Genomic DNA, 55,998 nt, shown 5'->3' with positions numbered 1-55,998 from the left:
TCAAGGACCAATGCTACCGGAAAACCCTGGGCCGAGCACGGGCTTCAAGTTTTCCGCCAAGCGCCCGATAGCCTCCAGGTAAGCCGTCAAATAAGTGGAGCCGCCCGTGCGCCAGCGTTATCTAGCCCTGTTCACCTTGTTCGCCAGCATTCCGGCGGGCGCGCTGACCTTCCAGACCCGCATGGAAAATGTCGCCTGGACGGTCGAAGGCGATCAGTTCGAATGTCGCCTGATCCAGCCGATCGACGGCTTCGGCAGTGGCGAGTTCGTGCGTCGGGCAGGTGAACAGCCGGTGTTCCAGCTGCGCTCGGCCAGCAATGTGCTGGGTGCCGGCTCTGCCACATTGCTGGCAGCGGCCGCGCCTTGGCAGCCGGGGCGTGGCGATGTCAATTTGGGCGTGGTGCGCATGTCCCGCACCGGCGTGTTGTTCACGTCATCCCAAGGCCAGGCCAGCCGATTGATCAATGGCCTGCTCGATGGGCGCAGCACGGTGGTGCGCAATTACACCGGCGAAGGCGGCAGGGCAATGGAAGTGCGGGTGTTGCCAGTCAGTTTCAGCAAAGCCTACAACGACTATCAAGCCTGCGCGGCCAAGATGCTGCCGATGAACTTTGACCAGATCCGCCAGACCCAGGTCGGCTTCCCCGGTGGCGGTATCGAGCTGGATGCCTCGGCTCGGGCGCGGCTGGACGTGATTCTCGATTACCTGAAGGCCGATCCTTCGGTGAATCACATCGAGCTCAATGGTCACTCCGACAACAGCGGCAACCGCTTGACCAACCGCGATACCTCGCGCCGACGCGCGCTGGCCGTGGCCGATTACTTCAAGGCCCATGGCGTGCCGGAAGAGCAGATCGTCGTGCGCTTCCATGGGGAGCGCTATCCGCTGGTCAGGAACAACAGTGCCGCGAACCGGGCACGCAACCGCCGGGTGAACATCGAGCTCGATCGCGTGGCGCCGGTCGAGAAGCCCGCTCAACCCGCCCAAGCGGCGCCCGCGGCCGACGCCAAAGCCTCGCAACCGCCAGCGAAATCGTCCTGATCGGCCGTCCGTCGCACCTTCGACAGATACTGTCGCTTTGTCGTCAGAAGCTGTCGCCCCACTGTAAATTCGTGCGCAAGACCGGTAGAATCGACCGCTTTCCGTACAACCCCGTGGAGTGATGGCATGGCGGACGTAAAAAAGGTCGTACTGGCGTATTCCGGCGGCCTTGATACTTCGGTGATTCTCAAGTGGCTGCAAGATACCTACGACTGCGAAGTGGTGACCTTCACCGCTGACCTGGGCCAGGGCGAAGAGGTCGAGCCAGCCCGCGCCAAGGCCCAGGCGATGGGCGTCAAAGAGATCTACATCGATGACCTGCGCGAAGAATTCGTGCGTGACTTCGTGTTCCCGATGTTCCGCGCCAACACCGTCTACGAAGGCGAGTACCTGCTGGGTACTTCGATCGCCCGTCCGCTGATCGCCAAACGCCTGATCGAAATCGCCAACGAAACCGGCGCAGACGCCATTTCCCATGGCGCTACCGGTAAAGGCAACGACCAGGTTCGTTTCGAGCTGGGTGCCTACGCACTCAAGCCAGGCGTCAAGGTCATCGCCCCATGGCGTGAGTGGGACCTGCTGTCCCGCGAGAAGCTGATGGACTACGCCGAGAAGCACGGCATCCCGATCGAGCGTCACGGCAAGAAGAAATCGCCTTACTCGATGGACGCCAACCTGCTGCACATCTCCTACGAGGGCGGTGTCCTGGAAGATACCTGGACCGAGCACGAGGAAGACATGTGGCGCTGGAGCGTCTCCCCGGAGAACGCCCCTGACCAGGCGACTTACATCGAGCTGACCTACCGCAACGGTGATATCGTCGCCATCGACGGCGTCGAGAAGACCCCGGCGACCGTGCTGGCCGATCTCAACCGCATTGGTGGTGCCAACGGTATCGGTCGCCTCGACATCGTCGAGAACCGCTATGTCGGCATGAAGTCCCGTGGTTGCTACGAAACCCCGGGCGGCACCATCATGCTCAAGGCCCACCGTGCGATCGAATCGATCACCCTGGACCGTGAAGTCGCTCACCTCAAAGACGAGCTGATGCCCAAGTACGCCAGCCTGATCTACACCGGTTACTGGTGGAGCCCGGAGCGTGTGATGCTGCAGCAGATGATCGACGCTTCGCAGGTCAACGTGAACGGCGTAGTGCGTCTGAAACTGTACAAGGGCAATGTCACCGTGGTGGGTCGCAAGTCCGACGACTCGCTGTTCGACGCCAACATCGCGACCTTCGAAGAAGATGGCGGCGCCTACAACCAGGCTGACGCCGCTGGCTTCATCAAGCTCAACGCTCTGCGCATGCGTATTGCTGCCAACAAGGGCCGTTCGCTGCTCTGAGGCATTGCTGCTGTACCGACCCCGGCTCAGGCCGGGGTTTTTTTTTGTGTCTGCCCCAGGCCGCTCAGAGCGTTTCCGCTGTCGCCTCACCGGGCAATTCGCTAAGTGAAAAATGGATGCATTGGCGTGTCTCAAGGTTGCAGAAAACCCACTGACAGGTATGCCCACCAGGCTGAGCCAGGGAGTGACAGATTTGGCTCTCGATCATTCGTTGCGCTGCAGGTCCTGTCAGTGTAACGGTGAACGGCGCGCTGGACGCTGCCTCGCTGGCCTCTACCATCCGCTCGGCGAGCGCGTCGCGGCTCGCTTGATTGCGTTTCGCAGTGGCCTGGCGCGGGTCAGGCTTGTAGAACGATTTGTAGTTGAAGTTCAGCGTGATGAAGAACAGCGCCGTCAGGAAAAAGGGGAAGCCCACCAGAAACCAGGTATACAGCGCTTGGCTGTGTTCGCTGAGAAACGGCAATGTAGCCAGCGCGGAAGCCTCGGCTATCCCGGCGAAGATCGCAATGATCGTGAGTGGGGCGACTGGTTGTAAACGGGCCAAGGATACAGCCTCCGTCAGTGTGTCCGACTATCGATAGCCCTTATGTCGGCCGCACTGAAGTGCCAAGGCTTTCCTGTAGCTGAACGCTTTCCCGGTAACTTTCCAACGTTGAAGCGGAAACGAAAAATCCTTCACGCCGGTGCTGCTATGGCAACTGGGCCGGTTCCCGTAGCTTTGTTAGCGTTTAGTCAGTTCATGGAAGAAGTGGAAAACAGATTGTTTTCCATGAGTCGCGTGTAGGAATTTTCTCTGAGTTATGTAGGTTTTATCTATTCGTGCGTTTAAGCAGGGGATGGTTACGCGCTTAGGGGGGTTGCTCGGTTATTGTGGCGGCTCGTGACTAATAAAATCGTTGAATGGATATCGCATGAATAAAGTCGTTATTGTGGATGATCATCCGGTCATACGCCTGGCCGTACGCATGCTGATGGAGCGGCATGGATACGATATCGTCGGCGAGACCGACAACGGTGTGGCAGCCTTGCAACTGGTGCGGGAATATCTGCCGGATATCGTGGTACTGGATATCGGCATACCCAAGTTGGATGGCCTGGAGGTCATCACCCGTGTCACGGGGGTCAGCCCACGTAGCCGGGTACTGGTCCTGACATCGCAGGCCCCAGGGCATTTTTCGATGCGGTGCATGCAGGCGGGTGCTGCAGGGTATGTCTGCAAGCAACAGGAACTCACCGAGCTACTCAGCGCAATCAAGGCGGTGCTTTCCGGATATAGCTATTTCCCCAACCAGGCCCTGCACAAAACGCGTGGCCGACTGGGTGGCTGCAGTGAAACGGAAATGGTCGACCGCCTTTCGGCCCGCGAGATGACGGTGCTGCAACAACTCGCCAGGGGCCGGTCCAACAAGGAAATTGCCGAAAGCATGTTTCTCAGCAACAAGACGGTCAGCACCTACAAGACTCGCTTGTTGCTGAAGCTCAATGCCCGTTCGCTGGTCGACCTGATCGAGCTCGCCCAGCGTCATGGTCTGGCATGACCGACACCCGACATCGCTCGGAAAGCCCCCGTTGGCGGCTTTCCTGCAGGTTTAGAGGTCGTAGTCGAAATCGGCCAGTTGCTTTTGCAGGCGACGCTCTTCCAGCAGGTTATCGATGGTGCGTCGCTTGCTCAGGTTGGTCTTCGCCGTTTCCACCTGAGGCTCTGCGTCGTCATCGACGATATCAATGTCATCTTCGATCGACAGGTCTTCTTTGTCGGTACTCATGATTCGCTCCAAGCCAAGGGGCCATTGGCCGTCCTTATAGCGAGAAAGCGAAGCCTGGTAAAAAAGATTTTTTCAATCGCCACTACCGCTTTTTTACTATCGGCTCAATCGTCGGAAGTCTTCTGTTTGAATTCGCACAGATCCTCTATCCGGCAACTTCCACAGCGCGGCTTGCGCGCCTGGCAAACGTAGCGCCCATGGAGAATCAGCCAGTGGTGGGCGTCCAGCAGATAATCCTTGGGTACGAACTTGATCAGTTTGCGCTCGACCTCCAGTACGGTTTTGCCGGGGGCGATGCCGGTACGGTTGCTGACCCGGAAAATATGCGTGTCCACCGCCATGGTCGGTTGACGGAAAGCGGTGTTGAGTACCACGTTGGCGGTCTTGCGACCAACCCCCGGCAATGCCTCCAGGGCTTCGCGAGTTTGTGGAACCTCGCCACCGTGACGTTCGATGAGCAGGCGGCACGTCTCGATCACGTTCTTGGCCTTGCTGTTGTACAGACCGATGGTCTTGATGTACTGGCTCAGGCCCTCGACTCCCAGGGCGTAAATGGCCTCGGGGGTATTGGCGACCGGGAACAGCCGAGCCGTGGCCTTGTTGACCCCAACGTCGGTCGATTGCGCCGACAAAGTCACGGCAACCAGCAATTCGAAAGGTGTGGTGTAGGCCAGCTCGGTCTTCGGGTCGGGATTGTCTTCGTGCAGCCTGCGAAAGATCTCGAGGCGTTTTGCGGCATTCATGGAGTCAGGGCTTTCCTTCACGGCTTGGTCGGGCAATGCCCGTTTTCGTTCGATTGTACAAGGCCAGGAGTAATCCGAGCAGTATCAATGCGCCTGGCGCAAGGCCTGCCAACTGCAGGCCTGCCCAATGTCCAAGCCACTGGCGGCAGGCGCCGAGCAGCAGGCTGCTGCCCAGCAGGCTACCCAGGTACAGCGCCAGCGGTCGCCAGCCGCGGGTTCTGCCGAGCAGGTGCTCGACCAGTAGGCATTGCACGGCGAACAGCACTGGCCAATGCCCAAGTGCCACGGCCAGAGGCATGTTCCAAGTGGCGAGGGCCAGCTGCAGGCAACTGCTGAGGGCGGCCAGGATTACCAGGCTGGCCAGACGGCAGGCACCGCTGCTTAGTCGGCGGCGCAGCGGTGCCACAAATGCTTGGTGCAGTGCCGTCAGGCAAACGGCGTACAGGCCGAACAGGCAGCCTTGAGCCAAGGTCTGGGTGGCTCCCAGCAGAGGCACGAGGCCGACGGCGAGCAGATAAAGACTAGTCATGGTCGGAGTTGCCCAGCAGCGCATGGCGGTGTTGATCGAAGTAGCTCAGGGCCTCGCGCAGTGCTGTCATCACCGCTCGGGATGTGACTGTGGCGCCGGCCAGCTGGTCGAAGTCGCCGCCGTCACGCCTGAGGGACCAATGGTCTGTCGACCGGTGTCCGGCGAACTGCGTCAGCCAAGCCAGTTGCGGTTCGCCAAGACGCCCGCCGAGCCCCGGCGTTTCCTGTTGCCCGATGACACGACTGGCCAATAGGCGGCCGTCGGGCGCGATGGCGATGCTCAGGGTGATGGGGCCGGTATAGCCTTGGATCTGGCTGATCAGCAGGATCGCCGTGGGCCGATTGGCCAGGGTCGCGAGGTAGCCCGCCTGGAGGCGGCTGTTGGGTAGCTGCGATTCCGCCAGCGCGAGCGGGGCATCCAGTGGACGATTGTCATAGCTGTGTGCAGGCAGCACGGCCAGTCGCTGCTCGGTTTGCAGCTGGATCTGGGCACGGGCCCTGGCGGGTTCGGTCCAGTGTCGCCAGGCCAGCGTTGCCGACGCTGCCAGCGCGGTTATCACGAGCAGGCCGAGGATATTACGTCCGTGGTTGTTCATGGCGCCACCTGCTGGCGGCGCATGGCGAGGCGTTCGAGGCTCGGTACGGCCAGGTTCATCAACAGCACCGCAAAAGCGGTACCATCGGGGTAATTGCCCCAGGTGCGGATGAGATAGATCAGCAGCCCGGCGGCAAATCCGTACAGCAGCTTGGCCAGCGCGGCCCGTGGCGCCGAGACCGGTTCGGTAATGATGAAGAAGGCACCCAGCATCGTCGAGCCGGAGAACAGGTGAAGCAGGGGGGAGCCATTGGAGTCGGACCCCGAGCCGTTCCAGGCCAGTAGGCTGAACAGGGCCAAACCCGCCAGCAGGCCCGCGGGTGCGTGCCAGGTGATGACTTTGCGTTGCAGCAGTACCAGTCCGCCGAGCAGGAACCCAAGGTTGGCCCACTCGCTACCGCGTCCGCCGACGGTGCCAAAACCGGGATGACGGGTGAACAGCTCATCGATCGTCAGGCTGCGGTTATGACGCAGGCCATCGAGTACCGTGGGTTGAGCCCAGGCATCGGCCTGTTGGCCGCTGCCGAATACCGCTTGCCAGGTATCGAGCAAACCGTGCGCCTGGTCGGGCCAGTGATTCATCTGCAGGGGGAAGCTCAGCAGGACGAAGGCATAGCCCACCATGGCCGGGTTGAACAGGTTGCGGCCCACGCCCCCAAAGGCCTGTTTGCCCACGCCAATGGCGACCGCTGCGGCGGTCACGGGTAGCCACCAGGGGGCGCCTGGGGGCAATGCGGCAGCCAGCAATACGGCAGTGACCAGCGCGCTCGTGTCGGCGAGGGCGGTGCCGATGGGGCGTTGGCGCCACGCCAGCAACAGCGCTTCGCTGGCCACGGCGGACAGTGAGCACAGCAACAAATTCACCGCGACACCCCAACCGTACTGCCAGAGCAAGGCCAGCACGCCGGGAATGCATGCCAGCAGTACCAAGACCATGGTCTGGCGTAAGCGCTGGGCATCGCTGCGTTGTGTCTGGCTCATGGCCTGAGCAACCCGCTGAGTCCGCTGAACGCCATGGTCATCACGCCGACGCCGAGCAATTCGATGGGCAATCCACGCAGGCAGGTTGGCACGTCGTCGTGTCGGGTGCGCTGACGCAGGTCGTCGAACAGAACCAGCGCCAACCACAAGCCTAGGCCGCCCAATACGGCGCAGCCCAACGTCGTCAGCCAGCTTCCAGTGTTTTCGCCAAGCTGCAGAATCAACCCTAGCACCAGCACGTTTATCGCCAGCGGCTGTTGCGCAGATCGATCCCCCCAGGCAAGGCCCAATCGGGTCAAGGCATGCGGCATTGTCCAGCCAAGCAGAGCCAGCCAGGGCAGCAGTATGAACAGACGCAGGTCTTGCAGGTGCCAGGGCGTCAGCAGCCAGGCGTCGAGCAGATAGCCACTGCTGACGCCGAGGGCGACGTAAAGCGCACAGAACAGCCCCAACCCATGGCGATCGGTTGCGCAGGTGTTGGTGGCCAGGTGATTGATCAGCACGGCGCTGACCAGCAGCAAGACGGCATCGTTCATGGCTATGACGATAGTCGTCCGTGGGCAGGTGTGTCGTCTTGGCGCGACGGGTGAAAGCAAAGCCCCGGCACTGAGGCCGGGGCTTGGGGCTTACTTGATGCGTTGACCTGGTTTGGCACCGCTGTCGGGGCTAAGCAGGTAGATCTCTTCGCCACCTGGGCCGGCTGCCATGACCATGCCCTCGGAAATGCCGAAGCGCATTTTTCGCGGTTTGAGGTTGGCCACCATCATGGTCAAGCGGCCTTCCAACTGCGACGGGTCGGGATAGGCCGACTTGATGCCGGAGAACACATTGCGGCGCTCGTCACCGATGTCCAGGGTCAGTTGCAGCAGCTTGTCGGCACCGGCAACCGCCTCGGCCTTGACGATCAGCGCCACGCGCAGGTCGACGGCGGCAAAGGTATCGAATTCGATCTCGGCCGACAGTGGATCCTTGGCCAGCTCGCCGTTACCCGCAGGTACTGCAGTCTGGGTAGCGGCCAGGTCTTCCTTGCTGGCGGCGACCATCGCCTCGACCTTGGCCGGCTCAATGCGGCTCATGAGCGGTTTGAAGGCGTTCAGCGTGTGGTTTTCCAGGCGTGACAGGTGATCGTTCCAGGTCAGTGGCGCCACATTGAGGAAGGCCTCGGCATCTGCGGCGAGTACCGGCAACACCGGCTTGAGGAAGATCACCAGTTGGCGGAACAGGTTGATACCTTGGGCGCAGATCGCCTGAACCTCGGCCTGCTTGCCATCCTGCTTGGCCAACGACCAGGGTGCTTTGTCGGCGATCCAGGCGTTGGCGCGGTCGGCCAGCGCCATGATTTCGCGCATGGCGCGGGCGAAGTCGCGCCCTTCGTAGGCCTCGGCGATCGACGGCGCGGCGGCCAGGAAGGCCTCGGTCAGTTCCGGGGCGGCGTCGCCTGCCACCAGCACACCGTCATTGCCCTTGTGCACGAAGCCGGCGCAACGGCTGGCAATGTTGACGACCTTGCCGACCAGGTCGGAGTTGACCTTCTGCACGAAGTCTTCGAGGTTCAGGTCCAGGTCGTCGACGCCCCGGCCCAGTTTGGCTGCGTAGTAGTAACGCAGGTATTCAGGCTGCAGATGGTCCAGGTAGGTGCGCGCCTTGATGAAAGTGCCCCGCGACTTGGACATCTTGGCGCCATTGACGGTCAGGTAGCCATGCACGTTGATGCCGTTGGGCTTGCGGTAACCTGCGCCCTCGAGCATGGCTGGCCAGAACAGGGCGTGGAAGTTGACGATGTCCTTGCCGATGAAGTGGTACAGCTCGGCTTTGGAATCGGCATTCCAGAACGCGTCGAAGTCCAGCTCCGGACGACGCGCGCAGAGGTTCTTGAAGCTGGCCATGTAGCCGATCGGCGCATCCAGCCAGACGTAGAAGTACTTGCCAGGCTCGCCGGGGATCTCGAAGCCGAAGTACGGCGCGTCACGGGAGATGTCCCACTCCTGCAGGCCCGAGTCGAGCCATTCGGCCAGCTTGTTGGCCACGGCGTCCTGCAGGGTACCGCTGCGGGTCCACTGCTGCAGCATGGCCTGGAAGTCGGGCAGCTTGAAGAAGAAGTGCTGGGAGTCGCGCAGTACCGGGGTCGCCCCGGAAATCGCCGACTTGGGATTCTTCAGTTCGGTGGGCGCGTAGGTCGCCCCGCACTTCTCGCAGTTATCGCCGTACTGATCTTCGGCCGCGCACTTGGGGCAGGTGCCCTTGATGAAGCGGTCGGCCAGGAACATGCCTTTTTCCGGGTCGTAGTATTGGGTGACCGAACGGGTGGCGATGTGCCCGGCATCTTTCAGACGGGTGTAGATGAGCGTGGACAGCTCGCGGTTTTCTTCGCAGTGGGTCGAGTGGAAGTTGTCGAAGTCGACCAGGAAATCGGCGAAGTCAGCGCTGTGCTCGGCCTGGACATCGGCAATCAATTGCTCCGGGGTGATGCCTTCCTTTTCGGCGCGCAGCATGATGGCCGAGCCGTGGGCGTCGTCGGCGCAGACGTAGATGCACTGGTTCCCGCGCAGCTTCTGGAAGCGCACCCACATGTCCGTCTGAATGTACTCGAGCATATGGCCAAGGTGAATGGATCCATTGGCATAGGGCAGGGCGCTGGTAACGAGAATCTGACGTGGCTCGGACATGGTGGCTCGGCTACTTATCTGGCGACGGGGTAAAAAACAGGTTGATCGGCCACTATAAAGGGCCGGCGAAGATATTTCACCCCAAGGACGCATCTGCTGACGATTGACGGGTTAGGATAGGCGCCTGATTCACTTACTCGTTTGCCAATGGGAGTCTCCATGAGTGCCGTCACCCGTGCCGCCGTCGAAGGTGTGCTTCGCCAGTACACCGACCCCTATCTGAACCAGGACCCGGTCAGCGCCGGGTGCGTGCGCACCCTCGACATCCAGGGAGGCAAGGTCACCGTCAAACTGCAGCTGGGCTACGCGGCCGGCCTGTTCAAGGGCGGTTGGGCGCAGGTATTGCGCACCGCCATCGAAAACCTCGACGGCGTCGACAGCGCCGACGTGTCGATCGACTGCGTGATTGCCGCGCACAAGGCTCAGGCCCAGGTGCCGGGAATGGCCAACGTGAAGAACATCGTCGCGGTCGCCTCGGGCAAGGGCGGTGTCGGCAAGTCCACTACCGCAGCCAACCTGGCGCTGGCCCTGGCCCGTGAGGGCGCCCGGGTGGGGATTCTCGATGCCGACATCTACGGTCCTAGCCAAGGTGTGATGTTCGGCATCGCCGAGGGGACCCGGCCGCAGGTGCGCGAACAGAAGTGGTTCGTGCCGATCAAGGCCCATGGTGTGGAAGTCATGTCGATGGCCTTTCTCACCGATGACAACACGCCCATGGTCTGGCGCGGGCCCATGGTCTCGGGCGCGCTGCTGCAACTGGTGACCCAGACCGCCTGGGACGACCTTGACTACCTGGTGATCGACATGCCGCCAGGCACCGGCGACATTCAGCTGACCCTGGCGCAGAAAGTCCCGGTGGCCGGCTCGGTAATCGTCACCACCCCTCAGGACCTGGCATTGCTCGACGCCAAGAAGGGCGTGGAGATGTTCCGCAAGGTCAACATCCCGGTGCTGGGTGTGGTGGAGAACATGGCCGTGCACATCTGCTCGAACTGCGGCCACGCCGAGCATCTGTTCGGCGAGGGCGGCGGGGAGAAGCTGGCGGCCCAATACGGCGTCGAACTGCTGGCCTCGCTGCCGTTGTCGATGCTGATCCGCGAGCAGGCCGACAGCGGCAAGCCCACGGCCATTGCCGAGCCGGAGAGCCAGATCGCCTTGGTCTACCAGGAACTGGCACGTCAGGTCGGAGCGCGGATCGTGCTGCAGGAGGCGGCCGCGCCAGCGATGCCGAGCATTACCATCAGCGAGGACTGATGTGCCAGGGTGGTCGCCGGCTGACTGGCGATCACCCTGCAGCGGTTTTCGACCAGAATGAAAAAACCCGCCAGAAGGCGGGTTTTTTTGAAAGCGAGGAAGCGAGATCGACTTAGGCGATCTGAACTTCTTCAGCCTGCATGCCTTTCTGGCCGCGGGTAGCGACGAAAGTAACAGCCTGGCCTTCTTTCAGGGTTTTGAAGCCGTCAGCTTGGATGGCTTTGAAGTGCACGAACAGGTCGTCGCCCGACTGAGGGGTGATGAAGCCGTAGCCCTTCTCATCGTTGAACCACTTGACGGTACCGGATTGACGGTTGGACATTTTTCTGTCTCCTTGGACAAAGTTGATTACGGTCAGGAAAAAACCTGCCCGGGACTGAGCGCAAAGAGAGCAGAAAATTCAGCGATGGGCCGATCAGGATCGTGCATCAAACTAGAGATTCTCGGTGTCACGTGCAGCACAGTGGCGCCACCTTAACCCACTTTCCGCGGCCTGCCAATGGCCAGAAGACGCTTTAGAGAAATTCGGATCGGCGGCCGTGGCGGCCCCGTCCGGCGCGGGATGCGGCATGGAACTTTAACCTGGGCGCCGGGACCGGTAAGATGCGCGTTGATTTTTTCCCCGCAACTCTTCAGGACTCCCCCCGCCATGAGCATCAAATCGGACAAGTGGATTCGCCGCATGGCGCAGGAACACGGCATGATCGAACCGTTCGTCGAGCGCCAGGTGCGCGGCGAGCACGACAGTCGTGTCATCTCCTTCGGTGTTTCCAGCTACGGCTACGACGTGCGTTGCGCCGATGAATTCAAGGTATTCACCAACATCAATTCGGCCACTGTCGACCCCAAGAACTTCGACGCCGGCAGCTTCGTCGACGTCAAGAGCGACGTCTGCATCATCCCGCCGAACTCCTTCGCCCTGGCCCGCACCGTCGAGTACTTCCGCATTCCGCGCAATGTGCTGACCATCTGCCTGGGCAAGAGCACCTACGCGCGTTGCGGCATTATCGTCAACGTCACGCCCCTCGAGCCGGAGTGGGAAGGTCACGTGACCTTGGAGTTCTCCAACACCACCACGCTGCCGGCGAAGATCTATGCCAACGAAGGTGTCGCACAGATGCTGTTCCTGGAATCCGATGAAGAGTGCGAAGTGTCTTACAAAGACCGTGGCGGCAAGTACCAGGGCCAGCGCGGCGTTACCCTGCCACGTACCTGAGCCGACGAGCGCGGGGAATTCCTTCCCGCATTGGCACTCCAACCCTTTGAACAGTGCCGAATGCGCATGACGCGTATCGGCCCCTGTCAGGAGTCGCCAATGAAACTAGATCCCGCAATCAGCGCGAAGCTGGCTGTACTGCAGCCCAACCAGGTCGGCCTGCTGGCCTGGAGCCTGCTGGCGCATCCGCTGCCGATGCACGCAGGCGGCATCCCGGGACAGCCCGATCCCGATCCTTCGCCCGCGCCGCAACCCGGCGACGACCCGCCTATGGAGCCCGGTGAGCCCACCCTGCCGGACGATCCTCCACCTGCACCGGTGGCCTGATCAGCCTTTCAGTGCCCAGACCCGATCGGCACCTGCGAGAAATATCCGGTCGCCCGACGCAGGGGCGACCGTCCATCCTCCGGTGAACTCACCAAAGGCCGGCAGCAGGCTGACCCGTGCATCGATCACGAAGCATGGCAGCCGCAACCGCTGCCGGGCCCGTCCGCGTAACACGAAGACCGGATGCACGTGTCCTGCCAGCACCGCGTGGGTGGGATGGGACTCGGGTTCGTGACACAGGGCGAACGGTCCGACCAGCCAGGGCTCGTTGGTCATTTCTATGCCCAGATCACTTGGCGGGTCGCCTGCATGGCGGTCATGGTTGCCGCGTACCAGCACGATGTGCAGCCCGGCATGCTGTGCCCGCCAGTCCCGCAGGCGGGCCAGGGTCGCTGGGGCATGGGCGTGCCGGGCATGGAGAAAGTCGCCAAGCACGATCAACTGCTGGCAATCCAACTCGCCCAGCAAGGTGTCCAGGCGCGCCAGCGTCGCGGTGGTGGTGCCCCTAGGCACCGGCTGGTGTAGCGCACGGTAGCTGGCGGCTTTGCCGATATGCACGTCTGCCACCAGCAGGGCCTTGCGCGCCGGCCAGTAGAGGGCCTTGTCCGGCAGTAACCAGAGCGTCTGGCCGCAATGTTCGATCGCCAGATAGTTCATTCCGCCAGTTTCTCCAGATCCGAAACCATGCGCGCAATGCGGTCCGCCAGCTTTTCAGTGCTCAGCGTCTCGCGCATGCCCTCGACCAGCAAGGTGAAGGCCAGTGGGCCAGGGCGCCGCAGCGGGTGCAGGTCCAGTTGCAATTGACTCATGTCCAGCAAATGGCGCTGCAGGCGTTCGATTTCCAACTCCTCGCGCAGCACCTCATCCCGCGCCTGACCGAGCAGCAGGTTGTCGGTATCGTGCTTACGAAACACTTCGTAGAACAACCCGCTGGAAGCTTGGATCTGCCGCGTGCTTTTTTGTGCGGCGGGGTAACCGCCGAAAACCAGGCCGGAAATCTGCGCAATCTCGCGAAACCGTCGCAGCGCCATTTCCCCCGCGTTGAGGCTGGCCAGCACGTCCTCCAGCAAGTGTTCGGTCGACAGCGCAGCGGGAAGGCACCTGGCCCAATCCACGTCACTGGGACTGAGCAGTTCGAAACCATAGTCGCTCACCGCGATCGACACCGACAGCGGCTGTACCCGGCTCACGCGCCAGGCGATCAGATTGGCCAGGCCCAGGTTGGCCATGCGCCCGGCGAAGGGGTAGAGGAACAAGTGCGAGCCCTGGCGCGTGGTCAGAGTCTCGGCCAGCAGCGTCCGCTGCGTGGGCAGCGCTGACCACTGGGATTGGAGCGTGAGCAAGGGGCGCACGGCGCGCATTTCCGGGCTGTCGTAGCGGCCTCGTGCTGCGGCGTCGAGCTGTGCGACCAGGGCGTCGGCCAGCTCGCTGGACAGTGGCATGCGCCCGCCGTTCCAACGTGCCACCGCCGCCTTGCGTGAGGTACTGCGGCGCACGTAGGCGGTCATGTTCTCCACGCGCACCAATTCCAGCACCCGGCCGGCGAACAACAAGGTGTCGCCGGGGCGCAGGCGGGCGATGAAGGCTTCTTCCACGCTGCCCAGGTGTTTGCCACCGCCCCCCTTGCTCCAATACTTGAGCTGCAGGCTGGCGTCACTGACGATGGTGCCGATGCCCATCCGATGACGCCGCGCCAGGCGTTCGCTGGCGACCCGCCAGAACCCGTCGGGTTGGGCCTCGACGCGCTGGTAGTCGGGGTAGGCGCTCAGCGAATTGCCGCCATGGCGGACGAAGTCCAGCGCCCACTGCCACTGGCTGTCGCGTAATTCCCGGAAGGCCCAGGTGCTGCGTACCTCGGACAGCAGTTCCGACGGGCGAAAACCGCTGCCCAAGGCCATGCTGACCAAGTGCTGGACCAACACGTCCATGCTCAGGCGCGGCGACTGGCGCGCCTCGATATGGCCGGCGGCAAGGGCACTGCGCGCTGCGGCTGCCTCGACCAGCTCCAGGCTGTGGGTGGGTACGAGCGTGATGCGCGACGGCCGCCCCGGCGCATGGCCAGAGCGGCCAGCACGTTGCATCAGGCGGGCGATCCCCTTGGCCGAGCCGATTTGCAACACCCGTTCGACCGGTAGAAAGTCCACGCCCAGGTCGAGGCTGGACGTGCATACCACGGCCTTCAATGTGCCCTGCTTGAGGCTGCGTTCGACCCAGTCGCGTGTGTCGCGGGCCAGTGAGGCGTGGTGCAAGGCGATCAGCCCCGCCCAGTCGGGTCGTGCGTCGAGCAGCGCCTGGTACCAGAGCTCGGCCTGGGCACGGGTGTTGGTGAACACCAGGGTGCTGGCGCTGGTGTCGATTTCGGTCGCGACCTGGGCGAGCATTTTCAGGCCCATGTGCCCGGCCCAAGGGAAGCGCTCGATGGCCTCTGGAAGCAAGGTGTCGACCAGCAGGCGCTTGTCCTGGCGACCCTCGATCAGCCGCCCGCCAGCGGGCACCAGCACGTCGAGCGCGTGCTGCAGGTTGCCCAGGGTCGCCGACAGCCCCCAGACCACCAGTTCGGGATGCCAGCGGCGCAGGCGTGCCAGGGCCAGTTGCAGTTGCACGCCACGCTTGTTGCCGAGCAATTCGTGCCACTCGTCCACGACGACCAGGCGCAGGCTGGCGAAGTCCTCGCTGGCCTGGGTGCGGGTCATCAGCAGGGTCAGGCTTTCCGGCGTGGTGATCAGGGCACTGGGCAAACGTCGCGCCTGGCGCGCGCGTTCGGCGCTGCCGGTATCGCCACTGCGCACGCCGACGGTCCAGTTCAGCTCGAGTTCATCCAGCGGCGCCTGCAGCGCACGGACGGTGTCGGCAGCCAACGCGCGCATGGGGGTGATCCATAACACGCGCAACGGCGCGGGCAGGCGTCCGCCAGGTGAGTTGGCGAAGGCGCGCAGCGCGGCCAGCCAGACGGCGTAGGTCTTGCCAGCACCGGTGCTGGCATGCAGCAAACCCGACTCGCCTCGTTCGACCGCCGCCCAGACCCGGCGCTGGAACGCGAACGGTGTCCAGCCACGGGTTGCGAACCAGGCATTGGCGAGGTCGGAGGAGGCGGGCATCGAGCAAAGCATCCTTGGCAGGGTGTGCTTCTACAGACCGCGCCCCAGGCGTTTTGGTTTTACCGGATCAGTTGGCCAGCAGGTAGCCGCTGCGGCACACGTCTTCGCCTGCGACGTGGGCGATGACCATGCCGGTGGTGGCCATCCGTCGGACGCTGCGCGCATACAACAGTCCGGCCTGGCCGGTATGCACGGGCGTGACCCGATCATTGAGCGGATCGATGACTTCGGCGATCAGCTGGCCGGCTTCGAGGAACTGTCCGGGGCGTGCATGATAGACCAGCAGGCCGCCGAGCGGCGCCGCCACCGGCTCGACTGCAGCCAGCGGCGTTGCAGCACGTGCCAGGGACGGCAGCGGTGGGACGGGACCTTCGATCACCCCGGCATGGGTGAGAAAGTCGAGGATGGCTTGGCAGTCCTTGCCCGCCAGTTCGTGGCTGACATCGGCCTGGCCGCGAAGCTCGACGGTGACCGAGAAGCTGCCCAGAGGAATCGGATAGCGTTTGCCGAAGCGCTGCTGCAACTGCCACCAGACCAGGCTGAAGCATTCGTCGAACGATTGCCCGCCCGAGTCGGTGGCCAGCAGGCTGGCCTGGGCACCGAGGTAGCGGGCCAGGGGTTCGACCTGCGGCCATGCCTCGGGTGTGGTGTAGAGGTGTTCGACGGCTTCGAAGTCGCAGTGCAGGTCGAGCACGATGTCCGCGTCGCAGGCCAGGCGCTGCAAGGTCAGGCGCTGGGATTGCAGCGGCGTGTGCACCGGATGGGCATCCAGGCCGCGGCGCAGGTATTCGCGAATCAGCGCGATGTTGTGGGCGGGATCCTGGGTCAGGTGGCCATCGATCAGGTCGCCGATGCTGTCGGACAGGTCGACGAAGTTGCGGTTGAAATTCTCGCCGCTCTGTAGTTCGAAGCGCCCCAGCGGTGCATCCAGCAGTACCTGCTCTAGGCCGACCGGATTGGCCACCGGCACCAATACGATTTCCCGCTGCAGACGACCTTGGTGTTCCAGGTCGGTCAGGCGGCGTTTCAGGTGCCAGGCTACCAGCATGCCAGGCAGTTCGTCGGCGTGCAGAGAGGCCTGGATGTACACCTTGCCACCACCCCGGGGGCCGAAGTGAAAGCTGTGGAGCTGTCGGGTGATGCCGGGTACGGGAGAGAGCAGGTCGTGGGTCGAATGGTGCATGGTGGTCCTGGCTGCGTGGCGAAAACGGTCTGCGACACGGGTCGGCAGAAAGATAGAAGCACAGTTTGGTCGATTGTGCTTCACCGTTTCGCGTATCGTCGACCGGTCGACGTCCCAGCTCAGGCCAGCAGCGCCTGCAAGGTCGCCAGGTCATCGGCTTCGTCCACCGGTTTGTCCTGACGCCAGCGCAACATGCGAGGAAAGCGCACGGCAATTCCGCTCTTGTGACGCTTGGACAGCGCAATGCCTTCGAAGCCCAGTTCGAACACCAGGGTTGGGCTGACGCTGCGCACCGGGCCGAAGGTTTCCACCGTGGTCTTGCGGATGATGGCATCGACCTTGCGCATCTCTGCGTCGCTGAGCCCGGAATAGGCTTTGGCAAAGGGCACCAACTTTCGCTCGGGCGTGCCGGCCGGTGCATCCCACACGGCGAAGGTATAGTCACTGTAGAGACTGGCGCGACGGCCATGGCCGCGCTGGGCATAAATCAACACCGCGTCCACGCTGAACGGGTCGATCTTCCATTTCCACCAAAGACCCATGTCCTTGGTCCGGCCTACGCCGTAGAGGGCCTCACGCTGTTTCAGCATCAGTCCTTCGACGCCCAGGCTGCGGGACTGCTCGCGCTGGCGGGCGAGGTCGGCCCAGTCGGCGCCGGCGAGCAACGGAGACAACAGCAAGGGCGCGAGCGGATACGCCTCGACCAGGCGTTCCAGTTGCATGCGGCGGGCATACTGTGGCCGATTGCGCCAGTCCTCGCCCTGCCACTCGAGCAGGTCGTAGGCTTGCAGCACCACTGGAGCGTCGGCCAGCAGCTTCTTGCCCAGGGTCTTACGGCCCAGGCGTTGCTGGAGCAGAGCGAAGGGCTGCACGGCGGGCGTGTCGGTACCGTTGGCGGCCTTCCAGACCAGGATCTCGCCGTCGAGCACGACGCCATCTGGCAGGGCCTGGGCGAACCCATGCAGCTCGGGAAAGCGCTCCGTGACCAGCTCTTCGCCACGTGACCATATCCATACCTGCCCATCGCGCTTGACCACCTGGGCGCGGATACCGTCCCACTTCCATTCGATCTGCCAGTCGCTGGGTGGTCCGAGCAGGGTGTCGAACTGTTCGGCAGGGGCTTGCAGCGCATGGGCGAGGAAAAACGGATAGGGCTGGCCACCGCGCTGGCTGTGTTCGTCGGCGCTCTCAGCCGCGATCAGCTTCAGGTAGCCCTCGGCGCTTGGACGGTGGCTGATGTCGGTGTAGCCCACCAAGCGCTGGGCCACCCGCTTGGCGTCGAGATCGGCGAGTTGGGCGAGGGCGCGGGTGACCAGCAGTTTCGACACACCGACGCGGAAACTGCCGGTGATCAACTTGAGGCAGAGCATCAGGCTCGGCCGATCCAATTGCCCCCAAAGCGGTGGCAGGCGCTGCTGGATCTCCTCAGCGGGCATCGCGCGTAGCGGCAGCAGGTGGTTTTCCACCCAATGCGCCAGCCCGTCGTCGCTGACATGGGACTGCTCTGGTAGTAGCAGCGAGATCGTTTCGGCCAGGTCGCCCACCGCTTGGTAGCTTTCCTCGAACAGCCAGTCCGGCAGCCCTGCGAGGGCGATGGCCAGTTCGCGCAGCAGGCGAGTCGGCACCAGTTGCCGCGGGCGTCCGCCGGCGAGGAAGTACACGGCCCAAGCGGCGTCCTCGGGGGCGGCGCTGGCGAAGTAATCGCGCAGAGCCTCGAGCTTGGCGTTGCTCGAGGTGGTCGCATCCAGGCGCAGATAGAGTTCGGCGAAGGCCTTCATGCCTCCGGCTCCGCGGCGGTGGCATCGTCTTCCTCGCCGTATTCGGTGACGAAGGCACGAGCATCCAGGCCCTGCTCGTTGAGGTAGCGCACCAGTACATTGACCGAACCGTGCGTGACCATCACCCGTTCGGCGCCGGTCTGGCCAATGGCCCATAACAGTCCGGGCCAATCGGCATGATCGGAGAGGACGAAGCCGCGATCGACCCCGCGCCGTCGCCGTGTGCCACGCAAGCGCATCCAGCCGCTGGCGAAGGCATCGCTGTAATCGCCGAAACGACGCATCCAGCTGCTGCCACCGGCCGAGGGAGGGGCCAGCACCAGGGCCTGGCGCATCTGCGGGTCGTTACGCGGCACGTCGCTGGCATGGATGGTCTGAGGCAGGTGCACCCCGGCTTCACGGTAGACCTTGTTCAGTGGCTCGACCGCGCCGTGCACCAGGATCGGGCCGATGTCCGGATCCAGCGCGTGAAGGATGCGCTGAGCCTTGCCAAAGGCGTAGCAGAACAACACCGAAGCCTTGCCCTGGTCACGGTTGGCGCGCCACCAGGCGTTGATTTCGGCGAACAGTTCGGTTTGCGCCGGCCAGCGGTAGATCGGCAGACCAAAGGTGGATTCGGTGATGAAGGTGTGACAACGCACGGGCTCGAACGGGGTACAGGTGGCGTCCGGCTCGACCTTGTAATCACCGGACGCCACCCAGACCTCGCCCTGGTATTCCAGGCGCACCTGTGCCGAGCCCAGGACATGACCGGCCGGATGCAGGCTGAGGGTGACGCCGTGGTGCAGCAGGCGTTCACCGTAGGGCAATGTCTGCAGGTCGATGTCCTGACCGAGGCGGCTGCGCAGGATACCGGCGCCGGGAGCGGCAGTGAGGTAGTGGCGATTGCCGGTTCGAGCGTGATCGCCATGACCATGGGTGATCACCGCGCGCTCCACCGGCCGCCAGGGATCGATATAGAAATCACCGGGCGGGCAGTACAGTCCTTCGGGGCGGGCGATGACGAGATCCATGGTGCTGCCTGCTGGTTGAGGGCTTACCAGTTAGGAGCGGTGGTGCGGTTGGGAAGTTCGGGTGGGATTTTTTCGGGGGGCGCCTGGCGATATTTGTTGGGGCGGCGCTCGATCTGAAGAACACCGCAACATTCAACCCCCGTGCACCCTCACCGCCCCGGCACCAACGTCAAGCGCTGGTTGCCATATGCCCGGGAGAAATTCTGCGGCTGCAACGGCAGGCTGCTGAAGCGCCCCTGGAACCAGGCGTCCAGACCGTCAGCGAAGTGCTTGCTGGCTGGGTTGCCGGACTGGCCGCTGCTGGTCAGTATCTGCAGCGGTTCGCTCTGGCCGAAATCGACGATCATCCGCGCCGAGGCCGGTAGGTAGGTGTCGAAATCACGGCCCCAGGCATAAGGCGTCAGCGCCAGGGTGCTGAAGTCGCCACCGGCCGCCATTGGCGAGCGGCTGATGTTGTCGCCCAGGCCATGGTAAGTGGGGGCCGGCCAGCGGTACTGGTGCAGCTTGCCCCATTGCCAGGTGCGCATGTCGCTGCCCAGGCGGGTCATCCCGACATCAACGGCTGCTGCCAGACTACGGGCGAGAATCGTCGGCTTGTCTTCCTTCTCTGCGGTGGTGCGGTCATCCCAGAAAGGGCTGTCGTCGCGGCTGAGCAAATGGTCGGCCTGGGCCGAATAGGACAACCGGGCATTGCTGGCGAAGGCCTGCCAGACCGGGCCGTTTTCCGGGCCGAGATCATCGAGGAAGGTCTGCCGGGTCACCTCCTGGAGGAACAGCTCATACAGAGCGGCATCCGCCGAGACCGGGCTCAGGCGGCCATCGAACGCCTTGAGCCGGGCCAGGGCATGGTGCGCCCGGTCGCGCTCGACCGTCGGCAGCTTGGCGATGGCCTGTTGCAGCGGTTGAGCCATGCCGGGGGCCTCGAGCATCTGCTTGAGCTTTTCTGCCATCAGAGTGGTCTGGTCGTTTTGCACCGCCATCAGGCTGCGGCTGTCGTGACGACCGTTACCGAGCAACTGCGCCAGGCGCTCGGCGCGTTCGGGGTAGTACCAGGTGCTGGACAGTTGCATGCCATAGCCGCGAGGCAGGCTGCGCTGGTTGGCGTGGGCGATCCAGCCTGCGGGCGGGTCCTGGTCGTAAGGGTGGAGCATCGGGTCGGCGTAGCCATCCCAGTCATAGCGCCCGTCCCAGCCCGGGGAAGGCAACAGGCCCTGGCCTTCGCGGCGGTTGGGGTAGCGACCGCTGACCTGCCAGCCGATGTGCTCGGGCTCGGCGAAGACGAAGTTCAGCGCGGCGCTGGTCACCTCGCGGGTGCTGTCGAAGGCACGCTCGATATTTTGCGCGCGGGTCAAGTCGAACAGGGCGTCCAGGCTACGATCGCCCTGCGGCGCCGTCAGGTTCAAGGCCAGGCCCAGGCTGGCATTGCCGGGCTGGGCCAAGAGGGTGCCGTGGCGGGTGTCGTACATCACCTCGCGCAGCGGGCGCTGGCCACGCACGAAGAAGGTTTCGCTACGCGAACGGGCCGGCAGCCACTTGCCATCGGCCAGGTAGGTGAGCTGACCACCCTGGTGTCGCAGCTGCTCCAGGTACAGGTCCTGGTTGTCGGCCATCACTGCGCTGCTGCTCCAGGCCAGTTTGCCGTTGTAGCCGGCCAGCACGATCGGCAGGCCTGGCAGCGACAGACCGGCCACCTGATACTTGCGGGTGTTGATCTGCACCGGGCTCAGGGCCCAGGTGGCGCGGCTGTCACTGGCCAGCAGGCTCTTGCCGCTGCGACTGCGTTGCGGCCCGAGGGCGAGATTGGCTGAGCCGGGGCTGCCGAGCAGGTCGAGGTCGGCCAGTTTCTGGCTGGCGGCGGCCAAGGCCGACAATCCCGGCAGTTGAGTGGACAAAGACAGGCCCTTGAGCTTGTCCAGTTCTGCTTCGGCCAGCGGCTCATCGGGCGCGCCGGGCAGCAGCCAGGCCAGCTTGTCGGGGCCGACCTGCTGCGCCAGGGTCAGGGCGCTGAGTTCTTCCTGCAGGTTCACCGACTGGCTGAGAGCGTACAGATTGAACACCAACACGCAGTCTTCCGGCTTCCAGTACTCGGGGCGGTAACCACGGTTGGCCAGTTCAGCCGGTAGCTTGTCGCGGTAGCGGAACAGGTAGGCGTTGACGCCACGGGCGTACACCTCGAAGAATCGCTTCAGCCGTGGCGAAGCATCGGCATACTGCCGCGCCGCGCTCTGCTTGAGGTTGGCGGCGCGCATCAGGCGGTCGATGTCCAATGCTTCGGGGCCGGCGAGTTCGGCCAGGCGGCCTTGGGCCAGCAGGCGCATAGCCACCATCTGTTGCAGGCGATCGCCTGCATGCACGTAGCCCAGGCTGAACAGGGCGTCATGGAAGCTGCTGCTTTCGATCAGCGGGGCGCCCATCGCATTGCGACGGACCGACACATTCTGCGCCAGTCCCTTGAGCGGTTGGACCCCAGTGGTGGGAGGCACACTGTCCTGTTGCACACCCATCTGACAACCGGCGAGCCCGAGCATGCCGAGCAACGTGGCGGCGGTAGCGAACCGCGGGCGGAAGGGAGGAAGGACGGGGGCGGCCATGACAAGGGCTCCTGCAAGGCGTGGCGGGTTTGGAAAGGCGCTAAGGTAGTGAGCGCACAGCCGCCGTGCAAGGTGCCGCGAAGCTTTATTTACGAGTGGTAGCGCACGGGAGCGCTTTTGCCCGAATCGTCGGGAGCGGTTGCGCCTTCGGCGGGCGCCGAAGGCAGCTGCGCACGTTAAGCCAGTGTCGGACGCTGGCCATCAGTTCAGGCTCAAGCGCCGTGGCACTTCTTGAACTTCTTCTGGCTCCCGCAGGGGCATGGATCGTTGCGGCCGACGTCTTTCAAAGCGTTGCGCACCGGCTCCTGGTGGCCGTGATTGCAGTGCGGGCCGTGCACATGGCCGTGATCGTGATCATGCTGTTGATCGTGACCGTGGTTGCAGTCGGGGCCATGAACATGGGGTTGTTGGGTCATTGCAGGGTTACTCCGGTATGAGGTCGCCGGGCATTATCTCATCACTGCGCGACAAGTGCAGGCTCCGATGGACGATCAACCCGGTGTTCAGTTCGGCCTGCAGGCGATAATGCAACGGCTGCTTGCTTTTGAGCAGTTTGGCCAGCGGCTTGAGATGCTGCCACAGGTTGGTCCGCGCGGTGATCTTGAAGGTGCGTTCGGCGTGGCCGCCGACGCTGCGCCACAAGCTGGTTTCATCTTGCGCCAGCAGCAGATCGTTGAGGCGTACCGAGTAAGCCAGATTGCGGATGAACAGCCGGCTATCGTTAGGATTCACCACCTGCAGATGCAGGACGAACTCCTGCTGGTGCAGCCTCGCCTTGACCGTTTCGACCCGCAGCAGATGCACCTCTGGCTCGCGCCAGTCACTGCCGCCCCAACTGGCACAGCCCGCCAGTAGCGCCAGCAGGGCACTTAGGAGGAACGTACGTGCCAGGGCCGCCACCGTCAGTTGCCCACGTAGTTTGCGCAGCACTTCTTGAATTTCTGCCCGCTGGCGCAGGGGCAGGGGTCGTTACGCTGTGCCCGGAGCTTGACGGTCGGGTCGATGAAGTACCAGCGCCCGTCATGCTGGACGAACGCCGAACGCTCGTGATGCTGGTGGTCGCCCTCCTGATCGTGCCAGCGGGCGGTGAAGGTGACGAAGGCATGTTCAGGCTGGCCACCAAGGACCTCGGCGCCTTCGACTTCCAGTCCCAGCCAGGTGCTCTGGGCACTCCACGCCGCGATGGCGGCACGGTCCAGGCCGGGCTGCTGGGCCGGTAGGGTGGTCGCCACGAGGTAATCGACCAGACCCAGCACATAGGCGCTGTAGCGCGAGCGCATCAGGGTCTGGGCATCGGGCGCCGGGGTACCGGCATGATAATGCCCGCAGCAGGCGTCGAGCAGGCTGCCGCTGCCGCAGGGGCACACCGAGACACTCATCGTCACCACCAATACTTGCCAAAGTTTTCAGGATTGGCCCAGAACTTGGCATTGAGCCAGTCCGGGACCTGCTTGTAATCGTGTAGATCATAGGTGAACAGACTCAACTGCTGCTCGTCACGACGAAATTTCTCGCTGGCCGTTAGCGCCAGGGCAAAGAAGTCCGTGTCGTGCCAGCCGCAGGCGGCCAGGTCGGCCAGCACTGCCACCCGACTGGCATTGAGATTACGAATCCCACCGAGCAGTTCAAGTCCGCTGCGTTTGGGCAGGTGTTCGAGGCAGTCGACCAGAATCGCCAGATCGAAGCGTTGCGCGGCCACCTCGGCCGGCAGCGGCCCTGGGGCAGCGCTGGCGATGTACGCGTCTGGGTGGGCCTTGGCGAAGGCGTCCAGGGCGGGGAAGTGCGAGCCCACCAGCAGCAAGCGGCTGGGGGTGAAGCGCTCCAGCAGGGCGGCGAGGGCCTGCTGCGGTGTGCGCTGGGAAAATCCGTCGGTCATTGCCAATCCTCGTTCAGGTGGCCCAAGACTAGCGGGCTAGGGACCTGCGGGCAAAGGGCAGAGGGCTCGGTCGTGGCTTATTGCTGGCAGGGATTGATGAGGCGGTCTTTACTGCCACTGATCGGCGTTATGCCGGTTCCCCCTAGGAGATCCAACGAAATGAGCATAGTACGCGCAGCGATACCTCTGGTTCTGCTCACCAGTGTGCTCACTGGTTGTGCAGGTTTGCAAAAAACCGACTGGCCGAAGTGTGCTGCCGTCGGGGGTGTAGGCGGTGCTGCCCTGGGTGCCATCGAGAGCTCCAGCTGGGCAGGCTGGGGCGCCCTGCTCGGCGGTGGTCTGGCGGCCGGTTACTGCTGGTCGCACGGTGATGGCGACGAGGACGGTGACGGTGTGCCGGACAGTCGCGACAAGTGCCCGGGTACTCCGCCTGGCGTGCAGGTCGATGCCAATGGTTGCCCGCCACCACCGCCAGTGGTCGAGGAAGTCGTGGTGCAGAAGGAAGAGGTCATTGTCATTCGTGACGTGCGCTTCGAATTCGACTCAGCACGTCTGACCGCCGGTGACAAGGAGCGCTTGAACACTGTTGCCACGCGTTTGAAACAGGAGGCCCCGAGCGCGCGCCTGAGCGTGACCGGCCATACCGACAGCGTCGGTTCCGATAGCTACAACCAGAAACTGTCTGAACGTCGGGCCCACGCGGTGACCGATTACCTGGTCGAAAGCGGCGTGCCGCGCAGTAGCTTCGTTTCGGTCATGGGCGCAGGTGAAACCCAACCTGTGGCAGACAATGCCACCGAAGAGGGCCGTGCCATGAACCGTAGAACCGAGATCAAGATCGAGCGCTGACGGCGTGCGCCCGCGCCTTGAGAAGTGGCGCGGGCGCGTCTTTAATCCTGGGTAGCCGGTAGCGGCCGGCCACACAGGAGCGTTCATCATGAATGTCATGTCGAAGGCGGCATTGCCGCTGCTGGTGGTCTCCAGCCTGTTGACCGGTTGTGCCACCCACAGCGATGGCAGCGCCCCCCTGAATCAGCGCAACTGGCCGATCTGCAGCCTGCTTGGCGGCCTGGTCGGCGGAGGCCTCGGCGCAATCGAGAGCTCCAGCTGGGCAGCCGGTGGCGGCGCGCTCGGTGCGATTGCCGGCGGCCTGATCTGTTTTGCCCAGGATGGAGACGAAGACGGCGACGGCGTCTTCGATCGCCGCGACCGCTGCCCGGATACCCCGGCCAACACATCGGTCGACCACATGGGGTGTCCGTTGCCGCAATACCCTCCCTCGCAGCCCGCTCCCGAGCCCAAGGCCGAGGTGATCACCCTCGATGACCAGGGGCAGGTGATGTTCGCCTTCAACTCCGCCGAACTGACCCCCGCCAGCGAGCAGCGCTTGCAGAGCCTGCTGCCGCGCTTGCAGGACCTGGGCGTGACACGCATCAGGGTGGTCGGTCACACCGACAGCGTCGGCTCGGACAGCTATAACCAGGCGCTCTCCGAGCGTCGCGCCAGCAGCGTGGCGCAGTACCTCATCAGCCAAGGGCTGGCGCCAGACAAGATCACCAGCCAGGGTCGCGGAGAAAGTGAGCCGATCGCCGACAACGACACCGAGCAAGGGCGGGCGCATAACCGACGGGTCGACCTGCATCTGAACTGAAGCCCCGCGCGTGCAGGGCTGACGCGGGTGGCGGTGGTGGTACAACAAGGAAGGGGTGGGGAATGGCGTTCATTCTGGGACTGGGCAAGACCTTGACGGTGGCGTTCTGGTGGGTGGTGCTGGCCAATTGGCTGATGCCGCAACCCCTGCCGTTCAATCTGCTGATCAATGCCGCTGGTATCGCGCTATTGGGTCTGCACGTGCTGGAAGTACTGTGCTTCAATGGCAGCCTGCGTGGCCGTAGCCATCGCTGGTTCGACCGTCTGCAAATTCTGCTGACGGGTATTTTCCATGTCATGTCTATTCCCCGTCCGCAGGAGGCGCCGAGCCGTGCGTAAACTGATGTTGTTGGCCGCGCTGGCCGCTCCCCTGGCCCAGGCAGAGAGCCTGGAGGTCGCTGCCAATTCGATGCTGCGGCTGCCGAACAAGGCGTCCAGCGTGCATCTCGAGCAACTGCGGGTCGCCGATTCGGCCACCCTGTTACTGCCCGCCACGCTCACCGAGTTGCGCATCGATCACCTCGAACTAGGCCAGAACGCCCGGATCGCCATCGCCCCCTCGGACCGGGCACTGATGATCGAAGCGCGCTCAGCCCGCTTGGGGCAAGGCAGCGAATTCAGCGCACCCGGTGCTCCGGGCACTTACGAGCGCGCTGCCCGTTCGGGACGCAACCTCGAGCTCAAACTTGACGCGCTCGACGCGGACCGCCTGGCGATCGATGCGCGCGGCGGTGCCGGAGCCCCCGGTTACATTGGCCTCGATGGCGCCAATGGTCGGGCCGGTGGCTGCACCTGGGGCCAGGCCAGCCGCGGCGCCAACGGCGACGATGGGGGTAATGGACATGATGGCGCGCCCGGCGGGCGAATCCGTCTGAGCGTGCCCCAAGACTTTGCCGAAGAACGTATCGTGGTGCGCCTCGATGGCGGCGCCGCAGGCAAGGCCGGGGCCGCTGGCAAGGCGGGCAAGGGGGGCGCGAGCAAGGGCTGTTTGGTGTACCGCACCGATCCCGGGGCCAACGGTCGTCCTGGGCAACCCGGTCAGCCTGGCCTGGCCGGTGCCGCCGGGGAACTGATCCTGCAACGTCTCTGAGCGCGACGCCGCCCCGGACCAGCAAGCCGGGGCCGAGGCCCTCAAAGCATGACGCGCGAACTGGCCACTGCCACCACGGCAAGTCCCAGCAGCAGGTTGATACCGACCATGCGGCGTATCCGCCCGAGCACTGCGGCACCCGTGGCCCAGTCTTCGTCCTGCACGGCGGTCTTCAGCTCAGGCAACAGCAGCGCCTGGATGCGCATGAACAGCGCGAACATGACAATGCCGCCGCCGATCATCACCTGCACATAGCGTGGCGCGGTCTCGAAGCCACTGAAGCGCATGTGCAACATGCCGATACCACTTATCGCCAAAATGGCCACGGCCAACCAGACCCAGCCAAAGAACCGTCGGAAAACTTCCACCCAGAGGCGCAGCCGGGCAGGCCCCTCCAGGGCTGCAACCGAGGCCGGGCGCAGTACCAGCCAGGCGAAGAACATGCCGCCGACCCACACCAGGGCGGCCAGGACATGCAATGTGTAGGGCAGGGCAAAGGCGAGCATCCGGATCTCCATGCGGCATAAAGGGCAATAGCGGGGTATGATAGCCGCCCCATGCGAAACACTGAAAATATATCCAGCCCTCCGGGCGCCTGCAGACTATGATCAGCAACGAACTCAAAGCCACCATCCAGGGCGCCTACTCGCGTTTTCTCGAAGCCAAGAGCCTCAAGCCGCGTTATGGCCAGCGCCTGATGATCGCCGAAGTCGCCAAGGTGCTTGGCGACATCGCCTGCGACGACGAGGGCCGCCGGGCCGGCGAGCCTGCCGTGGTGGCGGTCGAGGCGGGCACCGGTACCGGCAAGACGGTCGCCTACAGCCTGGCGGCCATTCCCGCCGCCAAGGCCGCTGGCAAGCGCCTGGTGATCGCCACCGCCACCGTCGCCCTGCAGGAGCAGATCGTCTTCAAGGACCTGCCCGACCTGATGCGCAACAGCGGCCTCAACTTCAGCTTTTCCCTGGCCAAAGGGCGGGGCCGTTACCTGTGCCTGTCCAAGCTCGACATCCTGCTCCAGGAAGGGCACGCGCAATCCGCCACGGCCCAGCTTTTCGAGGAAGAAGGCTTTCATATCGAGGTCGACGAACGCAGCCAGAAGCTGTTCAACAGCATGATCGAAAAGCTTGCCGGAAACCGCTGGGACGGCGATCGTGACAGCTGGCCCGAGGCCCTGGAAGACCAGGACTGGGCACGTCTGACCACCGACCACAGCCAGTGCACCGGACGCCACTGCCCGAATTTCCAGCAGTGCGTGTTCTACAAGGCCCGCGAAGGTATGGGCAAGGTCGACGTGATCGTCACCAACCACGACATGGTCCTGGCCGACCTGGCACTGGGCGGCGGTGCGGTGTTGCCCGACCCGCGCGACACCGTTTATGTGTTCGACGAAGGCCACCACCTGCCAGACAAGGCCATCGGCCACTTCGCCCATTATTCGCGCTTGCGCTCCACTGCCGACTGGTTGGAGCAGACCGCCAAGAACCTCACCAAGCTGCTGGCTCAGCATCCGCTACCTGGCGACCTGGGCAAGCTGATCGAGCAGGTGCCGGAGCTGGCGCGCGAGGTGCGTACCCAGCAGCAGTTCATGTTCACCCTGTGCGAGCAGGTCGCCGACTTCCGCCCTGGTGAAGACACCGAGGGCCGCGAACGCCCGCGCTACCGCTTCGAAGGCGGCGTGGTGCCGGAGCAGATCCGCGAGGTGGGCATCGAGTTGAAAAAGGGCTTCGCCCGCCTGAACGACCTGTTCACGCGCCTGGCCGACCTGCTCAAGGAAGGCATGGATGGTGAGGTCAATATCGGCATTGCCAGCCACCAGGCCGAGGAGTGGTACCCACTGTTCGGCAGCCTGGTGACCCGTGCCCAAGGCAACTGGGAACTGTGGACTGCCTTCACCGCCGAAGACCCGCAAGACAGCCCGCCGATGGCGCGTTGGTTGACCCTGGCAGAAAGCGGCGCGTTGTTCGACATCGAAGTCAACGCCAGCCCGATCCTGGCGGCCGAAATGCTTCGGCGCAGCCTGTGGAATGTCGCCCATGGCGCCTTGGTCACCTCGGCCACGCTCACGGCCTTGGGCAAATTCGACCGTTTCCGTATGCGCTCGGGCTTGCCCCGCGATGCCGTGACCTGCGTGGTGCCGAGCCCCTTCGTGCATGGCGATGCCGGTTTGCTGCGGGTACCCGACCTGCAGGCCGACCCGCGGGATGCGACCGCGCACACTGCGGCGATCATTCGCGAACTTCCGCACATCGTCGAGGATGCCCGGGGCGCGCTGGTGCTGTTCTCCTCGCGCAAACAGATGCAGGACGTGTTCGATGGCCTGGACCGTGACTGGCGCAAGCTGGTGCTGATCCAGGGTAACCTGTCCAAGCAGGAAACCCTCAACAAGCACAAGGCGCGGGTCGACGATGGACAGCACAGCGTGCTGTTCGGCCTGGCCAGTTTCGCCGAGGGCGTCGACCTGCCGGGTGCCTACTGCGAACATGTGGTGATTGCCAAGATTCCGTTCGCCGTGCCCGATGACCCAGTCGAGGCTGCGTTGGCCGAGTGGATCGAAGCGCGCGGCGGCAACCCCTTCATGGAAATCGCCGTGCCCGATGCGTCGCTGCGCCTGATCCAGGCCTGCGGTCGCCTGCTGCGCACCGAGCAGGACCGTGGCGTGATCACTTTGCTCGACCGGCGTCTGGTCACCCAACGCTACGGTAAGGCTATTCTCAATGCGCTGCCGCCGTTCCGGCGGGAAATTACCTGACGCCTGGAGCTTGCTTCTCTGGCGTGTTGTCCATCACACAGTCGTAGGCCGCAATGGGTTGCAGGGACGGTAGTCGAACAGCCCTGTCCCGCGACACGATCCCAGGCCCTGGAAGGAGAACCTCAGCCTCATGATCCGCCGCACCCTGCCATGCCGAACCTTGCCGTTGTTGCTCAGTCTGTCGTTCAGCACGCCATTGTTGGCTGCGAATCACATGCTGTTCAGCTTCGTGCGCCCGACCTCGGTGGTCGATGTGGCCACCGACAACACTGGGATGCCGCAATACAACGCGGAGCAGACGGCCGAAGGGGAGGTGTTGCGCCGGGTGGTGTTCAATCCTGTCGAGCGCCCGACCCTGCGCCTGAGCCCACAGCAGGGCGCCTGGGACTGGTCGAGTGGACAGTTTCTGACCTTGCGCCTGCAAAGCGGCATGGATTGGGCGCTGACGGTAGACGTCACGGTACAGGGCAGTGATGGCCGCAGTCTCACCAGCCGTATCGATCTGCCGGCGGGGCCTGCACAGACGGTGATGGTACCGCTCAAGGCGACCTCGCCCCTGAGCCAGGGTATGCGCGCCGGGCCGCCGATGCCGTGGGTGCATGAAGGGCAACGCCTGTTGTTGGCCAGCAGTGCAGGGGAAGTCGACCTCAAGCAGGTGGTGGCGGTGAGCCTGAGCATCCCCAAGCCCAAGGTGGCCCAGAGTCTGTTGATCGAAAAGGTCGGAGTGCAGGATGACGACCTCGCCTACAAAGCGGCCTACCAGGGGTTGATCGACGGCTACGGCCAATCCACCCGTGCTCGCTGGCCAGAGAAAATCGTCAATGACGAGCAGCTCAAGGCTGCGGACAGCCGCGAGCAACAGCAGCTGGAGGCCTGGCTGGCCGAGCGCGGCAAGCAGCCGCTGGATACCTATGGCGGTGTCCTTGCTGGGCCGGCGTTCGAGGGCCGGGGTTTTTTCCGCACCGAAAAGCGTGACGGGCGGTGGTTTCTGGTGACCCCTGAGGGTCACCCTTTCTATTCCCTGGGCGTCAATGCGGTCACGGCCAGCGACGGACGGACCTATGTGACGGGCCGTGAGGCCATGTTCCAGAGCTTGCCGGCCGAGGGCGATGCCTATGCGGCGTTCTACGGCGATGGCAACAACGACGACGGCAACGCCTCATCACTGGGCCGCGGCTTCAAGCAGGGTCGGTGGTTCGACTTCTACGCCGCCAACCTCCAGCGGACATACGCCAAACCATGCCCAGGCGATACCCCGGAGCAGGCACCTGCAGCCTGCCCTCCCGCAGCGCTGGACAGCGTACGCTGGCAGGCACACACGCTCGATCGCCTGCAGGCCTGGGGTTTCAATACCTTGGGCAACTGGAGTGAACCGGTGTTGGGCCAGGCCAAGCGCATGGCCTATACCCTTCCACTGTCGATCGTCGGTGATTACACCAGTATCAGTACCGGAATGGACTGGTGGGGACGCATGCCCGATCCCTTCGATCCCCGGTTTGCCATGGCCACCGAGCGGGCCGTGGCCATCGCTGCGCGCGATCATCGCGACGATCCTTGGTTGATCGGCTATTTTGCCGACAACGAACTGGCTTGGGCAGCGCCCGGTGATGACCCCAAGGCCCGCTATGGCCTGGCCTACGGCACATTGCGCCTGACCACCGACGTACCGGCCAAGCGGGCGTTTCTCAAACAATTGCGCGACAAGTACCGCAACCAGGCTGGCTTGTCCAAGGCCTGGGGTATCGACCTGCAGGCCTGGGAACTGATGGAAGACCCCGGTTTCGAGGCGCCGCTGCCGGACCCGGCGCACCCGGAGATCGAGCGTGATTTCCAGCATTTCCAGCAGGTGTTCGCCGAGACCTACTTCAAGACCATTGCCGATGCCCTGAAGTGGCACGCCCCCAATCATTTGTTGCTGGGTGGCCGCTATGCCGTGAGCACGCCGGAGGCGGTCAAGGCCTGTGCCGAATTCTGCGATGTGCTCAGCTTCAATTTCTATACCCTCAAGCCAGAGGATGGCTACGATTTCACCCGACTGGCCGAACTGGACAAACCGGTGCTGGTGAGCGAATTCCAGTTCGGCTCTCGCGACCGTGGGCCATTCTGGCCAGGGCCGCTTGAAGTTGCCCGGGAAGAGGACCGAGGGCCGGCCTATGGCAACTTCCTCAAGGCCGCCCTGGCGCAGCCGATGATCGTCGGCGCGCATTGGTTCCAGTATCTCGACCAACCCGCCAGTGGCCGTTTGCTCGATGGCGAGAACGGTCATCTAGGCTTGGTAGCCATCACCGACGTGCCTTATGGGGGCTTCGTCGAGGCGGTGCGCAAAGCCAATCAGCAGACACTCGGCCAGTTGCGCACCCTATTGGAAAAGCCGGCACCTTGAGCGGCGTCATGCCCGGCTGGCCGCGATCGTCGGATGGCGGCCAGCAAAAGCGTGGTCTACGGAACTTTTCAGCGACGACCTTCTAGCTAGACACAGTTTGCAAACGCCTCAACTACTGAAACAATGCACGCCTTTGCCAGCAAGGTCGGATGGAGTACAGGCGGGTGCAGATCCAGGGTCACTATGAGCTGAAGTTCGAGGCGGTGCGTGATGCATTCGCCGAGTTGTTCGACGATCCGCAGGAGCGTGGCGCGGCGTTGTGCATCCAGGTCGGCGGCGAAACCGTGATCGACCTGTGGGCCGGCAGCGCCGACAAGGACGGACATCAGGCCTGGCACAGCGACACCATCGCCAACCTGTTCTCCTGTACCAAGACCTTCGCAGCGGTTACCGCGCTGCAGCTGGTCGGCGAGGGCAAGCTGGCCCTCGATGCGCCCGTGGCCCGCTACTGGCCGGAATTCGCTCAGGCGGGAAAACAGGCCATCACCTTGCGCCAGTTGCTCAGTCACCGTGCCGGCCTGCCGGCCATTCGCGAGCTGCTGCCGGCTGAGGCCCTGTATGACTGGCAAACCATGGTGGATGCGCTGGCCGCCGAAACGCCCTGGTGGACCCCAGGCAGCGAGCACGGTTATGCGGCCATCACCTATGGCTGGTTGATCGGTGAACTGATCCGCCGCGCCGACGGTCGTGGCCCTGGTGACTCGATCGTGGCCCGAACTGCGCGTCCCCTGGGGCTGGACTTCCATGTCGGCCTGGCCGACGAGGAGTTTCATCGCGTGGCCCACATCGCCCGCGGCAAAGGCAATGCCGGGGATGCAGCGGCTCAGCGTCTGCTGCAGGTCACCATGCGTGAGCCCGAAGCTCTGTCGACCCGCGCCTTCACCAATCCGCCAGCGATACTCACCAGCACCAACAAGCCCGAGTGGCGCCGAATGCAGCAGCCAGCGGCCAACGGTCATGGCAACGCCCGCAGCCTCGCAGGTTTTTATGCAGGCCTGCTGGACGGTAGCCTGCTCGAGTCCGAACTGCTTGACGAACTGACCCGTGAGCACAGTCTCGGCCAAGACCGCACCTTGCTCACCCAGACCCGCTTCGGCCTGGGTTGCATGCTCGACCAGCCTGAGGTCGGCAATGCCACGTTCGGCTTGGGGCCACGGGCCTTCGGGCACCCGGGAGCCGGTGGTTCGGTCGGTTTCGCCGACCCTGAGCATGACGTTGCCTTCGGTTTCGTGGTCAACACCCTCGGCCCTTACGTGCTGATGGACCCGCGGGCGCAGAAGCTGGTGCGGGTACTTGGCAGTTGCCTTTGATCGGGTAATGCGGGTATTGGCCCGGCCCTTTGACTATTCTCAATGCCAACGCCTGAACGCGCGGGCAAAATTTCTTTCATTTTCATGGTGTATCGCTGATGTCTTCACACAAAACCTTAGCTCTAGCTCTGTGCCTGACCGCCATGACCGGTTGCGCGAGCCATTCGCAGGACGCTTCCAAGGAAGGCGGCCTTGCCTGGTGGCCATTCGGTTCGGACAAGGTGGCCGACCAGGAAGTGAAAGAGGCCGTGACCGAGAAGGTAGTCAAGACGGAGGCGAAATCCGAGGCCAAGACCGAGAGCGCTGGCCACTGGTGGTGGCCGTTCGGCGGTGAAGACAAGCAGGCCAAGGCCGCTGCGGTGCCGAAGATCGACCAGAAAGCCACCCAGGCTTGGCTCGACGAGTACGAGCCCAAGTTGCGCGAGGCGATCAAGGACAGCAAGCTGGAACTCGAGCGCCGCGACAATGTGTTGGCAGTGACGCTGCCGGTGGATGGATCCTACAACCCGGATCGGCCGAACATGCTGTTGCCGATGAGCCTCGGTCCTATCACCCGTGTGGCCAAGACCGTCGAGGGTGACAGCAAGACCGCCGTCCTGATTCTCGGTCATGCCGACAGCAGTGGCGTCAACGCGGCCAACCAGAAGCTCAGCCTGGAACGCGCCGCCTCGGTCTCGGCGATCTTCCGCCTCAGCGGCTTGCAGCGTGATCGCCTGATGCTCAAGGGCATGGGTTCGGAAATGCCACGTGCCGCCAACGACAGCCCCGAGGGCCGTGCCCTGAATCGTCGTGTGGAGATGCTGCTGACCCCACAGAACACCATGGTCGCGCTGTTGAGCAAGTACCAGACCCCAGGTTCGTACGCCGCGGCCTCGATGGTGGCGGCGCAGTCGGTTCAGGCACCGGCCGCCAAGGCTGTCGAGAGCAAGACCAGCACCAAGGCTGCCGCCAAGCCGGTCGCCAAGAAGATCGTCGCCAAGTCCAAGGCGCCGGCCAAGACTGCAGCCAAGAAGAAGGCCGCTCCCGTCAAGACAGCCAGCAAGGCGACCACTAAGAAAGCCACGACCAATAAGGTCGCTGCCAACACCTCGACGAAGAGCAACTGATTTTCAAGGAACTGCGCCATGACCCAATCTCTGGCCGATATGCGCCGCGACTACACCCGTGATGGCCTGGCCGAAGCCCAGGCGCCGGGAGAGCCGTTCGCTTTGTTCCAGCAGTGGTTCGCCGAGGCGGTGAAGACCGAGCAGCCACCGGTGGAGGCCAACGCCATGACCCTCGCCACTGTCGACGGCGAGGGGCGCCCTCATTGCCGGGTGCTGCTGCTCAAAGGCCTCGATGAGCGTGGTTTCACCTTCTTCACCAATTACGACAGCGCCAAGGGCCAGCAACTGCTGGCCAATCCCTTCGCCGCCATGACCTTTTTCTGGCCGGCACTGGAGCGTCAGGTACGAATCGAGGGGCGGGTGGAGAAGGTCACTGCCAAGGAGTCGGACGATTACTATCAGGTGCGCCCGTTGGGGAGCCGTCTGGGCGCCTGGGCATCGCCGCAGAGTCGGGTGATTGCCGATCGTGAGGAGCTTCAGGGGTTGGTCAAGGCCACCGAAGCACGCTTCAGTGACACCCAGCCACACTGCCCCGAGCACTGGGGCGGCTACCGTCTGCTCCCGGAGCGCATCGAATTCTGGCAAGGGCGTGCGAGCCGGTTGCACGATCGCCTGAACTATCGCTTGGTCGACGGTAGCTGGCTGCGCGAGCGTCTTGCCCCCTGACGTCACACCGCACCATCGAAATGGTGCAATGTGCGGCTATCCTTGGTCCAACGCTACGGGCAACCGGTGCGGCCCAGTCAGGGCTGTACCGCAGCTGAATGAAATTGAATTTGTTACGTATGTCTCGTGACACCCGGCTGGCCGCGGCGTCTAATGGACACCTGACTCAAGGAGACTTTCCCGATGCGTAAATCCGCTTTGCTGGTGGCGAGCTTCACCGCCATGTCGTTGTTGCTGGGAGGCTGTGCCTCTAACCTGTCTGGCGACAGCTACTCTCGTGATGAGGCCCGTCGCGTGCAGACCGTGCGCATGGGTACCATCGAATCCCTGCGCCCGGTCAAGATCGAAGGCACCAAGACCCCGATCGGCGGTGGCGCCGGCGCCGTGGTCGGTGGTGTAGCCGGTAGCGCCATCGGTGGCGGTCGCGGCAGTATCGTGGCTGCGGTCATCGGTGCCGTTGCAGGCGGCTTGGCAGGCTCCGCTGCCGAAGAGGGCCTCACCCGCACCCAGGGTGTCGAGATCACCGTCCGCGAAGACGACGGCAGCATGCGCGCCTATGTCCAGGCGGTACAGGAGAATGAAATCTTCCGTGTTGGCGATCGCGTGCGCATCATGACCGTGGATGGCACCAGCCGCGTCTCCCACTGATCGCGGCAGGCAAGAAAAAACCCCGATTGGCTTGGCCTGTCGGGGTTTTTTAATGCCTGCCTTAAGGTATTTGGCGCCTGTAAGATCGAGCGCCGCGTGTGAACACCTGTACCAACCTGGAACCATCAGTCTGTATCGGGCTTGCCGCTGGCCATCGCCGTGACACCGTAGCCGATCAGCGCGGCAAAGAACGAGCCGGTCAGGATGCCCATGCGGTCCATGCCAGCATAGGCACTGCTGCCCGGTTCGAAGGCCAATGAACCCACGAACAGGCTCATGGTGAAGCCGATACCGCAAAGAATCGCCACGCCCAGCAATTGCCCCCAGCTGGCACCGCTGGGAAGCGCCGCCAGTCGCAACTTCACCGCCAGCCAAGTGAGGCCGAATACGCCTACGGTCTTGCCCAACACCAGGCCGACGGCGATGCCCAGGGTCACGGGATGGGTGAAGCTGTCGAGGCTCATGCCGACCAACGATACGCCAGCGTTGGCGAAAGCGAACAACGGCAGGATCACATAGGCCACCCAAGGTTGCAGGGCGTGCTCCAGTGCAAGCAGTGGCGAGGCTTCGGCATGTCGGGTACGCAGCGGGATGCACAGGGCCAGGGCGACGCCGGCGAGGGTGGCGTGTACGCCACTTTTGAGTACGCACACCCAGAGAATCAAACCGACCACCAGGTACGGCCCCAAGCTGGACACACCCGAACGGTTCATTGCCAGCAATATCACCAGGCAGGCCGCGGCCAGCATCAGCGACGCACTTGAGAGGGTATCGGAATAGAACAGCGCGATAACGATGATCGCCCCCAGGTCGTCGATGATCGCCAGGGTCATGAGAAACAGCTTCAGTGACACCGGCACCCGTTTACCGAGCAAGGCCAGCACCCCGAGGGCGAAGGCGATGTCGGTCGCGGTGGGAATCGCCCAGCCGGCCACCGCTGCCGGGTTGTCGCGATTGATGAACCAGTAGATCAGCGCCGGTACCACCATGCCGCCCAGCGCGGCGGTGGCGGGGAGGATGACCTGGGAAGGTTTTGACAGCCGGCCATCAAGCACCTCGCGCTTGACCTCGAGGCCGATGAGCAGGAAGAACAGGGCCATCAGACCGTCGTTGATCCACAGCAACAAGGGCTTGGCGATCTCCAGAGCGCCGACCTGGACCGCCACCGGAATATCGAGCAGGGCGCCATACACCGGGGAAAGCGGTGAATTGTTGATGATCAGGGCGAGCACCGCCGCAGCGATCAGCAGCAAACCACTGGCGGCTTCGAGCCGGAAGAAGCGGGTGAGGAGGCTACGCACGGGCAATATGCTCTCCATGAGTGGGTGGGCAAGGCGGGTCAGGCCTCAGGCAAGCCTAGATGCAGTTGGACGGAGAGGGGGAGAGTTGCGGAAGTTGGGTGGACATTTACTGATGTTGTCGACGTCCCTACCGCCGGCAGGCCGGCTCCTACAACGATTGCATCATATCTGTAGGGGCCGGCTTGCCGGCGAGAGGGGCCAGAAGCCGCAACGTCGATTTACAGCCCGAGCATGTCCCGTGCCACGGCCTCGGCGATGCGAATGCCGTCGACACCCGCTGAGAGGATTCCACCGGCATAGCCAGCGCCTTCGCCCGCCGGGAACAGCCCCTTGAGGTTCAGGCTCTGGTAATCCGCGCCACGGGTGATACGCAGTGGCGAGGAGGTGCGCGTCTCGATGCCGGTCAGCACCGCGTCGTGCAGGTTGTAACCCTTGATCTGGCGGTCGAACGCCGGCAGCGCTTCGCGGATCGCCTCGATGGCGAAGTCAGGCAGGCTCGGTGCCAGGTCGCCCAGGGTCACTCCCGGCTTGTACGATGGCTCGACGCTGCCCAGCGCCGTGGACGGCTTGCCAGCAACGAAGTCGCCGACCAGTTGCGCCGGTGCCTGGTAGTTGCTGCCGCCCATGACGTAGGCATGAGCCTCGAGGCGTTCCTGCAGTTCGATCCCCGCCAACGGCCCGCCCGGGTAGTCGCGTTCCGGGTCGATGCCGACGACGATCCCGGAGTTGGCGTTGCGCTCGTTACGCGAGTACTGGCTCATGCCATTGGTGACCACGCGTCCCGGCTCGCTGGTCGCAGCGACCACGGTGCCCCCTGGGCACATGCAGAAGCTGTAGACCGAGCGACCGTTTTTGGCGTGGTACACCAGTTTATAGTCGGCAGCGCCGAGTTTCGGGTGGCCGGCATACTTGCCCAGTCGCGCCTTGTCGATCAGCGTTTGCGGATGCTCGATGCGGAAACCGATGGAGAACGGCTTGGCCTCCATGAACACGCCCTTGCCATGGAGCATGCGGAAGGTATCGCGGGCACTATGGCCCAGGGCCAGGACCACATGGCGCGACAACAGTTGCTCGCCACTTTCCAGTACCACGCCGGTCAGCTGGCCGTCCTCGATCAGCAGGTCGGTGAGCTTTTCCTGGAAACGGACTTCGCCGCCCAGGGCGATGATTTCCTTGCGCATCTGCTCGACCATGCCGGTGAGGCGGAAGGTGCCAATGTGCGGCTTGTTGATATACAGGATCTCGTCCGGCGCGCCGGCCTTGACGAACTCTTCGAGGACCTTGCGGCCATGGTGCTGCGGATCCTTGATCTGGCTGTACAGCTTGCCGTCGGAGAAAGTACCGGCACCGCCTTCGCCGAACTGCACGTTGGACTCGGGGTTGAGCACGCTCTTGCGCCACAGGCCCCAGGTGTCCTTGGTACGCTGGCGCACTTCCTTGCCGCGTTCGAGGATGATCGGCTTGAAGCCCATTTGCGCCAGCAGTAGCCCGGCGAAGATGCCGCAGGGTCCGAAACCGACCACGATCGGGCGTTGCTGGAGGTTTTCAGGCGCCTGACCGACGAACTTGTAGCGGGTGTCCGGAGCGACGCTGATGTTGCGATCGCCTTCGAACTTACGCAGCAGTTCGGCTTCGTTGCTGGTTTCGAGATCGATGGTGTAGATGAACAGCAGCTCACTGTTCTTCTTGCGCGCATCGTAGCTGCGCTTGAACAGGGTGAAGCCGAGCAGTTGCTCGTCGCGGATCCCAAGGCGCTCGACGATGGCTTCGCGCAGCGCCTCGTCGGGATGGTCCAGGGGCAGCTTCAGTTCGGTGATTCGTAGCATGGCAGGGTCCAGTATCCCGGCCATGGGCGGCCGGCGGCTTTACACAAACCGCCAAGTATAAGCTGTTCGCCGCCCAGACTGGCAGGATAAAAGCGTCCGGCGATCAGTTGTCCCGGGCACCGCCGTAGTAACCACAGCCTTGCATGGTCTGGCCGTCGATGCGCAGTTCGGCGCGCAGATGGTTCACCGCGCCGGTGGCGCTGTCGACGCAGCGCTGCGGAGCGACCCAGAGTTCGACGCGCTCGCCGTTGGCTTCGCTGGACAGGGTCAGGCCGCCGCCGGGGATCTGTTCCTCGAGGAACGGCAGGGGCAGCGGGTCTTTGCCGGGACGTTCGATGACCATCCCTCGGCCGCTGGCTTTTACGGCCCAGAACGGCTCGTTGCCACTGGCACGCAGGGTCAGCTGTTTGAAATTGGGGTCGTCACAGGTCCGTGGCGATGGGGTCAGCCGATACAGTTCGCGCACGTCGAGCTGGCCGTCGGTAGTCGCTTGCTTGCTGCCAGTCAGGCGTCCGCGTACGTCGGCGAACAGCTTGTCGTTGGCGTCCTTGGCGAGGTTGGCGGCTTCCTGGAGGATGCCGGTGCCGGCGGCATCGTTGATCACGAAATGGCGGCTTTCATTGCACGGTTTGAACAGCAGTTGGCCGCCACCGGCGCTCAGTTCGCCCTGCATGCGCGTGGTACCGATGTTCGGGTCGCTGGGCTTGTCCGCCAGCATCTGGCAGCCACCGAACAGGGGCAGGGCCGCAGCGAGCAGCAGGGAAGAGGTGAGGCGCATGGTGGGCTCCGGCATTCTGTTGCGAAAGAGCTGGCCACGTTACTCAGGCTGGGCGCCGATCACAAGTTCTCGGTTGAGTGCACTGGTCCTGTGGCCCTTTCCGCTTTTTGTCTTGGTGTTCGCTTCGCAAGTGCAGCGGCGCTCGATCTCACAGACGCCAAATACCTTACGACAGACATTAAAAAAAGGCCCGAAGGCCTTTTTCACATCAACCGCCCAGGTACGCGTCGCGCACTTTCGGATCGGTCAGCAAGGCCTCGCCAGTGCCCTGCATCACCACCTTGCCATTCTCCAGCACATAGGCCCGGTCGGCGATCTTCAACGCCTGGTTGGCGTTCTGCTCCACCAGGAACACCGTCACGCCATCGCGGCGCAACTGTTCGATGATGTCGAAGATCTGCTGGATGATGATCGGCGCCAGTCCCAGCGACGGTTCGTCGAGCAGAAGCAACTTGGGTTTGCTCATCAGCGCGCGGCCGATGGCCAGCATCTGTTGCTCACCGCCGGACATGGTGCCGCCACGTTGCAGATAACGTTCCTTCAGCCGCGGGAACAGCTGCAGGACCTTGTCCAGTTGCTCCTGGTAGTCGCCCTTGTCGGTGAAGAACCCACCCATGGCCAGGTTCTCTTCGACGGTCAGGCGGGCGAACACGCGGCGGCCCTCGGGAACCACGGCGATGCTCTTGCGCATGATGTGCGAGGAGGGCTGGCCGACCAGTTCTTCACCCAGGTACTTGATGCTGCCACTGTGCGCCTGCGGCGAGCCACAGAGGGTCATCAGCAGGGTCGACTTGCCGGCCCCATTGGCACCGATCAGGGTGACGATCTCGCCCTGGTTGATTTCCACGTTGACGCTGTGCAGCGCCTGGATCTTGCCGTAGAAAGTGGAAACGTTCTCGAACTTCAGCATTTACGCTTCCCCCAGGTAAGCCTTGATCACATCAGGATTGTCGCGAATCTGCTCCGGTGTGCCGTCGGCCAGGGGCGTGCCCTGGTTGATGACGACGATATGGTCGGAAATGCTCATCACCAGCTTCATGTCGTGCTCGATCAGCAGCACGGTGACGTCATGGGATTCACGCAGGTAGGCGATCAGAGCCTTGAGGTCTTCCGTCTCCTTCGGGTTCAGGCCGGCAGCCGGTTCGTCGAGCATGATGATGCGCGGTTGGGTCATCATGCAGCGGGCGATTTCCAGGCGGCGCTGCTGGCCATAGGCGAGGGTACCGGCGGTGCGGTTGGCGAACTCGGTCAGGTTGACCTTCTCCAGCCAATACTGGGCGCGCTCCATCGCTTCCTTCTCGCTGCGGCGAAAGCCCGGGGTCTTGAACAGGCCGGCGAAGAAGTTGGTGTTCAGGTGGCGGTGCTGGGCGATCAGCAGGTTCTCCACCGCGGTCATTTCCTTGAACAGGCGTACGTTCTGGAAAGTCCGTACCACGCCTTTGCGGGCGATCTGGTGGCCGGCCAGCCCCTGGATCGGTTGACCATCGAGCAGGATGGTACCGCCGCTGGGCTTGTAGAAGCCGGTCAGGCAGTTGAACACAGTGGTCTTGCCGGCGCCGTTCGGGCCGATCAGCGCGACCACCTGTTTTTCCTTGACGGTCAGGCCCACGCCGTTGACCGCCAACAAGCCGCCGAAGCGCATGCTCAGGCCGCTGACTTGCAGAATTTCGCGGCTCATCGACGCAGCTCCATATGGGGACGTTGCATAGGCAGCAGGCCTTGCGGACGCCAGATCATCATCAACACCATCAGCGCACCGAACATCAGCATCCGGTATTCGCTGAACTCACGCATCAGCTCTGGCAGCAGGATCATCACGATGGCCGCGAGAATCACGCCCAGTTGCGAACCCATGCCGCCGAGCACGACGATGGCAAGGATGATCGCCGACTCGATGAAGGTGAACGACTCCGGCGTCACCAGGCCCTGGCGCGCGGCGAAGAAGCTGCCGGCGAAACCGGCGAAGCAGGCGCCCAGGGTGAATGCCGAGAGCTTGATCACGGTAGGGTTCAGGCCCAATGCGCGGCAGGCGATCTCGTCTTCGCGCAAGGCTTCCCAGGCGCGACCGATCGGCATGCGCAGCAGCCGGTTGATCACGAACAGCGCCAGCAGGGCCAGCAGCAGGGCCACCAGGTAGAGGAAGATGACCTTGTTGATCGAGTTGTACTGCAGCCCGAAGAACTCATGGAAGGTCTGCATCCCTTCTGCAGCACGGCGCTCGAAGGTCAGGCCGAACAGCTCTGGCTTGGGGATGTTGCTGATGCCGTTGGGACCGCCGGTCCAGTCGGTGAGGTTGCGCAGGAACAGACGGATGATCTCGCCGAAGCCGAGGGTCACGATCGCCAGGTAGTCACCGCGCAGACGCAGCACCGGGAAGCCGAGCAGGAAGCCGAACGTGGCGGCCATCAGGCCGGCGATCGGCAGGCAGACCCAGAAGCTCCAACCCAGGTAATGCGAGAGCATCGCGTAGCTGTAGGCGCCGACGGCATAGAAGCCGACATAACCCAGGTCGAGCAGGCCCGCCAGACCGACCACGATGTTCAGGCCCAGGCCCAGCAGCACGTAGATCAGGATCAAGGTGGCGATGTCGACCGCCCCGCGCGAGCCGAAGAACGGCCACACCAGTGCTGCGACGATCAGGCCGATGATCACATAGCGCTGGGTTTTCGGCAGAGTCAGATAGTTGGACACCGCCGGCGGGATCAGCTTGCGATCCGAGCGGCGGCCCATCACCGCGCTCCATTGGCGGTCGAACAATACCCGCAGGAACATCAGCAGCGAACACACGGCGATGATGCCGATGGTGAAGGAGCCCTGGCTGTGCACGACCAGGCTGATGCCGTCGATGCTCAGTTTCAGACCCAGCACCGGAAACGCCACAGCCCAGACCAGCAAGGCGCTGAAGAACGCCTGTTTAAGATTTCTGTTCATACTTTTTCAACCTCCGGACGGCCCAGGATGCCGGTCGGCCGGAACAGCAGGACAAGAACCAAAAGACCGAAGGCCACTACATCCTTGTACTGGTCGCCGAAGACGTCGGCGCCGAACGCTTCGGCCACGCCCAGCACCAGCCCGCCGAGCATGGCGCCCGGGATGCTGCCGATGCCGCCCAATACCGCCGCGGTGAAGGCCTTGAGGCCCACCAGGAAGCCGGCGTTGGGGTTGATCACGCCGTACTGCATGCTCAGCAGCACAGCAGCCACCGCCGCCAGCGCGGCGCCGATGACGAAGGTCAGGGCGATGATGTTGTTGGTGTTGATGCCCAGCAGGTTGGCCATCTTGATGTCCTCGGCACAGGCACGGCACGCGCGCCCCAGACGGGACCGGGAGATGAACAGGGTCAGGCAGGTCATGGCCACCAGGGTGACCACGAACACCAGGATCTGCATGTAGGACACCAGCACTTCCTCCGCGCCGCCCGGGCCGAAGGAGAAGCTTCCCGGGATCAGGTTGGGGATGGATTTGTCCTTGGAGTCCTGCGAAAGCAGAACGGTATTCTGCAGGAAGATCGACATGCCGATGGCGGAGATCAGCGGGATCAGACGATTGCTGTTGCGCAAGGGGCGGTAGGCAACCCGTTCGATGCTGTAGCCGTAGGCACTGGTGACGAAGATCGTCGCGACGAACGCGACCGTCATGAGGATCGGCAATGAGTGGATACCCATCATGGCCAGGCCGGCGAGGGCGATGAAAGCCACGTAGGAACCGATCATGTACACCTCGCCGTGGGCGAAGTTGATCATGCCGATGATGCCGTACACCATCGTATAGCCGATGGCGATCAAGGCGTAGGTGCTGCCGATGGTCAATCCATTAACCAGTTGTTGGAAGAAATGGTAGATCTCAGGCATTACAGCGCTCCTAAAAACCTGATTTGCATTTCACTGGCGGGGGGTGACCCCTGTGGGCTGCCTCGTGGTCTTTGCAACGATGGCAGGGCACGGCCAGGAAACCGCGGGTGACGGTTTTAAGATTTTCAGGTGAACCGGCTCCCGGATCGCGGGCGCAGGTCCATGAACCTCGTAAAACAAAGCCCACTGCTCGCACAGTGGGCTTCTCGGTCAGCTATTAGTCACGCAGTTACTGAGGGGATACTTCGGTCTTCGGCTTGCCGAAGTGCCATTCGTAGACAACGAACTTGAAGTCCTTCAGGTCGCCTTTCTCGTCGAACGACAGGTTGCCGGTCGGGGTCTTGAAGGTGCCGGCATGGATCGCCTCGGCGACCTTGTCGGTGTCCTCGGACTTGGCCGCTTCGATACCTTTGGCGATCAGTTCCACCGCCGAGTAGGCCGGGAACACGAACGGGCCGCTTGGGTCCTTGCCGTCGGCCTTGATGGCATCGACGATGGCCTTGTTCTCGGGGTCGGCGTCGAACGACTTCGGCAGGGTGACCAGCAGGCCTTCGGAGGCATTCTGGGCGATCTGCGAGATCGAGTCGTTACCCACGCCCTCTGGGCCCATGAACTTGGCTTTCAGACCTTTTTCCTGGGCTTGGCGCAGGATCAGGCCCAGCTCCGGGTGATAGCCGCCGTAGTAGACGAAGTCGACATTGTTCTGCTTGAGCTTCTGGATGATCGAGGAGAAGTCCTTGTCACCGGCGTTCAGGCCTTCGAAGACGGCAACCTTGGTGCCTTTCTTCTCGAGGGTCTGCTTGACCGCCGTGGCGATGCCTTCACCGTACTGCTGCTTGTCGTGCAGAACGGCGACGACCTTCGGCTTGACGAAGTCGGCGATGTAGTTGCCGGCCGCTGGGCCCTGGGCACTGTCCAGACCGATGGTGCGGAAGATCAGTTTGTAGCCACGGGCGGTGATTTCCGGCGAGGTGGCCGCCGGGGTGATCATGATCACGCCTTCGTCTTCGTAGATGTCGGATGCTGGCTGGGTAGAGCTGGAGCACAGGTGGCCGATGACGAACTTGACGCCGTCGTTGACCACTTTGTTGGCGACCGCCACGGCCTGTTTAGGGTCGCAAGCGTCGTCGTATTCAACGGCTTCGAGTTTCTTGCCGTCTACGCCGCCCTTGGCGTTGATGTCCTTGATGGCCTGCTTGGCACCGATGAACTGCATGTCGCCGTACTGGGTCACAGGCCCTGTCTTCGGGCCGGCGATGCCGATCTTGATGGTATCGGCGGCAAACGAATGGCTGGCGACTCCGGCCAGTACCATTGCGGCGAACAGCTTGGAAATCTTGATCATAATGCTCCACTCATTCTGTTGTAATTCTTAGAGTCCTGGCAGCCAGGTCTACAGACCGATCGGGATATCGACAGTGGCCACGCCATGCCGCATACCCGACTTTCCCGAAACAGGTCCCGGAACTGTACCGGTACAGTGTAGAGCCGTCTTCGAGCCCTTGAAAAGCGGGCCAAAAGTGCCAAGTTCCGGGCTTGTCGCTTGGTCGACACAAAGATATGAAAAGGCGCCATCAATTTGCCTTTAACTTTTGCAGCGGCCCACAAAATCGGGGCCAATCGACCAAATTACATATTTGAAACCGGGTTTTTCTGCAAAAATGCCGACCCTTTCATTGGCGGATTTCTGCGGTAGACAACCCATGACTGATCAAACAAGCACCCTCTATGCCAAGTTGCTTGGCGAGACGGCCACCATCGAGTGGAAGGCACTGGAGCGTTTCTGGGCCAAAGGCGACTTGATTTGGGTCGACCCTTCCCTGGATCTCATCGAGGTTGCTGAGGTGATGGCCGAGAATCGCAGCGAGATCTTCGCCAAGTGGCGCGATGATGGCACTGTCGGGCCGGTCACCGCGGAGCAGGCGCTCGACCTGCAAACCCGCGATCCAGAGATCTGGGCGGTGGTGGTCTCGCCGTTCATCGTGATTCAGGCGAAGACCGCTTGAGCCAAGGCGCCGTGAGCGCTGCGCGAAAATGTGCATCTGCCCCATTTCGGTGCTTGATAGCGCTCAAGAGGGGTGGAGCCCGGTAACAATTCGGCGTGGCGGTAACAGTTTACGGCATGCGTAATGGGGCTGCCCGCAGCCCCAGGCTTTCAGTAGTCGACCCGTCCGGTATGGTTGTTCAGGGAAATCACCCGGGTTTTGCCGATGCGGTGGCGGAAGATCTCGCGCAGGTATTTGACCGCTTTCTTCACGCATTCGCGTGACAGACGGATGTCGTTGATCGACACGAAGCGGCTCTTGTCGTTGATCAGTTCCCGGTACTTCTTCTCGTACATCGGCTTGATCGCGTACCAATTGGTATCGAGGATCTTGGCCGGGTTCTCGAACTCGTTGAGCAGGTCGTCGATGCGAGCTTCATCGAAGTGCTCGCTGGTGATGAACTCGAGAATGGCGTTGTCCAGGGTGTCATCGAAGCGGTAGGGCGTGCGTGCGAAGCAGCGCTTGATGAACGCCACGATCAGCGTCAGGAAGTCGTCCGACAGGCACGGGCTCTTGGCGATCAGCGTTGTCAGCGAAAGATTCGCCGAGGCGCCGATGACCAACGCGTAGCGTTTGAGCGTGGTGTTGGGGAACAGGCTGTTGAGGTGCGTCTTCAACCGGTTCAGGTCCATGTACGACAGCTTGTAATCCTTGGGCAGCGAGACGATCGACACCACCGAGGAGCAATTCTTGAAGAAATGCAGGTCGTGCAGGGCGGCAGCGTCATAGCCTGACGCCTTGTACTGCTCCAGGGCTGCGCGGTAGCGACGCGACTCGATCGGCAGCAAGCTGATGCCTTCGATTGCCTGGGTCTGCTTGTTGAAGTGCGGTAGATCGATCGAACGCAGGAACAGGTCGTCGATGTCCAGGCGTGGCATCTCTCGTTCGAATACCTTGAACTTGTCCGAACCCTGCGCTGGAATCTCCGGCACCACCGACTCGGCATAGGCAATGGCCACCGGGCCGGCCAGACTCATGAACAGGTCGTTGGCATCCAGGCGAATGGTTTCGCCGATGTCGATGCCTGCACGTCGGAAATAGTTCTGGTCGTAATCGGTGGTCACCGCCTGGGCGGTGAGAATGTTGAAGATCTGCTGGGAAATGTACTGGTTGGCGTGTTTTTCCATGGCGTTGACGTCGATGTTGTGGATCGTGCCGTCGTCGCTTTCCTCGGCGTAACGCATGATGTCGTTGGAGATCAGCATCATCGCGTTCCAAGGTCGGATGCGCCCCATCACACTGGCTTCGCTGCTGTCTTCGTTGTCGAAGTTGTAGGAGAAGTCCCACTCTTCAGACAGGTATTTGCACAGCAGCCGCCCGGCGTTGATGTGCAGTGCTTCGGACATCTCGCTGCGGTGGTCCGAGGCATTGGGTAGCACGCAGATACCGCTGGTGAAGATCGGCTCGAAAACGAAAGAATGCCCGCTCTTGCCATCGTTTTCCTCGACTGGCTTGGTGTCGAAGGTCTTGTTCATGTAGGAGTACTGCTGGGCCAGACCGAATTCCGAGGCCATGCCCGAGCCCGTGCCGCCGCCGGCACTGAAGATGTAGAAATACAGGCGCGACTGGTTGGCCTTGATGCCGCAGGAGTCGATCAGGTACGAGTGAATCAATTTCCAGTCGCTGCTGGAGAACCGCTGGGTGTCCTTGTTGAGGATGATCTTGGCCAGGTACTGGCCGAGAATCGGGGCGTTACCGGCGCCTCCGGCATGCACCTCGGACAGGTCCATGATCTTCATCTTGCTGTAGTCGCGCAAAAAACCACCACGTTCCCCTTTGCGCGAGAAACGGATGCGCCCGGCGATATCCTTGTCCAGGTCACCCAGCATCACCAGGGGCTCGACCAGAAACACCGGTTTGACGCCCTTGTTCTGCACCAGTCGCAGGTTCTGTCGGATCCAGCGTGCAGGGCTGTATCCGGATTCGGCGCGGTTGCGATCCTCGTTGTTGAACTCGTTGAGGAAGAAGGTGCGGGCGTTGTAGACCAACTCGGCCACGTCCAACGCGATGTTCGAGCCACACCGGCCGAGGCCGATCAGGCACACCGAGGGAAACTGCTGCTCCAGGCGCAGCTGGCTTTCGTCTTCGATGTGCAGGTTCTGCGGGAATACCATGTCGCGCAGGCCGTCGAGGTTGTCGAGGATGCGCTGGATATCCGGTTCGGTGAAATACAGGTACTGCCCCGGCTGGTTGGCGCGCATGGGCAGTGCTTGCGTCACAGTGCCAGTGCTGGGCGAGGTGAACGGAACCGACGACTCGGAGAGCGCATTGGCAGAAATGTTCTTAGAGGTCATAGTGCGCCATTTGCCTGGGTGGTTGGCTGTCGGACAGGGTGTCATCTGGCCATCATGGATAACTCGGCGACTGTAGCAGTGCGCCTTTCACGGACGCGATAGGGGTTTGCCTGACTTCTTTCTAAGTCTTTTCCATCGCACCGGCATTGCATCGTCAAAAAGCCGCGCTTCTTTAATCTTCTGACTGGAGTCGTTCATGAGTACTGCACTGCCTTCACTGGGGTTCGCCGGGATCGGTCTGATGGGCTTGCCGATGTGCCGCCGGCTGTTGGCCGCCGGTTATCCCCTGACTGTATGGAACCGCAGCCCGGAGAAATGCGCCGCGCTGGTGGCCGCCGGCGCCCGTCTGGCCGGCAGCCCGGCCGAGCTGAGCCGCGACAGCGACATGGTGTTGCTGTGCCTGGCCGACACGGCAGTGGTACGGGAGGTTGTGTTCGGTGAGCAGGGCGTGGCCCGGGGTGGGCGCAGTGGGCAGTTGCTGGTGGACCTCTCAAGCCTGGAGCCGACCGCGACTCGGGAAATGGCCGCAGAACTGGCCGTCCTCTGCGGCATGGCTTGGGTGGACGCGCCCGTGTCAGGCGGTACTGCCGGTGCCGAGGCCGGCAGCTTGGCGATCATGGTCGGTGGCGAGGCGGGCGACCTGGCCCGGGCACGCCCGGTGCTGGAGGTGCTTGGCCAGCGGGTGACGCACATGGGAGGGGTGGGCGCAGGGCAGGTGACCAAGGCCTGCAACCAGATGATCGTGGCCTGCAATGCGTTGGTGATCGCCGAGGTGGTGGCGCTGGCCGAGCGCTCCGGGGTGGATGCGAGCCAGATCGCCGAGGCGTTGGCAGGTGGTTTCGCTGACTCCAGGCCGCTGCAGATTCTCGCCCCTCAGATGGCCGAAAGCCGCTTCGAACCGATCAAGTGGCATGTGCGCACCTTGCTCAAGGACCTGGATAGCGCCGTGAAGTTTTCCCGTGAGCAGGGCTCGGCGACACCGATCAGCGGCCTTGCTGCGCAACTGATGCGTTTGCACGGCAGCCAGGGCTTCCTGGAGAAAGACCCGGCGACCCTGGTGGGGTTGTACCGCGACCCGCAGTGAACGGATCTTGGCGCTCGATCGACTCGAGAAACGGCCGTAGTTCGGCCAAGGGCAGTGGTCGGCTGAGCAGGTAACCCTGCAGGTAGTCACAGCCGTGGTCGGCGAGAAAGGCATGCTGAGCAAGGGTCTCGACGCCCTCGCTGACCACTTTCAAGTGCAGGGTATGAGCCATGATGATGATGGCCTGGACGATCTCGCGGTCCTTCTGATTGTCTGGTACGTCCTGAAGAAACGAACGGTCGATCTTCAGTACGTCCAGCGGCAGGCGCTTGAGATACGCCAATGACGAATAGCCGGTGCCGAAATCGTCGATCGACAGCCCCACGCCCATCACGCGGATGCGTTTGAGCAGGTTGATGGTCCGCACGATATCGCCCATCAGGGCGTTTTCCGTGACCTCCAGCTCCAGATGCTGGGCGCCCAGGCCAGCCTGCAGCAGCGCCATCTGCACATCGCTGGCCAATGTGTCGTGGCCCAAGGTCAGAGCCGAGCAATTGACCGTGACCTTGAGCTCGGTATAGCCCTGGTCGACGAGTTGGGCCAAGTCTTCGCAGGCGCGCCGCAGTACCCACAGGTCAAGGTCGGCGATCAGGCCGTTGGCCTCGGCGATGCCAATGAAACGGTCAGGTCCGAGCAGACCGTGCTGCGGATGTTGCCAGCGCACCAGCGCCTCGAACTTGGCGACCTGGCCGGTGGCCAGACTGTAGATCGGCTGGTAGTGCACGCACAGACCGCGTTCTTCAAGCAGGGCAACACGTAGTTCCTCTTCCAGTTGCAGTTCCAGGCTGGCGCGACTGCGCAGGCCGCTGTCGAAGAAGTTCAGGCTGTTGCGTCCCGCACCCTTGGACTGGTACAGCGCGAGGTCAGCATGCTTGAGCAGCTCAAGCGCGGTCTGGCCATCGTCGGGGTACATACTGATGCCGATGCTGGTGGTCATGACCATGCGCCGGCCACCCAGGTCGATGGGATCCTTCATCCGTTGCATGATGCGCTGCGCCAGGTGCCGGGCTTCGTCTCGGCCCTTGAGGCGGGTAACCACGCAGAACTCGTCGCCACCCAGGCGTGCCACCAGGTCCTGATTGCGCGTGGCGGCCTTGATATGGTCGGCGATCACCTTCAGCAGTTCGTCACCGGCGGCGTGACCGAGGCTGTCGTTGATGCGCTTGAAATGGTCGATGTCGAGAAACATCACTGCCATACGATTGCCGTCGCTGGCCTTTTCGGCCAGGTATTCGGCGAACACCTGGTTGAACCCCCGGCGGTTGAGGAGGTTGGTCAGAGCGTCATAGTGAGCCGCTTGCTGCAACTGGGCACGAGCCTGGTCCAGTTGGTTGAGTAGGGTGTTGACCCGCCGCAGGTCGTGCTCTTTGCTTTGCAGTTTCTTGTCGGCCAAGGCCGCGCTGAGACTACTGGCGCTGACCAGCAAGGCGATCAGGGCGATGGTCAGGCCCAACTGCAGGCGATTGTCAGTCGACGCCAGGCTCAACGGTGTGTTCTCCGGCAGCACCAGGGTCATGGCCGCCATGCCGGTGAAATGAGTGGCCACGATGCCGCTGGCTATCAGCACACTGGCGCCGATTTTGAGCAGCAGGTGTCGAGTGCCATCGCCCTTGCTCAGGCTTCGGGCCATCAGCAGTGCGGCGAGGCCGGTGAGAATGGCGATAGTCAGACAGGCCACCAGCAAGCCGGCATGGTAATGCTGTTGGGCGCTGGTCTGCAGCGCGGCCATGCCGACAAAGTGCATGATCACGATGCCCAGCCCGATGAGAATGGCACCCTGCAGGAAATGGCGTGGCTGCATGTGCTGACGGTCCAGGCTGTTCATCGCCAGCCAGGCGGCAAGCAGTGCGATCAGCAGGGAAAGGCCAGTCAACGAGACGTCGTAGTGGATTTCCAAAGGTGCCTGGAACGCCAGCATGCTGATGAAATGCATCGCCCAGATGCCCCCAGCCAGGCAGCAGGCGCCCAGTAACCGCCAGCGTCGATGGGCGCTGGGGTCCTCGCCTTGGGATTGGCGTTCGGCCATGTCGAGGGTGGCAAAACAGGCAGCGATAGCGACACCGTAGGCCACCACCAAGAGGAGGGGGTCGTGGCGACAATCGAGGATCAGCCGAGCGGTGGCCGGGAGTTCAGCGAAAAGGTGCAGTCCCAGCCATTCCATTGAGTGCCTCTTCGTCGCGGGTGCATGACGGTTGCAGAGGCAGTATAGGAAGGCAAAATCAACCGTGTCGTGCTAATGGCATAATGCTTTATATAAATTGGTTATTTTCCTGCTGACTCGTGGTTCTAAGCGAGCCATACCCCGCGACGGTTGCCCGGCGCGGGGGTGAGCAGGATCAGCCTGCAACCAGTACGCGAATCGCTTCCAGGCGCAGGGCGGCTTTTTCCAGCATCGCCAGGCCATCCTCACGCTGCTTGCGCAACGCTTCGATTTCGCTGTCACGTACGCTCGGGTTGACCGCCTTGAGCGCAGTCAGGCGTGCCAGTTCCTCATCGGCTTCGGCCGCCAGGCGACGTTTGGCTTCGGCAACCCGCTCGACGTGGGTCGGCATGATCTTCGCCTCACCGCCGCTGATACGTGTGGCCAGCACATCGCGTTGAGCCTGGACGAACTTGTTGGCGCTGGCCCGTGGGACGCTTTCGAGCTGGTCGTTGAGCGTTTCGAATGCCACCCGCCCAGCGAGGTCATTGCCGTTGGCATCGAGCAGGCAACGCAGCGCCGCAGGCGGCAGGTAGCGACCCAGTTGCAGGCTGCGTGGCGCCACCACCTCGCTGACGAACAGCAACTCGAGCAATACGGTGCCGGGTTTGAGGGCCTTGTTCTTGATCAGTGCAACGGCGGTGTTGCCCATCGAACCGGACAGCACGAGGTCCATGCCGCCTTGGACCATCGGGTGCTCCCAGGTCAGGAACTGCATGTCTTCGCGTGACAGGGCCTGAGCCCGGTCGTAGGTGATGGTCACGCCTTCATCGTCGCCGAGCGGGAAGCTGGCATCGAGCATCTTTTCGCTTGGCTTGAGGATCAGGGCGTTTTCCGAGTGGTCTTCGCTATCGATACCGAAGGCGTCGAACAGGGTTTCCATATAGATCGGCAGCGCGAACTGATCGTCCTGCTCGAGGATCGCCTCGACCAGCGCCTGACCTTCGCCGGCGCCCCCGGAGTTGAGCTCCAGCAGGCGATCGCGGCCACTGTGCAGCTCGGCTTCGAGGCGCTCACGTTCACCGCGCGCTTCGGCGACCAGGGCATCCCAGACCTTGTCATCGCCGCCTTCGAGCATCGGCAGCAGACGCGGGCCGAACTGGTGCTGCAGGGCGTTGCCGGTCGGGCAGGTATTGAGGAAGGCGTTGAGGCCATCGTGGTACCACTGGAACAGGCGTTGTTGCGGGCTGTCCTGCAGGTAGGGCACGTGCAACTCGATGGTGTGTTTCTGGCCAATACGGTCGAGGCGACCGATACGCTGTTCGAGCAGGTCTGGATGAGCCGGCAGGTCGAACATCACCAAGTGGTGGGCGAACTGGAAGTTGCGCCCTTCACTGCCGATTTCGGAGCAGATCAGCACCTGGGCACCGAACTCTTCGTCGGCGAAGTAGGCCGCAGCGCGGTCACGCTCGAGGATGCTCATGCCCTCGTGGAAGACCGTGGCCGGGATGCCCGAACGCACGCGCAGAGCGTCTTCCAGGTCCATGGCGGTCTCGGCGTGGGCGCAAATCACCAGGACCTTGGTGCGCTTGAGCATTTTCAGAGTGTCGATCAACCAGTCGACGCGCGGGTCGAAACGCCACCAGCGCTCCTCGTCGCTGCTCTCGCCCTGGGCCTGGAAGGCAACTTCCGGGTACAGCTCGGCGTGCTCGCCGGCAGGCAGGTCGCGGTACTGCTCAGGGTTGGCCAGGGGGTAGGGGTGCAGGTTGCGCTCGGGAAAGCCCTGGACCGCCGCACGGGTGTTGCGGAACAGCACGCGGCCGGTGCCGTGGCGGTCGAGCAGTTCGCGCACCAGGCGCGCGCTGGCCTGGCTGTCACCGTCGCTGACCGCAGCCAGCAGGGCTTCGCCCTCGGCGCCCAGGAACCCCTGGATGGTGGCATGGGCGGTGGGTGACAGGCGGCCCTCGTCGAGCAGTTCCTGCACGGCTTCGGCGACCGGGCGGTAGTGTTCGCTCTCGGCTCGGAATGCTGCCAGGTCATGGAAACGATTGGGGTCGAGCAGGCGCAGGCGCGCGAAGTGGCTGTCCTGGCCGAGCTGTTCAGGGGTAGCGGTGAGCAGTAACACGCCAGGAATGACTTCGGCCAATTGCTCGACCAGGGCGTACTCGGCGCTGGCCTGTTCCTCGTGCCACACCAGGTGGTGGGCTTCATCGACCACCATCAGGTCCCAACCGGCAGCGAACAGCGCGTCCTGGGCCTTGTCATCGTCGACCAGCCACTCCAGGGCGACGAGGGCCAGTTGGGCATCCTCGAACGGATTGCTGGCATCGCTCTCGATGAAACGTTCGGCATCGAACAGCGCGACCTGCAGGTTGAAGCGCCGGCGCATCTCAACCAACCATTGGTGCTGGAGGTTTTCCGGTACCAGGATCAGCACCCGACTGGCGCGTCCCGACAGCAGTTGGCGGTGAATCACCAGGCCGGCTTCGATGGTCTTGCCCAGGCCCACCTCGTCGGCCAGCAGTACCCGTGGCGCGCTACGGTCGGCGACTTCGCGGGCAATGTGCAACTGGTGGGCGATCGGTTGCGCACGGCAACCGCCCAGCCCCCACAACGATGACTGCATCTGCTTGCTGGTATGTTGCAGGGTGTTGTAGCGCAGCGAGAACCAGGACAGCGGGTCGATCTGTCCGGCGAACAGGCGGTCGCTGGCCAGGCGGAACTGGATGAAGTTGGACAGCTGGGTTTCAGGCAGGGTGCGGGGTTGGTTCTGGCCATCGAGGCCGTGATAGACCATCAGGCCGTCGATATCCTCGACTTCGCGAACGGTCAGCTTCCAGCCCTCGAAATGGGTGATCTGGTCACCTGGCGAGAAGCGCACGCGGGTCAGCGGCGCATTGCGCAAGGCGTACTGGCGTGTGTCGCCTGTGGCCGGGTAGAGCACGGTCAGCAGGCGGCCATCCTGGGCCAGGATGGTACCCAGGCCGAGCTCGGCTTCACTGTCGCTGATCCAGCGTTGCCCCGGTTGATACTGCTGCGCCATACTGCCTGAACTCCCGCGATGAAAAAGCCGACTATGTTAACGGATCGGCTGGGCAGACCAAAGTGGTGAAGACCACAGTCTAGCTGTTTCATTGCGTCATATCGTCCTGCCATGAGGGCTCAGTACCGCCATGCCGCTCAAGCGCCGCTCGTTTCGCTTCTGCCTGGGCTTGGGCAGCTTCCTGCTGCTGGGCGCCTGCGAGCAGAAGGATTTCCAGACCCTGGCTCCGGTCCCGGTCGAGCAACTGGAAGTGCTGGGCGTGCAGACGCCGATCAAGAGCGTGCACTTCCGTGACCGTGACGGTGAGGCGGTTCTGGTGCTGAGCCGCACCGATGGCCAGGCTGTCGATGCGCAGACCGAGCAGGACGTGGACAAGGTCGTGCTCAAGGCGACCCTCTACGCACGCAGCTCCGACGGCGATGCATTCAAAGCGCGTTGGCAGATCGAGCAGGAGACCTCCTGCCCGGGGCTGGACCTGGACGTCGACTTCTATGGTGATGTCAGCGATGTGACCGACCTCGACAAGGACGGCGTCGCCGAGGTCACGGTGGCCAGCCACGCATTCTGCGGAGGTGGCATCGAGCCGCACGATATCGCCATCGAAATGCGTGAAGGTCAGGACAGCTACACCATTACCGGCCAGTCGTTGATAACCCCCGCCGGCGAGGAGCCGATCGGCGGAGACCGCGAAGACAGCGCCTCGCTGAAGAACGCACCGCAGTACGTGCGCGATCACCTGAACGATGTCTGGCAGCGGATCTATAAGCGGCCATGGAGCGAGGCCAGCCCTGCTGCCGAGGACGAGTCAACCGACGAAGCCGAATAGCGATATTCAAACCATGGGGCTGTGATCGCCCGCACATCCTCATCCATCGCTGCTCAAGGCGGATGTGGGCCGGCCGATACAGTGGGCACAGGAGAACCATCATGCTGCCGCCGATCCTTCCGCTCAGTGCCGTGCCCGTTACCTCTCAGCAAGACCCGGTCAAGCCCACCCCGGACATCAAGCCGGTGGTGCCTGCGCAGCCAGCCTCCGGCGACACCGCCATCGATCTCAAGCACCAGCGTGATCCGCAGGAGCAGGCGCTGTTGCTGCGCGACGAGCAGCGCCGACAACAGCGGCGCAACACCAAGGCTGACGAGGAACGCTACAGTGCGGTGCCGGGGGACGAGGTCAATGCCGACAACACTGTACCGGTCGCGCCGCTGATGGGTGAGCATGTCCGTCAGGGGTTGCTGGTCGACATCGAAGTCTGAAGCGGGGCTGGTCACGGCCGTCGCCTGGCTGCATGATGCATCTCTCAGCTGATCGTCGAGCCCACCCATGAGCCAAGACAACCTCATCGACTTCGATGCCGAACGCGCCAAGCGTATCCACGACCTGAAGGAAAAACGCCTCAACGAGGTGCGGCAGGCCTTTGAGCAGGCGATGCCGCTCGGCACCTCGAAGAAAAAGAAACCCAAGGGCAAGCCGAAGAAGCGCTGAACCTTGACGCAGGTCAATCCTGCACCCGCCTCGTGTGCCCGGCCCCGGGCACCATTGATCCCGATCAATTTTTCTCCCGACGTTATTCGATACCTTGCATCCATCGGACAACGGCACATGAACGGGAGGCCGACATGTTCTTCGACAATGTGGTTATCGCGGGTGTGGTAACGGTCGGGTTGATGTTGGTGTTCTTTGCCGGTCTAGGACTTTTCATCTGGAAGGATTCAGGTAAGCGCAAACCGCGCTGATCTTCCGGATTCACGGGCACGCAAGGCATTTAGGGCGACTTAGGTCGCCCATTTTTTTTGTTCGCGGATTCGTGCTTGCTGAGGTTTGGTTTGGTTTGGTTTGTTGGGGCGGGCATTGAGACTGGGGGAGATCCATTTTGTGTAGCGGCGCTACTGGCCCCTTCCGCCTTTACGGCGGGTCCCTTTTTTCTTGGAAAAAGGGACGCAAAACCGCTTGCTGGTATGACTCACCCACATGGGTTACAAATCAGTTCACGCACATAGGTAACAGTTTTTAACTGGCATGGTCGGTTTTT

53 protein-coding genes are annotated in these 55,998 nt (G+C 62.9%); 22 read left to right on the top strand and 31 right to left on the bottom strand.

Annotated elements, in window-relative coordinates; translation table 11 throughout:
* The first annotated feature begins 106 nt into the window (after positions 1–106).
* Positions 107–1,042 (top strand): flagellar protein MotY, encoded by a 936-nt coding sequence (locus tag E2H86_RS23055; protein WP_133331832.1) that lies wholly within the window; start codon positions 107–109, stop codon positions 1,040–1,042.
* A 126-nt stretch (positions 1,043–1,168) separates the two neighbouring features.
* Positions 1,169–2,386, top strand: coding sequence for an argininosuccinate synthase (locus tag E2H86_RS23050; RefSeq protein ID WP_133331831.1), 1,218 nt, complete (start codon positions 1,169–1,171; stop codon positions 2,384–2,386).
* Positions 2,387–2,450: 64 nt separating this feature from the next.
* Here E2H86_RS23050 and E2H86_RS23045 read toward each other — a convergent pair whose 3' ends face one another.
* Positions 2,451–2,930, bottom strand: a complete 480-nt coding sequence (locus E2H86_RS23045; protein ID WP_133331830.1) for a hypothetical protein — start codon at positions 2,928–2,930, stop codon at positions 2,451–2,453.
* Between the two features lie 367 nt (positions 2,931–3,297).
* On the opposite strand from E2H86_RS23045, the gene E2H86_RS23040 reads away from it, so the two are divergent.
* Positions 3,298–3,924: a response regulator transcription factor gene (locus E2H86_RS23040; protein ID WP_133331829.1), complete on the top strand. Its 627-nt coding sequence runs from the start codon at positions 3,298–3,300 to the stop codon at positions 3,922–3,924.
* 51 nt (positions 3,925–3,975) lie between these two features.
* Here E2H86_RS23040 and E2H86_RS26050 read toward each other — a convergent pair whose 3' ends face one another.
* From E2H86_RS26050 to metG, 7 genes are all read right to left on the bottom strand, one after another.
* Positions 3,976–4,152, bottom strand: coding sequence for a PA3496 family putative envelope integrity protein (locus E2H86_RS26050; protein WP_165976115.1), 177 nt, complete (start codon positions 4,150–4,152; stop codon positions 3,976–3,978).
* Positions 4,153–4,256: 104 nt separating this feature from the next.
* Positions 4,257–4,895, bottom strand: a complete 639-nt coding sequence (gene nth / locus E2H86_RS23035) for an endonuclease III (RefSeq protein WP_133331828.1) — start codon at positions 4,893–4,895, stop codon at positions 4,257–4,259.
* 4 nt (positions 4,896–4,899) lie between these two features.
* Entirely contained in the window at positions 4,900–5,424 is a 525-nt protein-coding gene (locus tag E2H86_RS23030) for an Rnf-Nqr domain containing protein (protein ID WP_133331827.1), read from the bottom strand.
* Positions 5,417–6,019 (bottom strand): RnfABCDGE type electron transport complex subunit G, encoded by a 603-nt coding sequence (locus E2H86_RS23025; protein WP_133331826.1) that lies wholly within the window; start codon positions 6,017–6,019, stop codon positions 5,417–5,419. The genes E2H86_RS23030 and E2H86_RS23025 overlap by 8 nt, the downstream gene beginning before the upstream one ends.
* On the bottom strand, positions 6,016–6,999 hold the full coding sequence (locus E2H86_RS23020; protein WP_133331825.1) for an RnfABCDGE type electron transport complex subunit D: 984 nt from the start codon (positions 6,997–6,999) through the stop codon (positions 6,016–6,018). Before E2H86_RS23020 ends, E2H86_RS23025 begins: the two co-directional genes overlap by 4 nt.
* Positions 6,996–7,535, bottom strand: a complete 540-nt coding sequence (locus E2H86_RS23015) for an Rnf-Nqr domain containing protein (RefSeq protein WP_133331824.1) — start codon at positions 7,533–7,535, stop codon at positions 6,996–6,998. The genes E2H86_RS23020 and E2H86_RS23015 overlap by 4 nt, the downstream gene beginning before the upstream one ends.
* Positions 7,536–7,625: 90 nt before the next feature.
* A complete protein-coding gene (gene metG / locus E2H86_RS23010; RefSeq protein ID WP_133331823.1) occupies positions 7,626–9,665 on the bottom strand; it encodes a methionine--tRNA ligase in 2,040 nt (679 codons plus the stop codon).
* A gap of 159 nt (positions 9,666–9,824) precedes the next feature.
* Between metG and apbC the strand changes: the two genes are divergently transcribed.
* Complete coding sequence (gene apbC, locus E2H86_RS23005) at positions 9,825–10,919, top strand: iron-sulfur cluster carrier protein ApbC (protein WP_133331822.1); 1,095 nt, start codon at positions 9,825–9,827, stop codon at positions 10,917–10,919.
* Between the two features lie 112 nt (positions 10,920–11,031).
* On the opposite strand, the gene E2H86_RS23000 is transcribed toward apbC, so the two are convergent.
* A complete protein-coding gene (locus tag E2H86_RS23000) occupies positions 11,032–11,241 on the bottom strand; it encodes a cold-shock protein (RefSeq protein ID WP_016488765.1) in 210 nt (69 codons plus the stop codon).
* A 327-nt stretch (positions 11,242–11,568) separates the two neighbouring features.
* Here E2H86_RS23000 and dcd point away from each other — a divergent pair, with 327 nt between their 5' ends.
* Both dcd and E2H86_RS22990 read left to right on the top strand, forming a co-directional pair.
* Positions 11,569–12,135 carry a dCTP deaminase gene (gene dcd / locus E2H86_RS22995; protein ID WP_012313046.1) on the top strand — a complete coding sequence of 189 codons (567 nt, stop codon included), beginning with the start codon at positions 11,569–11,571 and terminating at the stop codon, positions 12,133–12,135.
* Between the two features lie 99 nt (positions 12,136–12,234).
* Positions 12,235–12,462, top strand: coding sequence for a hypothetical protein (locus E2H86_RS22990; RefSeq protein ID WP_133331821.1), 228 nt, complete (start codon positions 12,235–12,237; stop codon positions 12,460–12,462).
* Here E2H86_RS22990 and pdeM read toward each other — a convergent pair whose 3' ends face one another.
* From pdeM to E2H86_RS22940, 10 genes are all read right to left on the bottom strand, one after another.
* On the bottom strand, positions 12,463–13,119 hold the full coding sequence (gene pdeM / locus E2H86_RS22985) for a ligase-associated DNA damage response endonuclease PdeM (protein WP_133331820.1): 657 nt from the start codon (positions 13,117–13,119) through the stop codon (positions 12,463–12,465).
* Complete coding sequence (locus E2H86_RS22980; RefSeq protein ID WP_133331819.1) at positions 13,116–15,560, bottom strand: ligase-associated DNA damage response DEXH box helicase; 2,445 nt, start codon at positions 15,558–15,560, stop codon at positions 13,116–13,118. Before E2H86_RS22980 ends, pdeM begins: the two co-directional genes overlap by 4 nt.
* Before the next feature lie 67 nt (positions 15,561–15,627).
* On the bottom strand, positions 15,628–16,743 hold the full coding sequence (locus E2H86_RS22975; protein ID WP_133331818.1) for a succinylglutamate desuccinylase/aspartoacylase family protein: 1,116 nt from the start codon (positions 16,741–16,743) through the stop codon (positions 15,628–15,630).
* Positions 16,744–16,862: 119 nt separating this feature from the next.
* Positions 16,863–18,521: an ATP-dependent DNA ligase gene (locus tag E2H86_RS22970; RefSeq protein WP_133331817.1), complete on the bottom strand. Its 1,659-nt coding sequence runs from the start codon at positions 18,519–18,521 to the stop codon at positions 16,863–16,865.
* Complete coding sequence (locus E2H86_RS22965; protein WP_133331816.1) at positions 18,518–19,534, bottom strand: ligase-associated DNA damage response exonuclease; 1,017 nt, start codon at positions 19,532–19,534, stop codon at positions 18,518–18,520. The genes E2H86_RS22970 and E2H86_RS22965 overlap by 4 nt, the downstream gene beginning before the upstream one ends.
* A 149-nt stretch (positions 19,535–19,683) precedes the next feature.
* The gene (locus E2H86_RS22960; protein ID WP_133331815.1) at positions 19,684–22,125 is read right to left on the bottom strand and encodes a penicillin acylase family protein; all 2,442 of its coding nucleotides are present in this window, start codon (positions 22,123–22,125) and stop codon (positions 19,684–19,686) included.
* 212 nt (positions 22,126–22,337) lie between these two features.
* Positions 22,338–22,541, bottom strand: coding sequence for an SEC-C metal-binding domain-containing protein (locus E2H86_RS22955; RefSeq protein ID WP_133331814.1), 204 nt, complete (start codon positions 22,539–22,541; stop codon positions 22,338–22,340).
* Positions 22,542–22,548: 7 nt separating this feature from the next.
* On the bottom strand, positions 22,549–23,025 hold the full coding sequence (locus E2H86_RS22950; RefSeq protein ID WP_409977286.1) for an LEA type 2 family protein: 477 nt from the start codon (positions 23,023–23,025) through the stop codon (positions 22,549–22,551).
* 2 nt (positions 23,026–23,027) lie between these two features.
* Positions 23,028–23,504: a YchJ family protein gene (locus tag E2H86_RS22945; protein ID WP_133331812.1), complete on the bottom strand. Its 477-nt coding sequence runs from the start codon at positions 23,502–23,504 to the stop codon at positions 23,028–23,030.
* A gap of 2 nt (positions 23,505–23,506) precedes the next feature.
* Entirely contained in the window at positions 23,507–24,001 is a 495-nt protein-coding gene (locus tag E2H86_RS22940; protein ID WP_133331811.1) for a DUF6231 family protein, read from the bottom strand.
* A gap of 159 nt (positions 24,002–24,160) precedes the next feature.
* Here E2H86_RS22940 and E2H86_RS22935 point away from each other — a divergent pair, with 159 nt between their 5' ends.
* The 4 genes from E2H86_RS22935 to E2H86_RS22920 all read left to right on the top strand — a co-directional run bounded on the left by E2H86_RS22935 (position 24,161) and on the right by E2H86_RS22920 (position 26,741).
* Positions 24,161–24,850 carry an OmpA family protein gene (locus E2H86_RS22935; protein ID WP_133331810.1) on the top strand — a complete coding sequence of 230 codons (690 nt, stop codon included), beginning with the start codon at positions 24,161–24,163 and terminating at the stop codon, positions 24,848–24,850.
* 88 nt (positions 24,851–24,938) lie between these two features.
* Positions 24,939–25,652, top strand: coding sequence for an OmpA family protein (locus tag E2H86_RS22930; RefSeq protein WP_133331809.1), 714 nt, complete (start codon positions 24,939–24,941; stop codon positions 25,650–25,652).
* A gap of 62 nt (positions 25,653–25,714) precedes the next feature.
* Positions 25,715–25,990 carry a DUF1145 domain-containing protein gene (locus E2H86_RS22925; protein WP_133331808.1) on the top strand — a complete coding sequence of 92 codons (276 nt, stop codon included), beginning with the start codon at positions 25,715–25,717 and terminating at the stop codon, positions 25,988–25,990.
* Entirely contained in the window at positions 25,983–26,741 is a 759-nt protein-coding gene (locus tag E2H86_RS22920; protein WP_133331807.1) for a collagen-like protein, read from the top strand. The genes E2H86_RS22925 and E2H86_RS22920 overlap by 8 nt, the downstream gene beginning before the upstream one ends.
* 41 nt (positions 26,742–26,782) lie before the next feature.
* Here E2H86_RS22920 and E2H86_RS22915 read toward each other — a convergent pair whose 3' ends face one another.
* A complete protein-coding gene (locus E2H86_RS22915) occupies positions 26,783–27,247 on the bottom strand; it encodes a CopD family protein (protein ID WP_133331806.1) in 465 nt (154 codons plus the stop codon).
* Between the two features lie 98 nt (positions 27,248–27,345).
* On the opposite strand from E2H86_RS22915, the gene dinG reads away from it, so the two are divergent.
* From dinG to E2H86_RS22885, 6 genes are all read left to right on the top strand, one after another.
* On the top strand, positions 27,346–29,490 hold the full coding sequence (gene dinG / locus E2H86_RS22910) for an ATP-dependent DNA helicase DinG (protein WP_133331805.1): 2,145 nt from the start codon (positions 27,346–27,348) through the stop codon (positions 29,488–29,490).
* 130 nt (positions 29,491–29,620) lie between these two features.
* Positions 29,621–31,873, top strand: coding sequence for a beta-galactosidase (locus E2H86_RS22905; RefSeq protein WP_133331804.1), 2,253 nt, complete (start codon positions 29,621–29,623; stop codon positions 31,871–31,873).
* A 164-nt stretch (positions 31,874–32,037) separates the two neighbouring features.
* A complete protein-coding gene (locus E2H86_RS22900) occupies positions 32,038–33,183 on the top strand; it encodes a serine hydrolase domain-containing protein (RefSeq protein WP_133331803.1) in 1,146 nt (381 codons plus the stop codon).
* Positions 33,184–33,281: 98 nt separating this feature from the next.
* Entirely contained in the window at positions 33,282–34,289 is a 1,008-nt protein-coding gene (locus E2H86_RS22895; RefSeq protein ID WP_133331802.1) for an OmpA family protein, read from the top strand.
* Positions 34,290–34,307: 18 nt separating this feature from the next.
* On the top strand, positions 34,308–34,955 hold the full coding sequence (gene pdxH, locus E2H86_RS22890; RefSeq protein WP_133331801.1) for a pyridoxamine 5'-phosphate oxidase: 648 nt from the start codon (positions 34,308–34,310) through the stop codon (positions 34,953–34,955).
* 183 nt (positions 34,956–35,138) lie between these two features.
* A complete protein-coding gene (locus tag E2H86_RS22885) occupies positions 35,139–35,603 on the top strand; it encodes a glycine zipper 2TM domain-containing protein (protein ID WP_133331800.1) in 465 nt (154 codons plus the stop codon).
* Between the two features lie 125 nt (positions 35,604–35,728).
* Here the strand turns inward: E2H86_RS22885 and nhaA are convergent, their stop codons facing one another.
* The 8 genes from nhaA to E2H86_RS22840 all read right to left on the bottom strand — a co-directional run bounded on the left by nhaA (position 35,729) and on the right by E2H86_RS22840 (position 44,704).
* Entirely contained in the window at positions 35,729–36,922 is a 1,194-nt protein-coding gene (gene nhaA, locus E2H86_RS22880; protein WP_133331799.1) for a Na+/H+ antiporter NhaA, read from the bottom strand.
* A 200-nt stretch (positions 36,923–37,122) separates the two neighbouring features.
* Entirely contained in the window at positions 37,123–38,730 is a 1,608-nt protein-coding gene (locus tag E2H86_RS22875; RefSeq protein ID WP_133331798.1) for an NAD(P)/FAD-dependent oxidoreductase, read from the bottom strand.
* A gap of 103 nt (positions 38,731–38,833) precedes the next feature.
* On the bottom strand, positions 38,834–39,508 hold the full coding sequence (locus E2H86_RS22870; RefSeq protein WP_133331797.1) for a COG3650 family protein: 675 nt from the start codon (positions 39,506–39,508) through the stop codon (positions 38,834–38,836).
* 208 nt (positions 39,509–39,716) lie between these two features.
* Positions 39,717–40,418 (bottom strand): ABC transporter ATP-binding protein, encoded by a 702-nt coding sequence (locus E2H86_RS22865; RefSeq protein ID WP_133331796.1) that lies wholly within the window; start codon positions 40,416–40,418, stop codon positions 39,717–39,719.
* On the bottom strand, positions 40,419–41,186 hold the full coding sequence (livG, locus tag E2H86_RS22860; RefSeq protein WP_133331795.1) for a high-affinity branched-chain amino acid ABC transporter ATP-binding protein LivG: 768 nt from the start codon (positions 41,184–41,186) through the stop codon (positions 40,419–40,421).
* Positions 41,183–42,439, bottom strand: coding sequence for a high-affinity branched-chain amino acid ABC transporter permease LivM (locus E2H86_RS22855; protein ID WP_133331794.1), 1,257 nt, complete (start codon positions 42,437–42,439; stop codon positions 41,183–41,185). Before E2H86_RS22855 ends, livG begins: the two co-directional genes overlap by 4 nt.
* Entirely contained in the window at positions 42,436–43,359 is a 924-nt protein-coding gene (livH, locus tag E2H86_RS22850) for a high-affinity branched-chain amino acid ABC transporter permease LivH (RefSeq protein ID WP_133331793.1), read from the bottom strand. Before livH ends, E2H86_RS22855 begins: the two co-directional genes overlap by 4 nt.
* 229 nt (positions 43,360–43,588) lie before the next feature.
* On the bottom strand, positions 43,589–44,704 hold the full coding sequence (locus E2H86_RS22840) for a branched-chain amino acid ABC transporter substrate-binding protein (RefSeq protein ID WP_133331792.1): 1,116 nt from the start codon (positions 44,702–44,704) through the stop codon (positions 43,589–43,591).
* Positions 44,705–45,062: 358 nt separating this feature from the next.
* Between E2H86_RS22840 and E2H86_RS22830 the strand changes: the two genes are divergently transcribed.
* The gene (locus E2H86_RS22830; RefSeq protein ID WP_133331791.1) at positions 45,063–45,365 is read left to right on the top strand and encodes a DUF2288 domain-containing protein; all 303 of its coding nucleotides are present in this window, start codon (positions 45,063–45,065) and stop codon (positions 45,363–45,365) included.
* A gap of 149 nt (positions 45,366–45,514) precedes the next feature.
* On the opposite strand, the gene E2H86_RS22825 is transcribed toward E2H86_RS22830, so the two are convergent.
* The gene (locus E2H86_RS22825) at positions 45,515–47,605 is read right to left on the bottom strand and encodes a hypothetical protein (RefSeq protein ID WP_397466969.1); all 2,091 of its coding nucleotides are present in this window, start codon (positions 47,603–47,605) and stop codon (positions 45,515–45,517) included.
* A 289-nt stretch (positions 47,606–47,894) separates the two neighbouring features.
* Here E2H86_RS22825 and E2H86_RS22820 point away from each other — a divergent pair, with 289 nt between their 5' ends.
* Positions 47,895–48,782 carry an NAD(P)-dependent oxidoreductase gene (locus E2H86_RS22820; protein WP_133331789.1) on the top strand — a complete coding sequence of 296 codons (888 nt, stop codon included), beginning with the start codon at positions 47,895–47,897 and terminating at the stop codon, positions 48,780–48,782.
* On the opposite strand, the gene E2H86_RS22815 is transcribed toward E2H86_RS22820, so the two are convergent.
* A complete protein-coding gene (locus E2H86_RS22815; RefSeq protein ID WP_133331788.1) occupies positions 48,682–50,943 on the bottom strand; it encodes a putative bifunctional diguanylate cyclase/phosphodiesterase in 2,262 nt (753 codons plus the stop codon). The two genes, E2H86_RS22820 and E2H86_RS22815, sit on opposite strands and share 101 nt — an antisense overlap.
* A gap of 175 nt (positions 50,944–51,118) precedes the next feature.
* Entirely contained in the window at positions 51,119–53,965 is a 2,847-nt protein-coding gene (rapA, locus tag E2H86_RS22810) for an RNA polymerase-associated protein RapA (RefSeq protein WP_133331787.1), read from the bottom strand.
* A 130-nt stretch (positions 53,966–54,095) separates the two neighbouring features.
* On the opposite strand from rapA, the gene E2H86_RS22805 reads away from it, so the two are divergent.
* The 4 genes from E2H86_RS22805 (at position 54,096) to ccoM (ending at position 55,702) form a co-directional block, all read left to right on the top strand.
* Positions 54,096–54,791: a M949_RS01915 family surface polysaccharide biosynthesis protein gene (locus E2H86_RS22805; protein WP_133331786.1), complete on the top strand. Its 696-nt coding sequence runs from the start codon at positions 54,096–54,098 to the stop codon at positions 54,789–54,791.
* A gap of 101 nt (positions 54,792–54,892) precedes the next feature.
* Positions 54,893–55,222 (top strand): aspartate-semialdehyde dehydrogenase, encoded by a 330-nt coding sequence (locus E2H86_RS22800; protein WP_133331785.1) that lies wholly within the window; start codon positions 54,893–54,895, stop codon positions 55,220–55,222.
* Between the two features lie 67 nt (positions 55,223–55,289).
* Complete coding sequence (locus E2H86_RS26045) at positions 55,290–55,451, top strand: hypothetical protein (RefSeq protein WP_165976114.1); 162 nt, start codon at positions 55,290–55,292, stop codon at positions 55,449–55,451.
* Between the two features lie 134 nt (positions 55,452–55,585).
* Entirely contained in the window at positions 55,586–55,702 is a 117-nt protein-coding gene (gene ccoM / locus E2H86_RS26470) for a cytochrome c oxidase subunit CcoM (protein ID WP_306466606.1), read from the top strand.
* Positions 55,703–55,998 lie beyond the last annotated feature (296 nt).

The organism is Pseudomonas putida, assembly GCF_004357765.1.
Classification (GTDB): Bacteria; Pseudomonadota; Gammaproteobacteria; order Pseudomonadales; family Pseudomonadaceae; genus Aquipseudomonas; species Aquipseudomonas putida_U.
Note: the sequence above shows the minus strand (reverse complement) of the source record. Positions and strands in the feature narration are given on the sequence as shown.

Excerpts from the sequence above, each read along its gene's own strand:
- E2H86_RS23050 (WP_133331831.1), top strand. The coding sequence starts at position 1,169 with ATGGCGGACGTAAAAAAGGTCGTACTGGCGTATTCCGGCGGCCTTGAT.
- E2H86_RS23040 (WP_133331829.1), top strand. The coding sequence starts at position 3,298 with ATGAATAAAGTCGTTATTGTGGATGATCATCCGGTCATACGCCTGGCC.
- E2H86_RS26050 (WP_165976115.1), bottom strand. The coding sequence starts at position 4,152 with ATGAGTACCGACAAAGAAGACCTGTCGATCGAAGATGACATTGATATC.
- nth (WP_133331828.1), bottom strand. The coding sequence starts at position 4,895 with ATGAATGCCGCAAAACGCCTCGAGATCTTTCGCAGGCTGCACGAAGAC.
- E2H86_RS23030 (WP_133331827.1), bottom strand. The coding sequence starts at position 5,424 with ATGACTAGTCTTTATCTGCTCGCCGTCGGCCTCGTGCCTCTGCTGGGA.
- E2H86_RS23025 (WP_133331826.1), bottom strand. The coding sequence starts at position 6,019 with ATGAACAACCACGGACGTAATATCCTCGGCCTGCTCGTGATAACCGCG.
- E2H86_RS23020 (WP_133331825.1), bottom strand. The coding sequence starts at position 6,999 with ATGAGCCAGACACAACGCAGCGATGCCCAGCGCTTACGCCAGACCATG.
- E2H86_RS23015 (WP_133331824.1), bottom strand. The coding sequence starts at position 7,535 with ATGAACGATGCCGTCTTGCTGCTGGTCAGCGCCGTGCTGATCAATCAC.
- metG (WP_133331823.1), bottom strand. The coding sequence starts at position 9,665 with ATGTCCGAGCCACGTCAGATTCTCGTTACCAGCGCCCTGCCCTATGCC.
- apbC (WP_133331822.1), top strand. The coding sequence starts at position 9,825 with ATGAGTGCCGTCACCCGTGCCGCCGTCGAAGGTGTGCTTCGCCAGTAC.
- E2H86_RS23000 (WP_016488765.1), bottom strand. The coding sequence starts at position 11,241 with ATGTCCAACCGTCAATCCGGTACCGTCAAGTGGTTCAACGATGAGAAG.
- dcd (WP_012313046.1), top strand. The coding sequence starts at position 11,569 with ATGAGCATCAAATCGGACAAGTGGATTCGCCGCATGGCGCAGGAACAC.
- E2H86_RS22990 (WP_133331821.1), top strand. The coding sequence starts at position 12,235 with ATGAAACTAGATCCCGCAATCAGCGCGAAGCTGGCTGTACTGCAGCCC.
- pdeM (WP_133331820.1), bottom strand. The coding sequence starts at position 13,119 with ATGAACTATCTGGCGATCGAACATTGCGGCCAGACGCTCTGGTTACTG.
- E2H86_RS22980 (WP_133331819.1), bottom strand. The coding sequence starts at position 15,560 with ATGCCCGCCTCCTCCGACCTCGCCAATGCCTGGTTCGCAACCCGTGGC.
- E2H86_RS22975 (WP_133331818.1), bottom strand. The coding sequence starts at position 16,743 with ATGCACCATTCGACCCACGACCTGCTCTCTCCCGTACCCGGCATCACC.
- E2H86_RS22970 (WP_133331817.1), bottom strand. The coding sequence starts at position 18,521 with ATGAAGGCCTTCGCCGAACTCTATCTGCGCCTGGATGCGACCACCTCG.
- E2H86_RS22965 (WP_133331816.1), bottom strand. The coding sequence starts at position 19,534 with ATGGATCTCGTCATCGCCCGCCCCGAAGGACTGTACTGCCCGCCCGGT.
- E2H86_RS22960 (WP_133331815.1), bottom strand. The coding sequence starts at position 22,125 with ATGGCCGCCCCCGTCCTTCCTCCCTTCCGCCCGCGGTTCGCTACCGCC.
- E2H86_RS22955 (WP_133331814.1), bottom strand. The coding sequence starts at position 22,541 with ATGACCCAACAACCCCATGTTCATGGCCCCGACTGCAACCACGGTCAC.
- E2H86_RS22945 (WP_133331812.1), bottom strand. The coding sequence starts at position 23,504 with ATGAGTGTCTCGGTGTGCCCCTGCGGCAGCGGCAGCCTGCTCGACGCC.
- E2H86_RS22940 (WP_133331811.1), bottom strand. The coding sequence starts at position 24,001 with ATGACCGACGGATTTTCCCAGCGCACACCGCAGCAGGCCCTCGCCGCC.
- E2H86_RS22935 (WP_133331810.1), top strand. The coding sequence starts at position 24,161 with ATGAGCATAGTACGCGCAGCGATACCTCTGGTTCTGCTCACCAGTGTG.
- E2H86_RS22930 (WP_133331809.1), top strand. The coding sequence starts at position 24,939 with ATGAATGTCATGTCGAAGGCGGCATTGCCGCTGCTGGTGGTCTCCAGC.
- E2H86_RS22925 (WP_133331808.1), top strand. The coding sequence starts at position 25,715 with ATGGCGTTCATTCTGGGACTGGGCAAGACCTTGACGGTGGCGTTCTGG.
- E2H86_RS22915 (WP_133331806.1), bottom strand. The coding sequence starts at position 27,247 with ATGCTCGCCTTTGCCCTGCCCTACACATTGCATGTCCTGGCCGCCCTG.
- dinG (WP_133331805.1), top strand. The coding sequence starts at position 27,346 with ATGATCAGCAACGAACTCAAAGCCACCATCCAGGGCGCCTACTCGCGT.
- E2H86_RS22905 (WP_133331804.1), top strand. The coding sequence starts at position 29,621 with ATGATCCGCCGCACCCTGCCATGCCGAACCTTGCCGTTGTTGCTCAGT.
- E2H86_RS22895 (WP_133331802.1), top strand. The coding sequence starts at position 33,282 with ATGTCTTCACACAAAACCTTAGCTCTAGCTCTGTGCCTGACCGCCATG.
- pdxH (WP_133331801.1), top strand. The coding sequence starts at position 34,308 with ATGACCCAATCTCTGGCCGATATGCGCCGCGACTACACCCGTGATGGC.
- E2H86_RS22885 (WP_133331800.1), top strand. The coding sequence starts at position 35,139 with ATGCGTAAATCCGCTTTGCTGGTGGCGAGCTTCACCGCCATGTCGTTG.
- nhaA (WP_133331799.1), bottom strand. The coding sequence starts at position 36,922 with ATGGAGAGCATATTGCCCGTGCGTAGCCTCCTCACCCGCTTCTTCCGG.
- E2H86_RS22875 (WP_133331798.1), bottom strand. The coding sequence starts at position 38,730 with ATGCTACGAATCACCGAACTGAAGCTGCCCCTGGACCATCCCGACGAG.
- E2H86_RS22870 (WP_133331797.1), bottom strand. The coding sequence starts at position 39,508 with ATGCGCCTCACCTCTTCCCTGCTGCTCGCTGCGGCCCTGCCCCTGTTC.
- E2H86_RS22865 (WP_133331796.1), bottom strand. The coding sequence starts at position 40,418 with ATGCTGAAGTTCGAGAACGTTTCCACTTTCTACGGCAAGATCCAGGCG.
- livG (WP_133331795.1), bottom strand. The coding sequence starts at position 41,186 with ATGAGCCGCGAAATTCTGCAAGTCAGCGGCCTGAGCATGCGCTTCGGC.
- E2H86_RS22855 (WP_133331794.1), bottom strand. The coding sequence starts at position 42,439 with ATGAACAGAAATCTTAAACAGGCGTTCTTCAGCGCCTTGCTGGTCTGG.
- livH (WP_133331793.1), bottom strand. The coding sequence starts at position 43,359 with ATGCCTGAGATCTACCATTTCTTCCAACAACTGGTTAATGGATTGACC.
- E2H86_RS22840 (WP_133331792.1), bottom strand. The coding sequence starts at position 44,704 with ATGATCAAGATTTCCAAGCTGTTCGCCGCAATGGTACTGGCCGGAGTC.
- E2H86_RS22830 (WP_133331791.1), top strand. The coding sequence starts at position 45,063 with ATGACTGATCAAACAAGCACCCTCTATGCCAAGTTGCTTGGCGAGACG.
- E2H86_RS22825 (WP_397466969.1), bottom strand. The coding sequence starts at position 47,605 with ATGCGCGCCAACCAGCCGGGGCAGTACCTGTATTTCACCGAACCGGAT.
- E2H86_RS22820 (WP_133331789.1), top strand. The coding sequence starts at position 47,895 with ATGAGTACTGCACTGCCTTCACTGGGGTTCGCCGGGATCGGTCTGATG.
- E2H86_RS22815 (WP_133331788.1), bottom strand. The coding sequence starts at position 50,943 with ATGGAATGGCTGGGACTGCACCTTTTCGCTGAACTCCCGGCCACCGCT.
- rapA (WP_133331787.1), bottom strand. The coding sequence starts at position 53,965 with ATGGCGCAGCAGTATCAACCGGGGCAACGCTGGATCAGCGACAGTGAA.
- E2H86_RS22805 (WP_133331786.1), top strand. The coding sequence starts at position 54,096 with ATGCCGCTCAAGCGCCGCTCGTTTCGCTTCTGCCTGGGCTTGGGCAGC.
- E2H86_RS22800 (WP_133331785.1), top strand. The coding sequence starts at position 54,893 with ATGCTGCCGCCGATCCTTCCGCTCAGTGCCGTGCCCGTTACCTCTCAG.
- E2H86_RS26045 (WP_165976114.1), top strand. The coding sequence starts at position 55,290 with ATGAGCCAAGACAACCTCATCGACTTCGATGCCGAACGCGCCAAGCGT.
- ccoM (WP_306466606.1), top strand. The coding sequence starts at position 55,586 with ATGTTCTTCGACAATGTGGTTATCGCGGGTGTGGTAACGGTCGGGTTG.